This window comes from Terribacillus halophilus (assembly GCF_900162685.1).
In the GTDB taxonomy this organism is placed as follows: domain Bacteria; phylum Bacillota; class Bacilli; order Bacillales; family Amphibacillaceae; genus Terribacillus; species Terribacillus halophilus_A.
The window spans coordinates 1,455,445-1,512,731 of sequence record NZ_LT727828.1 but is presented as its reverse complement, the minus strand read 5'-3'; the positions used below and the strand labels follow the sequence as shown (position 1 = coordinate 1,512,731).

The window sequence follows — 57,287 nt, the reverse complement described above, 5'->3', positions numbered from 1 at the left end:
TTATTCTTTTTCCCGCGGTAATTTGCAATCACCTATCAGATTCTGTAAAATATATGTATCCAAGGCAATAAGAAAGCCCAGCCATATGCGGTTAAACGCATAACAGCTGAGCGCAGCCTTCTTATTCTAGGAAATCTTTCAACCGCTTGCTTCGGCTTGGATGACGAAGCTTACGAAGTGCTTTCGCTTCGATCTGACGAATACGCTCTCTGGTAACGCCGAACACTCGGCCAACTTCTTCCAGTGTTCTCGTTCTGCCATCGTCTAATCCGAAACGAAGACGAAGAACGTTCTCTTCCCGGTCCGTCAACGTATCCAGTACATCCTCCAGCTGTTCCTTCAGCAATTCGTATGCTGCATGATCAGAAGGAGAAGTTGCTTCTTGGTCTTCAATGAAATCACCAAGATGGGAATCGTCTTCTTCACCGATTGGCGTTTCGAGTGAAACTGGTTCTTGCGCAATTTTAAGGATTTCTCTTACTTTTTCCGGTGTGAGTTCCATTTCTTCACCGATTTCTTCTGGTGAAGGTTCACGCCCTAAATCTTGCAATAGCTGGCGCTGCACGCGGATTAGTTTGTTGATTGTCTCCACCATGTGTACAGGAATACGAATTGTACGAGCTTGGTCGGCAATCGCACGCGTAATAGCCTGACGAATCCACCATGTTGCATACGTACTGAATTTAAAACCTTTACGATAATCGAATTTTTCTACCGCTTTAATTAGCCCCATGTTACCTTCCTGGATTAAATCCAAGAATAGCATACCGCGACCAACATAACGTTTTGCAATACTGACGACTAGTCGCAAGTTTGCTTCCGCCAAACGGCGTTTCGCCATCTCATCTCCGGCTTCAATTCGTTCAGCAAGCGCAATCTCCTCTTTCGCTGACAAAAGATCCACTCGGCCGATCTCTTTCAAATACATACGAACAGGATCGTTGATCTTAATACCTAGCGGTACACTAAGATCGTTTAGATCAAATTCTTCTTCTTTTGCTATTTGCTTCATATTAGGGTCTTGGTCAGATTCTCCGATCACTTCTACACCTTGTTCGTTCAAGTGTTCGTAGATTTCATCCATCTGATCGGAATCCAATTCGAAGTTCGCCAAACGCTCACTTACCTCTTCATAAGCGAGAACTCCGCGCTTCTTACCCATTTCAACAAGGAGATCTCTTGCTTGCTCCAATGTCATTTCAGTCTCATTCACTTTAGAACCTGCTGGCTTATTCTCTGCCATTAGTCCTCCTCCTTCCAAAACATCAAAAGCTATCTATTATTACAGAGAACTTTTTAAAGTTCTACGTATTTCCATGATTTTCATGGCTATCTGTGCTGCTCGGATCGGATCATTCTCCTGTTCTGCCTGCCGCTGTTCGGCAAGCAATTGACCAATATCCGTTTTATTGACCTGTTCGCGCTTAATCGTACGAATATAATCACTAATTTCCTGGTCACTTACATCTTCTGTCACCGGCAGCATGGCTGTCTGAATGACCAGCTGCTGCAAGGCTGGATCTTCCAATGTTGAAACGAATTGACTGACATCCGCTTCATTGCCTTCTTCATAAAAAGCATACAGATGCGTGACAATCACTTGAAACTGATCGGTTATGAAAGAAGCACCAACTTCTTCTTGCACCTTATCTGCAATTGTCGCTGTTCTAAGCATATGCGCTAACAGCTGTTTTTCTGCAGCTTGAAATGCAGATGGTATTTTTTTTTCAAAATGGCGCGATTTCTGCTTCGCTGCCGGAGTCGTCTCCGGACTGCTCACTTGCTTTTTGGCAGCACGCTTTCGAAGCCTGGGCTCCAAATCAGAGGCAAGCGTCTCTAGGGATAGATCCATTGCATGAGAAAGCTCCCGTAAATAGTGTTCCCTTTCTACAGAGCTTTCAATCTGCGCAATCTCATCCAACACTTTTTCTACATACTGGAGACGATCTCCTTCTACCGATAAGTTGAAGTCCTGTTTCAAATATTGCATCATGAAAGAAGTTGCTGTCAGCCCGGCATCAATAATGGAGCGTTTAAATTTCTCTGCTCCATGCTCACGAATATAATCATCAGGGTCAAGCCCGTCTCGCAGCATAGCGACACGCACGTGATTGCCTGTCTTTTTCAGGATTTGCAGCGCTCGATAAGACGCTTCAAATCCTGCCTTATCACCGTCGTAGCAAATGACAACTTGCTCTGCGTATCGTTTCAAAAGCCGCGCCTGCGTTTCGGTCAAAGAAGTCCCGAGTGTTGCCACGCCATTCCGTACATCAGCCTGATAAGCTGCAATCACATCGTTATAGCCTTCAAATACAACAACCTGCCCAGTTTTACGAATTTCGCTCCTAGCCAAATCGAAATTGAACAGCATTCTTCCTTTTTGGAAAAGATCGCTCTCTGCACTATTCAGATACTTTGGTTCTTGTCCATCTCCCAAAGTACGTCCGCCGAATCCGACTGTTTTTCCAAGATGATTCCGAATCGGGAAAATAACTCTCCCCCGAAAGCGATCTTGAGGTTTCCCTTCTTTATCGGTCGAAAACAGACCAGTATGAAGCAAATCTTGCGGCTTGTACCCTTTTCCATCGAGAAATTTCACCGTGAAGTCCCTGCTGTTCGGAGCAAAGCCAAGCTTAAACGTATCAATTGTTTCCTCTGTTAGGCCTCGGCCGAGCAAGTATTCATAGCCAGACTTACCTTCTTTTGTATTGCGAAGCAAGTTATGATAAAGTTTTACAACCCATTCATTTGCCTCTAAGGCTGTCTGTTCTTCACGAGATGTCCCGCTATCCTGCTGTTGTGCTACATAGTCTGGAATTTCTGTACCGCTTCTTTGTGCAAGCTGCTGAACAGCTTGGGAGAAGGACAGACCTTGCAGTTCCATTAGAAAAGTGAACACATTCCCGCCTTTACCGCACCCAAAGCAATGGAAAATCTGCTTTTCTTGCGTAACGGAAAAAGATGGGGATTTCTCCCCGTGAAAAGGACACAAACCAAAGTAGTTACGGCCTTGTTTTTTCAATTGAACATGCTCGCCAACTATGTCGACAATATCATTCGATTTACGGACTGTTTCCACTAACTCCTCTGGTATCGTACCAGCCATCTCACATCACCAACTTATATAATTCAACAACGCCCGTCGAATTCCTGCATTTTTCGACAATATGACGAAAAAAAATCAAGAAATCTTTGTTTATCTGCTGCTGTAAGCTTGGAAGGTCCTTTTATCCGTTTGCCTTGCCGCTGGTTTTGGATTCGCATATGCTTTCGCAAAAGTATCTCGTCTGCATCTGCATCTGTAATCTGCTCTCCGCGTGGTGTAATAACTGTTACATCCTTAGCAGTAAGCAAGGTAGCTAAGGCAAGATCCTGTGTTACAACGCACGCACCAGGACGAACGCGGTTTAAAATATACCAATCCACTGCCTGGTCCATTGGATCGAGTACGATCCAATTGGCATCAGATTCACCGCTCAAATGATTGATTGTTGTTACAAAACGTACGGGCACGTGATAGGCTGCACATGTGGAGATAATCTCCTGCTTAACGGGACAGCTATCCGCATCCACATAAACAAAAGGCTTATGCAATTTCATGACTCACTAATTCTACAATAAATTGCGGAATCCTTCCTTTTTCGTAAAATTTTTATAAAGCTTTTTAACACAAGCGTTGCCATTTATACTCAAATCATACTAACAACATTTTTTCACAAAAATCAATTATAATACAAACTAATTTAAAATGCCATCATTTTAACTAATTATCAAGATGCTTTATCCCGCTTTATCTGCTGGCTCTGCCTCGGTAATTTTCCAAAAAACAATGCCGCAAACGGAACAAAACGATGAAAGAGGTAAATAACAAAGAAGCAAATTACCATCGTAAGTAAATACCGCAGCAAAATCTGAACGTGAAAGAGATAATTGCTGTACGCCGGTATACTTCTTGACACATAATCTAAAAGAAGCGGGTGTAATAAGTAAAACCCAAAGGAATAACTCGCAATTTGCTGTAATTTGGACATCGTCGAAACGGAAATCCTGTCGGAAAGCGTCTCCGCCAGCCTGAAGATTCCATAGCATCCCGCCGCCAAGAAGATATAGTTCACCGTTTCATAAGGAATATTGTTCCATTTAATTGTATTAAGTGTTCCGGCATTATAATAATAAATTGCGATAGCAGATCCTGCTAATAAGCTAACAGTTAACCAAACTGCTGTTGACCATCTGCCGCTTTTAGCTTTTTCCCTATCATAGTGGAGACCAATCCATCCGCCAAGAAGAAGCGTACCCATTAGCTGAAGAAACAGCGGAAATGGACTGACCGGCCAATATGTTGTAAGGGCAATATATCCAAGCTGCAAGAAGCCGCCAAAGGCAAACATGTATTTTCTGAAGAAGGCAACCTTGTGATCCAGCCAAATGAACAGCGGCAGCACAAGATAAATTTGTACGATTAGAAAGATAAAATGCAGCTGATAATAGCTTTCTCCAAAAAAAATTCGTTTGGCGACAGCTGCAGGATTTAAATCTCCGAAACCAAGCATCACTTTATGGAGCTCATAAATGAGTGCCCAAATAATGTAGGGTATCAGTATAAAACTGACACGTTTTTTATAGTAATCTTTCCATAATCTCTTTGTTAATGTCTTATGCTTGTATTGATAAAAGAAGACCAATCCAGTGATTGCGATAAATAAACCTGCTTCAATCCGGATGATCCGGTTAAGAAAGTGGTACTTTTCATATGCATCACTTGCGAACGGCAATACACTGGCATAGGCACCTGTAACGTGAACGAGCACGACAAGTGACATTGCTAACAACCGCATTATATAAATGGATTGAATTTGTTGTTTTTTCATATTAGGTTTCTCCTCACCAAGCATTTACGAAAAAGAAAAGGTAACAACAGCCTTTCTGTCGTTACCTCTTCTGTTGGTATCATAAAGTTCGGGTCAAGTACCGTCAATATGAATTACAAGATCTTAACAATAACTTTGGTGATTCTTAATCTGCAAACAGCTGGCTACGCACCGTTAAAATGCTATTCGCTGTTTCCTCAACTGCTTTATTGGATACATCTATTACGCGACATCCAATACGATTCACAATCTTATCAAAATGCTCCAATTCGTGATTGATGCGATCAATATTGGCATAACTCGCCTGATCACCTAGTCCAAGTGCCTTCAAGCGTTCTTTACGGATATTGTTCAACTTCTCCGGACTGATACGAAGACCGATACATTTGGCCGGGTCAACTTGGAACAATTCTCGCGGCGGTTCGACTTCCGGTACAATTGGTACATTGGCCACCTTCAATCGTTTATGTGCTAAATACTGAGAAAGCGGCGTCTTAGACGTGCGCGATACACCGATAAGCACAATGTCCGCACGAGAAATACCGCGAGGGTCGCGACCATCATCATAGCGAACGGCAAACTCAATTGCTTCAATTCTTCGGAAATAATCTTCATCAAGACGGTGAACAAGACCAGGTTGCAGCTTCGGTTCTTGATGGAACATATCCGCCATCGCATCCATGAGTGGTCCCATTAAATCAATACAAGCAATTCCCTGTGCTTTTGCTTCATTGGTAAGGAATGCACGAAAATCTGGGTTCACCATTGTATATGCAATGATGGATGGTCGTTCACTGGCTTGCCTTAACGTCTCTTCTAGTATCGTCGTATTCTCAACATAAGGAACACGCAGCAATTCAAAAGGCTCTTCCATATTAAATTGGCTAAGCGCAGCTTTAACAACTAACTCCGCCGTTTCGCCTACTGAGTCTGATACGACAAAGACAATTGGTTTCTCCATCGGTTTCCCTCCCGGATTCATTTACATAAGTTCATTTCTGGCAAGTTCAACGAATGCTTTCGTGATCGTTGTTTTTGTAATACGTCCAACTACCTTTGCACCTGCTTCACTCGATCTTTCAATAACAGGTAAACTATCGATTTGTTTTTCAATCAAACGATTGGCCGCTTCTACCAACAGCTCATCTGGATAGCATACTGCAACGTTTGGCATTCGCGTCATGATAATGTGAACTGGAATTTCCTGCAGTACTTGATTCCCGATACTTGCCCGCAGCAAATCTTTTCGAGAAACAACCCCAACAAGATTATTATCCTGGTCCACTGCAAACAGCGTACCTACGTCACTGAGGAACATGGCACTGATGGCATCATAAGCAGAATCGTCTTCCTTTACGACAATAGGCATCGATTGGAATGCATCCACCTTGTACTTCATCAGTTTTTCTGTAATGATCTCCGAGCCTGTCTTGCCTGTATAGAAGTAACCAACACGCGGTCTTGCATCAAGGAAACCGACCATTGTGAGAATCGCTAAATCTGGACGAAGTGTTGCTCGTGTCAGATTCAAACGCTCCGCGATCTGTTCACCCGTTATCGGACCTGCTTCTTTTACAATCGCAATTATTTGCTGTTGTCGTTTAGACAAATCCATGTTCATCACCTCTATCCAAGAACTGCCCTCATTGGACCTGCTTCCACTGTATTTTTGTCACATCTGCATAGCTTAAAATCAATGCAGCCAATTGATTTAACAGCGATAAGCGGTTTGTTTTTAGCTTTTCATCTTCCGCCATTACCATCGTATGGTCAAAGAATGCGTGGATGCTGTCAGTAAATGAAGCAAGTGTATCCAGTGCTTCTTTTGCCTGTCTTTTCGCAGCCGCATCCATGTATACACTACGCTTTTCTTGCAGCATACGGTATAGCTCTTTTTCGTATTCGTTTTCGAATAGAGCCTCATCTACGCCTTCATCTGTCCCTTTTTTCGCTAAGTTAATAACACGTCCAAGCGCTTCTTGGACAGGTTTAAAGGATTCATCTTGACGCAGCGGTTCAAGCGTTTTCGCTCTGGCAACAACATATGGATAGTTACCAATTTGAACAGCTAGTACTGCATCAATTACATCATAGGTTATATTTTCTTCTTTTAATAGCTGGTTCGCACGCTGATAAAAGAAGCTGCGAATATCCTCTGCGTATTTTTCTCTCTCGACAGTTGGCAACGATTGTTCCTCGAATAGTGCAATCGTGCGCTCCACAAGTTCTTCAACCGTAATCTGCCAATCCGTTTTCAACAGCATTTGGATAATACCAGCCGCTTGACGACGCAAGCCATACGGATCTTGGGAGCCTGTCGGTACGTTGCCGATAACCATACTTCCAATTATAGTATCCAATTTGTCTGCGATACTCACAATCGTACCTTCTGTTGATTCAGGGAGCGCGCCATGAGAAGAATTAGGCATATATTGTTCCCGAATTGCTTGTGCTACCTGCTCGTTTTCTCCGAAATGACGGGCATACTTTTCTCCCATAATCCCTTGAAGTTCAGTAAATTCGTTTACCATGTTTGTCACAAGATCAAACTTAGCAATACTTGCTGCGCGTTCAGCGCGAGCAGCAGTTTCTTTGTCTACACCTGCAGCGTCACTGATCATGCTTGCAATCTTCGTCACACGATTGACTTTATCCTGCAGTGTGCCAAGCTCTACTTGATAAATCATTTTAGAAAGCTTCTCAACGCTCTTCTCAATTGACTGTGCTTTATCTTCTGCATAGAAGAATTCGGCATCTTGAAGCCTTGCACGTAATACTTTTTCGTTACCGCGGGCTACGTTTTCCAAGTGATCACTATTTCCGTTACGCACTCCAATAAAATGCGGAAGCAGGTTGCCAGCTGTATCTCTGACTGGGAAATAACGCTGATGTTCCTTCATGCTCGTAATCAATACTTCTTGCGGTAATTCCAGGAATTCAGCAGCATAATCACCATGGAACACGGTTGGGTATTCTACCAGATACAATACTTCTTCCAACAAATCCTCATCAATTGGAATCTGCCAGCCATTCGCTGTTTCCAATTGTTGAATGCCATCTACAATCATCTCTTGGCGTTTCACTTGATCCACAATAACAAACTGATCTGCCAATACCTTCTCATAATTAGCCGGCTCATCAATTTCTGCTGTTTCACCAAGGAAACGGTGGCCATATGTCAGATTGGATGCTGTCGTTCCGGCAACCTCCATTGGAATGACTGCTTCCCCATAAAGTGCAACAATCCAGCGAATTGGACGTGCATAGCGCAAACTACCTGAGCCCCAGCGCATATTTTTCGGGAAGTGCAGGCTTAAAAGCACATCCTTGAAAGTTGGGAGCAGCTCTTCTGCATGCTGTCCTTTGACGAATTTCTTCACAAAAATATATTCTGTTCCATCAACGTCTTTTGTATAAACATCTTCGACCGTCGCTCCTTGGCCGCGTGTAAATCCTTGAGCTGCTTTCGACCATTCACCTGCTTCGTCTTTCGCAATACGAAGTGCAGGTCCTTTCACTTCTTCCTCAATATCCGGCTGCTTGTCAGATAGAGACAGAATAGATACTGCGATACGTCTCGGTGTTGCCTGTACCTTTACTTCATCAAAGGAAAGACCTAATTTTTGCAGCCATTCTGCTGTTTTTGTCTCTAGCTGGCTAATTGTTCCAGGTAAGAAACGTGCCGGCATTTCTTCTAAACCGATTTCGAATAATACATCCTTATTCTGCATGCTCATCCGCTCCTTCTTTCAGCATTGGGAAGCCCAATCGCTCCCGCTCTGCTACATAGCTCTTCGCGATGGACCTAGCTAGATTTCGCACCCTGCCGATATACCCGGTACGCTCTGTTACAGAGATAGCTCCCTTCGCATCAAGTAAGTTAAATGTGTGCGAACATTTGAGTACATAATCATAAGCGGGGAAAACGAGCCCTTGATCCATGATCCGCTTCGCTTCTTTTTCGTACATATCGAACAGCTGGAACAGCATATCCGTATCAGACTCCTTGAATGTATACGTGGAATGCTCGAATTCCGGCTGCTTGAAAATATCAGCAACCGTCACACCATCCGTCCATTCGAGTTCAAATACATTTTCTTTGTCTTGAATGTAGGAAGCAAGACGCTCCAAACCATATGTAATCTCAACTGAGACTGGTTTTGCTTCAAGTCCGCCAATTTGCTGGAAGTACGTGAACTGTGTAATTTCCATTCCATCCAGCCATACTTCCCAGCCAAGTCCAGCTGCACCAAGTGTCGGGTTTTCCCAGTTATCTTCTACAAATCGGATGTCGTGCTTTAATGGATCAATACCAAGTTTGCGAAGAGACTCTAAATAAAGTTCCTGAATATTATCAGGTGATGGTTTCATAATGACCTGGAATTGGTGATGCTGATAAAGACGGTTTGGATTTTCACCGTAGCGGCCATCTGCCGGGCGGCGTGAAGGCTCTACATAAGCCACATTCCATGGCTCAGGACCTAGGCTGCGCAGTAAAGTCATCGGACTCATCGTTCCGGCACCTTTTTCTACATCATATGCCTGCATTAAAAGACAGCCCTGGTCTGACCAATGCTTTTGTAATGTCAAAATCATATTTTGGATATTCATTGGATTCCCTCCATCTTGTTTTCATCAACGTCAGGATGGACGAAAAAATCCCGTCCTTATGCTGTTTGAACAGCATAGGGACGGGATTACCGCGGTTCCACCCTATTTGCCTCCAAATGGAAGCCACTTTTTTACTTTTGCTCAGAAGTGCCTTCTCCGTCTGCCTTTGATCTGGCTCGCACTATCCCAGATTCGCTAACCAAAGGGGGTAAGACGGATACTACTCTTCTTCAACGCAAGCCGTCGATTTTGTCTTAATGATACTAAAATGCCATACTACTTGTCAACAAAGCTTTATTGCAGTTTGTCTAATTGAGATAAAAACTTTTTGCTTTTCAAGAAGTAACCGCCATAACGTTCATAATAGGCATCCAGCAGCTCATTGAGCAGCCGTTTTGTTTCCGGCTTTACGGAAATATTACCGATCCTTGTAATATCAATACTGGTAAAAAGCTGCAAAAGCTTCGTCACCTTATCAGATAGTACGTAAGCATCCGGATCCAATTGCATACAACGACGGCAAAGCATCCCGCCTTCTGGTATAGAAAACTTGTAAGGCAATTCCGTGTTCCCACAATTTACACATTGATGCACTGCCGGTGCAAAACCGCCGCGACGAAACATCTTCAACTCATAAATAATACGTAAAACATCCGCATCTTTCCCGTCATTGATCCATTCGAGTACTTGAAGCAGCTGACGGAACAAATCTGGGTCAGGCTTATTGTTATCTGTCAGTTTATCTGTCATTTCTGCTATATAAGAAGCATAAGCTGTCTTTACGATATCTTCTCGAATGGCACGGAAACTTTGAAGCGGTTCGCCTTGCTGCATAGCTCCCATACCTGAGCCAATTTGTACAAGGAACGATCCGTAGATGAACGGCTGAGCGATAGCCGCCATCCGGCTCTTTGGTTTCTTCGCCCCTCGGGCCATTACAGCAATCTTGCCTCGATCTTCCGTAAAGATCGTAATAATCTTATGAGTTTCCCCGTAATCCTGCGTGCGCAGAATAATTCCTTCTATGTTTTGGAGCAACGCTCTCTCCCCACTCCTGTTGCTTACATTTTCGATTGAAGTCGATTATAGTTCGGAAGTTCTATGATGTTATCTTGTCTAGGAGGTATGAGTGAATTGTACATCGTTTCAATTTCTTTCATCAATAAGTAGGTTTCAATACTCCCGGTCTTGCTAAAGATTTGCCAATGGAAATCAATCACAGGAAGTCCACCTTTCTATGTGTTTTTTTAGAAATGAAATACAAAACTATCTCCTTCTTAGGATGACACCTTCTTCAGAATTCATGTGCTTCAAATATTACCATCGACTTAATATTCGTCGCGGCTAAATCCGTAATCATTAAGCTGCGCTTGCTTGTTCCGCCAGTCCGGCTGCACTTTCACCCAAAGCTCAAGAAACACCTTACTGCCTAGCAGCATTTCAATATCTCTGCGCGCAAGTTTACCAACTTGTTTGAGCATACTGCCTTGCTTCCCAATAATAATCCCTTTTTGGGATTTACGCTCCGTCACAATTGTCGCCTGAATGAAAACCTTCTCCGTGGTACTATGACGATTCTCAATTGCTTCAATAACGACAGCAATAGAATGCGGTATCTCTTCCCGTGTTAAATGCAGCACCTTTTCACGAATCAGTTCACTGACGATGAAACGTTCCGGATGATCCGTAACTTGATCTTCAGGGTAATACTGCGGTCCTTCTGGAAGATAGCCCTTCAATGTATCCAATAAATGAGCCGTGTTGTTTCCTTCCAGTGCACTAATAGGAACAATCTCTGCAAAATCCAACTTGTCCTTATACTGCTCGATAAGTTCAAACAGTTTATCTGGGTGAATCTTATCAATTTTATTCAGAACAAGGAAAACGGGATTGTTGACCTTCTGCAGCCGTTCAAGAATAAACTGATCTCCTCGGCCATAGCCTTCCTCAGCATTGACCATAAACATGACAGCGTCCACTTCATTCATTGTATTTTCTGCAGTCTTCACCATAAAATCACCGAGCTTATGCTTCGGTTTATGGATACCAGGCGTATCAATAAAGATGAACTGTGCGTCATCTTGTGTGAGCACCCCTTGTATCCGATTACGCGTCGTTTGCGGCTTATCACTCATAATAGCAATCTTCTGCCCCACGAAACGATTTAACAAAGTTGATTTTCCAACATTCGGTCTCCCGATGATGGAAATAAAACCAGAACGAAATTCTTCTACCATGCTGTTATATTCCTCCAAGTACTAGTACGACAATAACCTCAAGTACTATTAAAATGTTGTATCTCTATCTTACTACAAATCCCCCGCCACTTCACCCATTCGACAAAAGGTCTTATTAAAATCAAAAGCGGAAAAGGCCGGTTAGAAACGGAACGATAAGTGAGAAGGCCCGGAGTAAGGCGATTTTTCCTTACACAGGGACTTATCGCTTATGGTGTAGTTTCTGGCCTTTGGAGCTAGACGGCAATCAAAAGCGGAAAAGGCCGGTTAGAAACGGAACGATAAGTGAAAAGGCCTGGAGTAAGGCGATTTTTCCTTACGCAGGGACTTATCGCTTATGGTGTAGTTTCTGGCCTTTGAAGCTAGACGCAGAACAAAGTCCAAGAGCCCATGGTAAGCAAGAAAGCCCAGAGCGGAGCCCTCTCCCGCACTCCTTCCTCACAAGAAAAACCGTCCCTAAAGAACGGTTTTACAGTACAGTTAGCATTTTCGGTACGAAAACAATTAAGCCGACACAGATAGCAGTAATGGCTGCAACAAAGACAGCGCCCGCTGAGATATCCTTGATCAGGCCGACTGTTTTGCTTTGTTCTGGTGACAGGTGGTCCATCATGAGTTCAACGACTGTGTTAATCATCTCTGTCACGATGACAAAACCGATGCTTAAGAGCACAGCCGCCCACTCAGCTGCTTCAATACGAAACAGCACGCCCGCTAACAGCGCGATGAACGTCGCTATTGTGTGGATCCGAAAATTCCTCTCATGGACAAATGTCCACCGAATGCCGTTCCATGCATAGCGAAATCCAATGCCGGTCTTAGTTTTCTTCTCGTTTGAGTCCGAATCCATTCAAAATCTCCTCTTGTCTTCCGAACATCTTCTTTTCATCTGCTTCATTCATATGATCATAGCCAAGCAAATGGAGGAAACCATGTAAAGCAAGGAATCCAAGCTCCCGCTCTATACTATGTTCATATTCCTCTGCCTGCTCTTTCGCCATATCGACGGAAATAATAATATCGCCGTATACAACCGGCAGTTCTTCTCCGATGATCTGTGTCTCGCCTTCTCCTTCTTCTTGCATAGCAAAAGAGATAACATCAGTCGGCGTATCCTTTTGGCGATAATTTCGGTTAATCACCTGAATCTCATCATTATCAACAAAGGTGATAGAAATCTCCGCCTCTTTGGTAATGTCCTCTGCATCAGCAGCGTATTGAATCAATCTGTCGATCAGATCAATATAATCTTCTGTGACAGAATTTGTATTATCATGAAAATCAATATGCATTAGTTTGCCTCCTTCACTTTCTCTTCATCTGGGTATTCAATACGGGAATGGAAGATTCCCGTAAGCGCCTGGCAGATTGCTTCTTTGATTTCTTGCAAATCCTGCATTGTCAAAGGGGCGCAATCGAGCTGTCCATCCATTAGTTTATCTTTGATAATAGAGTCGACCAAGCTGCGAATCTTTTCCTGCGTCGGTTCTTTCATAGAACGGACAGCCGCTTCCACCGAGTCACAAATCGACAGGACCGCCGTTTCTTTCGTAGCTGGTCTTGGTCCAGGATAACGATACGTGTCTTCGGTTACATCTTTATTGTATTCCTTTTCTTTGTAATAAAAAAACTTCAATAACGAAGTACCATGATGCTGTTTTGCCATATCCACGATTTCTTTCGGAAAATGGTTATCTTGCAGCATCTTTGCCCCATCATAAGGGTGACGAATAATAATCTCTGCACTTTGACGCGGTGATAAATGATCGTGCGGGTTTTTTCGCCCCATTTGGTTCTCAATGAATAGCTGCGGCTGCCTCGTTTTGCCGAGGTCATGATAATAAGCACCTACTCTGGCGAGCAAACCATTGGCACCAATTGCTTCACATGCGGCTTCACTCAAATTAGCCACCATGATGCTGTGATGGTATGTTCCTGGTGCGTCGGTCAATATTTTTTTCAGCAGCGGATGATTTGGTTTAGAGAGCATCAGCAGTTTTGTCTCCGATAAAACCCCAAAACCCGTCTCAGCAAACGGCAGGATGCCCGCAACAAGAATGACAGTAAGCAAGGCTGACAAAGCTGCGAAACCACAATAAAGAATTATTACATCCCAAGTATATTTCTCGAAAGCAAAGAATACAAATAACAAAACACTAATAATTTGTACACTTGCCAAAAATAATAGCGCCTTTGCCATTGCCCCTTTATCTTTTACATTACGGATAGCATAAACTGCCGCTAGCTGCGCAAAGAGAAAGTAAAGAGCAGCCTCCATATTGAGAGAACCAGGTATCTCATCATTCAGAATAACCCCAGCCAGTACACTGTAGACAATAGCATAGCAGATGGCAAATCGCTGACTTAATAAATGGCGGAATAGTACAGCTGCAACTGCAGTTGGCAGCAGTAAGTAATAATGCGTTTCTGTAGATCCTATCACACTAATTAACTTAAGCAGGATGACAGATACGCAAATAAGCAAGAATACAAACAGCAGTACCGATTTATTCGCTCCAGCATTTTTTTTCGTCGTATGTATTGTTTCAAATGTCAATATGCCTGTCAGGAGTGCTATCAACAAGACAAGTCCAATCAGCGGCAGCACATTCCTCGTTGAATTCAACAAACCAACAAGCCTCAATTCCTCATATACATCATTTGTAATTGTCTGACCTTCTTGTACGATAATCTCACCTGCACGGATCATAACCGCTGCCACGTTCTGCTGAGCTTCTGCCTTTTGAGTGGCAGTCGCTTGCGCATCAAATGAAGCATTCTGCACAATTGCAAAGCTTGTCAAAGAACGCAGCGCTTCCTTCGTTTTGCTGGAAATATCCGCATATCCAATTCGCTCGCGCATTTCTTCCTGCGTCTGCTGCACCTCATCCCGTTTTACGCCATCCTCCAGAAAGTCTGTCATCGCATCTGAAAAGACCTTCTCACTGACCTGTCTTTCTTCCGCTGGAATTTGTACAAGTTGGGCGATTTGCCTATCAGTCAACTCTTCCTTGATTGATTCGGATAGCAGCTGCTTTATGTCCTCGACTCTTTTATCTGTCGACTCTTCACTATCATTCACTTGCCCAATTGCAGTAAAAATCTCATCTACAGCGTCAGTCTTAGCCTCAGTAATCTCTGCGGACACGGTATAGCGATCATCTATTTGCTGTCCCGCCTCCTGCCGCTGCCTTTCTGTCTCTGCTTCGTTCTCAATTGTAATAGGTGACCGGATTGTTTCACTCGCTGTATCATAAATCTGCACATCATAATTTCTCGTCGTTACGTTAGAAGCTGTCGCAATAAAGAAAAAGCACCCAAGCAGTAAGGTCCCGATTAATATTATCGTACGATTACCGGTTTTGGCTTTCCTTTTGAACAGATTTGTGAACTTTTTACCAGCCACTTTCTATCCTCCTGTCCGCTCGAACCGAAAAAGACCCGGTATCGGGCCTTTCGCATTTTTATTCTGATTCGTATGCATCAATGATACGTTGTACAAGCGGGTGACGTACAACGTCTGTCTGTTTCAAGTATGTGAAAAAGACACCTTTTACATTGCTAAGCCTCGTTTCTACAGAGCGTAAGCCAGAAGCTGCGCCTTTCGGCAAGTCAATCTGTGTAATGTCGCCTGTAATAACCATTTTAGAACCAAAACCAAGCCGTGTCAGAAACATCTTCATCTGTGCATTTGTCGTATTTTGTGCTTCATCCAGAATAACAAATGCGTCATCCAATGTACGTCCGCGCATGTAAGCAAGCGGAGCAATTTCAATTGTACCGCGCTCGATCAGCCGGGTTGTCTGCTCCAGTCCCATTACATCATGCAGTGCATCATATAAGGGCCGGAGATATGGATCTACCTTCTCTTTTAAATCCCCCGGAAGGAATCCAAGGCTTTCTCCAGCTTCCACAGCTGGCCGTGTCAGGATAATTCGTTTAACAATACCTTTTTTCAAAGCATTGACGGCCATGACGACTGCCAAGTAGGTTTTTCCCGTACCAGCAGGACCAATACCGAAAACCAGGTCATGCGATTTGATGCCATTCACATAACTGCGCTGACCTAACGTTTTGACTCGAATTGATTTTCCTTTTGCATTCTTTGTTATTTCATCATCAAATAACGTTTCAAATTGATCCAGGCTGTCCTTTTTGGCCAATTCAACTGCATATACGACATCACGTTCTCCAATTGGGATACCGCGTCTAATGACAGCTGACAAGGCTTGCAGCAGCTCTTCTGTTAATCGTACATCTTCTTCTCTTCCGGTTACCCGAACTTCATCACCGCGAGTTACGATGGATACTTGAAATTGTTCTTCAATTTGCTTAAGATGGCGATCTTCTGTACCGAATAAAGCTAATGTTTCGTTGGTATCTTTTAATTGTAAGTTCACACGTTTCACGTCTTCGGGCATAATCAATCTCCTTGAGATAAAGGTTGAGATGTTGCAATATCTTCATTTACTTGAAAGTATAAGATTAATTTAACTTTACCATTCTCGACAGTCTCATGTAAAATTTTTTGAGAAATAATGTCAGACTCTTTGCCGATTTGCAGCTGCAAATCTTGTTTAGCCAGCTTTACCGCCTGCGCCCTGGCTTCTTCTTTCGTCCGCTTCACCTGTTTGGAAACCCGCTCGTATTCGCTGGTTTTTGTAACTCCTAAAGGAAGCTTCCAGCGGAGAAAGCGCAAGTAACGAGTAGAAGTTTGCTCTTGTGCGTCTTTATAGCCGGAATCACCGAAACCCCAGAACGGCACTCGAAAGTTCTCTCCAAACTGTGCGGCATATTTTGTCTCCTGGTTGCCGCTCAGTACGGTATACGTTTCCTTAAGCGGAACTGATACAGATACATTATACCACGTACGAGCAATAACATTACCTGTTGCAGCAACCTGCTTCCGTGTATCCTCCGGTTTTTCCGCTTCCTCTTTTTCTGTTGCAACAGGAGGTTCCTTACCAATTAAACCAGAGACTAGAACGTCGCCAGGTTCCACATAATCGTGAATTCCTACTTGAGGAACCCCTTCCGAGACGAACATGTCCACAATGACACCCTTTTTCTTCGCAACAAGGTGACGCGGTCCGGGTTCTTCTTTTTCTTTCACAATCGTCTTCGGCACACCTTCTAATGCATAGGTTGTCCCTTTTTCTTGTACACCTATCCACAAAAGTTCAGGAATATCCTGTAATAACCGCTGCTGAATATCAACCGGTGCGCCTAAGGTCAATTTGAATGCTCCTAAGCGTACACCATATTCATCTAGCTGCGTCTCGATTTGGTGCTCTAATTCAGGGCTGACACCTTTAATGTCAATCTTCCAGACGGTATTGGAAAGGAGAAAGATACTCAATATACTTATAAAAATGCCTAAGAGCAAAGGTTTCTTATGCAATATAGATGTAAAGAGAAACGGAAACCCATGCTTCGCACGAAATTGAACTTTGTAGCCTGTCCCCCTTCGTTTCATGCGAAGCTTGCTGATATCTTGCTTTCTGATTTTCGCTTCGCATGTTTGATTGTCCTTCTTGACGATATCCCAGACCAGAACCTTCTCCTGAACAAGCTGATTAAAAAACAGCTCTGGTCTGTCACCTTTTATTAAGACTGTTACATATCCAGTAAAATAGATATCCTGTGTGTGTTTCTTCATACGTACCTCCCCGCTCCGCATGCTTATGATTCGATGAATTTAAATTCCTTCATTTTCCCCTCAAGCAGAATTTCCTCCGGCAGCATGACCTTCAATACGAAGGACTCTCCTGTAATGAGCAGAAAGCCCGTGTTAAGCCGCAGTCGGAGTTCATTATCGGAAAAGAGGATCAACCCTCTGTGATTCTCGATATAGGCGTGAAAGTGACCAATGGTCGTTATACGAGGGAGTTCCAACACCACATCAGCAGGCATATCTAGGTGCTCAGTGAACCAGTTTCCGATCCGCTGCTGCCATTTTTTCATTCTCATCAGCTCCCCTCAGCACATTCTATGTTGCAGAGAAGCAAGAAAGAACAATCGATAAGAAGCAGATTGGAAAGCAAAAAAGCGAGCCCTTAATGGACTCGCTTTCCGAATGCTCGATGCGGTTTTTTTGCACGTGGTTCTCCAAGTATTTCTGACCAAATCACCTGTTCTGCTAGCTGTCTGCTAGATAGACGCGTTATGTGAATTGGTTTGGTAACAGAATGATTCTTAGTCTGCTGGCGAGCAGGCGCGGCTTTCTGTACAGCCTTCACCCGCTCAATAGCATTATCAGCTCTGTTCCGAAGCTCATCGACCTGCTTCTCAGCTTGCACAAGTTCAGGTGCTTTTGTCTGTACAGGCTTCTCTGTGGGACGCTCCGCGCTTTGGCGCGGCTGTTTCTCCTGCCAGTTTTTAACCGGAGGCTGCGTCCGCCTTGGATCCTGCTTTTCTTGGTCACCTTTTTTGCCAGCTTGATTGAACAAAAATACAATCCCAGCAATTACGAGCGGAACGAGAAACTGCAGTATGTCGGACATGTTCCCGCCACCTTTCTAAAGCTTACAGCTCGTTGTCTTCTTTGTCACCTTGCGGCAAACCGCCGATGCTGTCTCGCATTGTCGTATCAGCATTAATATTTTGGTAGTTCATATAATCCATTACGCCCATGTTCCCGGAACGAAGCGCTTCAGCAAGGGCAAGCGGTACATCTGCCTCCGCTTCCACAACTTTTGCACGCATCTCTTGTACGCGTGCCAAGTTTTCTTGCTCTTGTGCAACCGCCATTGCCCGGCGTTCTTCCGCTTTTGCTTGTGCGATATTTTTATCCGCCTCAGCCTGATCCGTCTGCAGTATGGCACCGATGTTCTTGCCAATATCAATATCCGCAATATCGATAGACAGAATCTCAAATGCCGTTCCGGAATCCAAACCGCGGTTCAATACATTATGAGAAATTTTATCGGGATTTTCTAGGACATTGGAATGGTTCTCAGAGCTACCAATTGTACTAACAATCCCTTCACCAACACGTGCGATGATCGTATCTTCGCCGGCACCACCTACTAGACGGTCGATATTAGCACGTACAGTAATTCGGGCTTTCGCTTTTACTTCGATACCATCAATTGCAACACCAGAGATGAAAGGTGTTTCAATTACTTTTGGGTTAACACTCATTTGAACAGCTTCCAGCACATCACGGCCTGCCAAGTCAATCGCTGCCGAACGCTCAAATGGTAGTTCAATGTTCGCACGATGCGCTGCGATGAGCGCGTTTACGACGCGGTCTACGTTACCTCCAGCTAAGTAATGACTCTCCAGCTGGTTGGTATCGACCTTTAACCCTGCTTTATGGGCTTTAATAAGCGGGCTGATTACACGGGATGGAATAACACGTCTCAGTCGCATTCCGACAAGCGTAAAGATACTGATTTTAACACCCGCTGCTAGAGCACTGATCCATAATGCAACTGGTACGAATGTAAACAAGATGATCAATGCAATCAGAATGACCGCAGCGATAATAATTGGTACAAGAATCTCTTGGTTCATTTAATTTCCTCCTCATTCGTCAAAGAGCTGACGATGATTTTCGTTCCTTCTGTACGTATAACAACTATTTCTTCTCCACGGTTTATATACCTTCCGTCGGTAATGACGTCCATCTTCCTATCTTCAATCTCCGCCACGCCAGTTGGACGCAGCGGCGTAGTGGTTATGCCACTTTTACCAATAAGCGAAACCAAACTCGGGATGGCATCAGGTCTCAGCGTATCCTGAAGAATAAAGGGTTTGAACATACCTTTTTCAAAACCGACAATACGGATAACATAAACAACAGCAACAACGGTTACAATAAATGCAATACTTACACTTATCATCATATCCGTTTTGTCTGCCGCTATGCGAAATAAAACCCAAAGCAGCCCAACCATACCAAGTATGCCCATAATGCCGCCAGGTACGAATAATTCCAAGACAAGTAATATAATAGCTGCAGTCAAAAGAAGTATATCCGTACCGGACAGGAGCCCTCCTGCGATATGGCCATAAAGGAAAACACCGGCAGCGGCTACCCCTAATATGCCTCCTGCGCCAAAACCAGGAGTGAACAACTCGACCGCCAGCCCTGCAAATGCGATGGACAAAAGAATCGTCACAACAACTGGAGATGTAATCCACGAGGCAATTGTATCGCCAAAAGTGAATGTTGCTGTTTGGAGGCTAGTAACCTCGATATAGTGCAGCATGTGAATCCTCCTGAACGACTTGTTTGTTTCAGTTGTTATGTACAGTTTACCTTTACGTCTCAAATAAGAAAAGGTTTCATTTTTTGAAGCAGTATTTACAAAAAGAAAATCCCAGCCACCATAGTGACTGGGATTTTCTCAGATATTCATATAACTATCAGTTAAGACAAGTGCTTATTCACGATTTTATTAACTAAAGAACCATCAGTTTTACCTTTTACTTTCGGCATGACAGCGTTCATTACTGAACCCATGTCTTTCTTGGAAGTAGCTCCTACCTCCGCGATGGTTTGTTTAATAACGTCTTCAAGTTCTTCTTCCGAAAGCTGTTCCGGCATATAACCTTTTAAAACTTGAAGCTCAGCTTCTTGTTTTTGTACCAGGTCATCGCGTCCAGCTTCTTGGAATTCTTGGAGGGAATCTTTTCGTTGTTTTACCTCTCGAGATAAAACGGTAAGTTCTTCATCTTCTGACAGCGTGTCATTACCAGTACGAATTGCTTCGTTTTGCAGGCTGGCTTTCACCATACGGATAACGCTAAGCGTTTCCTTATCCCTTGCTTTCATCGCAGTCTTCATATCCTGGTTCAGACGTTCTGTTAATGACATATCTCTTTGCACCCTCTTTACTTACTTACGCTTTCTAGCCGCCTCAGATTTTTTCTTGCGACGAACACTAGGTTTTTCGTAGAATTCACGCTTACGGTATTCAGATAGAGTACCGCTTTTAGAAACTGTGCGCTTAAAGCGACGAAGAGCATCTTCAAGAGACTCGTTTTTGCGAACGCGAGTAGTGTTTGACATGCTAATTTCCCTCCCTCCGAAGCATACAACAATGTGCTATCTCATATGCACTGCTGCATATGTCTTTGCTCATTATAATATAATGCTAAATCCTGGTCAATAGAAAGGTGCATAATACTGCGTATTTCATAAAAATTACTATTAATAGTCGCTTGTACCTGCACCGCCTGCAATGATTTGCACGCCTGCACTAGCACCAATTCGTGTAGCACCTGCCTCAATCATCGCAAGTGTTGCTTCGCGGTCACGAACACCGCCGGAAGCTTTAACACCAATATCTGGCCCGACAGTATTACGCATCAAAGCGATATCTGCCACTGTTGCTCCGCCGCCGGAAAATCCTGTAGAAGTTTTAACAAAATCTGCTCCAGCTTTTACTGCAAGCTCACAAGCTGTCACTTTTTCTTCTTCTGTCAGCAATGCAGTTTCAATGATAACCTTTGTCAGCACACCGTCAGCTGCTTCTGTAACTGCACGGATATCTGATTCAACTGTCACCAAATCACCTGATTTTAACGCACCGATATTAATGACCATATCAATTTCTCCAGCGCCTTTTTCGATCGCATCCTTTGTTTCCAAAGCCTTCACTGCACTAGTGGACGCACCAAGCGGGAAGCCAATAACCGTACAAACTTTCACATCAGTGCCTTGCAGTTTATCTGCACAATAAGAAACCCAGTATGGATTTACACAAACAGAAGCAAACTTATGTGCTGCTGCTTCCTCGACAATGACATCAATCTGATCCTTTGTAGCATCCGGTTTTAAAAGTGTATGGTCAATATATGCTGCAATGTTTTCCAAGTGAAATAACCCCTTTTATAGTTAAGTTAGATAGTTACGCTTGTTTTTTCTTCTTCCATCACGCGGACGAATTGGCCTTCGTTATATGGATACCCGGCTTTTGTCAGTTTTACGCGGACAATTTTACCGATCATATCTGGTGTTGCCTCAAATTTCACTTTTAAATAGTTGTCTGTATAGCCAACATATAATGTATTTGATTCGTTTTCATCATAAAGCTCTTCTGGAATGACTTCTAACACTTCATTTTCAAACTGAGAAGCATATTCCTTCGCTTGCTGATCAGAAAGAGCAATTAGACGATGTACACGCTCATTCTTGGTTTCATCATCCACTTGATTAGTCATGCGCGCAGCCGGTGTTCCGGTCCGTTTGGAGTACGGAAATACATGCAGCTCACTATAACCAACTTCTTGGATGAAACGATATGTCTCCATGAATTCCTCTTCTGTCTCACCAGGAAAACCAACGATAACATCACTTGTAATCGCTAAATTAGGCAGTGCTTTTTTCACTTTTTCAATCTTGCTGCGGTAATAATCTGCTGAGTATTTACGACGCATACGTGTCAACACGGAATCAGACCCTGACTGCAGCGGGATATGCAAATGACGGACAATCTTTTCGGATTCATCCAGCACTTGAATGACTTCATCGGTAATTTGACTCGCTTCAATAGATGAGATACGAATACGTTTTAAACCGCGCACGTTCGCTTCTAATTCACGTAATAATTTAGCAAAATTGTAATCTTGCATATCTTCGCCGTAACCCGCTGTATGAATGCCTGTAAGAACGATTTCCTTATAACCAGCATCTACAAGCTGCTGTGCCTGTTTCATAACATCTTCGGGATTACGAGAGCGCAAAAGACCGCGAGACCATGGGATGATACAGAAGGTACAGAAGTTGTTACAGCCCTCCTGGATCTTCAGCGATGCACGTGTCCGATCTGTAAATGCCGGCACATCCATTTCCTCGAATACGCGGTTCTTCATAATGTTGGATACACCATTAATCGGTTCCTTTGTCTTCTTGAATTCTTCGATGTGCGCAATCATTTTATCGCGGCCCTGGGTACCGACTACGATATCAACCCCCGGAATCTCCATGATTTCACCAGGAGATGTTTGTGCATAACAGCCAGTTACACAAATAACACCCTCTGGGTTCTTACGTACAGCTCGGCGAATGATTTGACGACTTTTTTTATCACCAGTATTTGTAACTGTGCAAGTGTTGATCACATACACGTCAGATTGGTGGTCAAAATCGACTCTCTCATAACCTTCTGCCTTAAATTTCTGCCAGATTCCTTCTGTTTCGTAATGATTCACTTTGCAGCCTAATGTATGAAATGCCACTGTAGGCATAAAAAACACCTCATTCTTCAAAATGGTACGATAAACTAGCTAACATATACAATGGAGCAGTTTCTGTGCGTAAAATACGCGGTCCCAAACGGACAGGCAAGAAGCCTTCCTGCTTGAGCATATCTGCCTCTTTTTCACTGAATCCGCCTTCTGGTCCGACAACAACCAGTACGTTATCTGTAGAAGAAATCTGCTCAAAAACCGTACGCAGCGGATCTGCTTTCATCCCTTTAGCCGCTTCTTCATAAGCGAACAGTTTATGCTTATATGTATCGCTGCTCTGCAGCAGGGACTGAAAAGATAACACGTCGCCAATTAAAGGTATCGTTTGACGGCTGGACTGCTCTGCAGCTTCTTTGGCAATTTTCTCAAGCCTCTGGCGCTTCTTGTCCTTCTTTTTCTCATCCCATTTTACAACAGACCTGGCAGCCTGAAAAGGTACAAAACCAGCTGCGCCGAGTTCTGTACCTTTTTGCACAATCAACTCCAGCTTATCGCCTTTTGGCAAGCCTTGAGCAATCGTTACCGCAACCGGCATTTCGGTCTCCATGTCCAGCGGCTCTGTTACAGAAACCAAGACACAGTCGGCAGCAAAAGAATCAATCGTACACGTTGCCGCATGTCCGTCTGGATGGACGCAGATAATTTGATCTCCTTCATTCATACGCATAACACGAATAATGTGATGAGCATCTTGTCCTTCTAACGTAATTTTGTCGTCCTGCCAATTGGCAGCTTCTACGAAATAGCGCTGCATCCGCTCACCTCTGCCTTAATTCTTCCTTGCAATAATCGCAACCCAGTCTTCCATTTCATTTACTTCGACAATCTCGAAGCCGGCATCTAGTAACCCTTGTTTTACGTCGCCTTTCTTTTGGCTGATAATACCACTCGTAATGAACAAGCCGCCTGGTTTAATTCGTTTATATGCATCATCTGTGAACTTCAATATGATCTCAGCAAGGATGTTCGAAACAATGACATCTGCTTCAACAGCTACTCCTTCAAGCAAATTATTTGCCTTCGCAGTGATTTTGTCTGAAGTATGATTGAGTTCGGCATTAACCATTGTGCTCTTCACCGCAACATCATCCAAATCAAAAGCATGTACATGGGCGGCACCGAGTAATACGGCAGCAATACTCAAGACACCGGATCCAGAACCAACATCAATTACCGTATCTCCCTTTTGGATATAACGCTCGATGGCCTGAACACTCAATACGGTAGTCGGGTGGGTTCCTGTTCCAAATGCCATACCCGGATCAAGTTCCATGATCACTTCATCACTAGCCACAGGTGTATATTCTTCCCATGTAGGGATAATCGTAAATTTCTCAGATATTTTGACTGGTTTGTAATATTTCTTCCAAGCAGTTGACCAATCTTCCTCATCTACCTCACTTACCGTCACACGATTAGTTCCGATATCGATTTGATATTCTATCAAGTTGGTAATGGCTGCCTTGATCTCATTTACTGATTCACTTAGAAAACTATTTGTCGGCAAATATGCCTTGACGTAGATACCTTCTGTAGGATAATCAGCCGGATTTAACTCATAAATTTCTCCGAACGTTGTTTCGTAATCCTTTACCAAGTCTTCTGGATCTTGAATTACAACGCCGCTAGCACCTGCTTCATGCAAGATATTGGAGATTGGTTCAATTGCTTCGTTCGTCGTATGGATACACAGTTCCGCCCATTTCACGTACACGTCACTCCTTTTATTAAGACTCACCTTTGAATGCACGTCTCATACGTGTAAAGATGCTGTCATGCTGCTCACCAGCTGGATCATTGCCGCTAATATCATTTAGTTCACGCAGGAGTTCTTTTTGACGATCTGACAAATTGGTTGGTGTCACAACGCGGATTTTGACATGCTGATCTCCTTGACCGTATCCACGGACATTTGGCGAACCTTTGCCTTTCAAACGGAAAACACGTCCTGTTTGCGTCCCTGCAGGAACTTTCAGTTTGACTGCGCCATGGACTGTTGGCACTTCAATTTCATCACCTAGCGCAGCTTGCGCGAATGTTATCGGCATTTCACAGTAGATGTTGTCGCCTTCACGCTCATAGAATTCATGACTGCGAACTTGAATTACAACGTATAGGTCTCCTGGAGGTCCTCCGTTGACACCGGCTTCTCCTTTTCCGGATACACGAATTTGCTGGCCATCATCGATACCTGCTGGAATTTTAATGTGAATATTATTGCGCTTACGTACACGGCCAGATCCTCCGCACGTCTTACATTTATCCGGTATGATTCTACCCGTTCCGCTGCATGTATTACATACGCGTTTGTTCACGACACGGCCAAATGGCGTGTTTTGTTCCACATTAAGCTGGCCGCTTCCGTTACAGTGCGTACATGTTTTTGGCTGTGTTCCCGGTTTGGCTCCAGATCCCTCACATGTGTCACATTCTTCTTCTTTCGGAATCTCGATATCGGTTTCTTTTCCGAATATTGCTTCTTCAAATTTAAGGGTCATTGTATACTGTAAATCTGCGCCCTGACGCGGTGCATTAGGATCTTGACGACGGCCACCACCGCCGAAGAACATATCAAAGATGTCACCGAAACCGCCGAAGTCCTGTGCTCCTGCTCCGCCAAATCCTTGACTTTGCGGCCCAGCATGACCAAATTGATCGTATTGCGCCCGCTTCTGCTCATTCCCTAGTACTTCATACGCTTCTTTTGCCTCTTTGAACTTATCAGCAGCGTCATCTGCTTTGTTCACATCTGGGTGGTATTTGCGCGCAAGTTTACGATATGCTTTCTTAATTTCTTCCTTCGGTGCGTCCTTGCCGACGCCCAGCACATCGTAGTAGTCCCGCTTACTCACTGACAATCACTCTCCCGACTCTTCTTTTTGCATAAATTTTATCATACCATTAAGCATTACAGTCAGCAAACCCGCTGAACATGTAACAAGTCAAAGCCTGCTCACGAGCGGCTTTGACTTGTAGGGTGTTACATCATTTTGCTAGTAGCTTACTTCTTGTCGTCGTCTTTTACTTCTTCGAAATCAGCATCAACAACATCATCGCCTGCATTTTGACCATCTTGGTCTGCTTGCGCTTGCTGTGCTTGTGCAGCTTGCTCATACAGTTTCATGGAAAGTGCTTGTACTTGTTCAGATAGAGCATCTTTCTTCGCTGTAATCTCTTCAAGATCAGTACCTTCTAATGCTTTTTGAAGTTCTTCTTTTGCTGCTTCTGCTTTTTGTTTGTCTTCGTCAGAAACATTTTCAGCAAGATCTTTCAATGTTTTATCTGTCTGGAAGACAAGCTGATCTGCTTCGTTGCGAAGATCTACTTCTTCACGACGCTTTTTATCTTCTTCCGCGTTTTCTTCCGCTTCTCTTACCATTTTTTCTACTTCATCATCAGAAAGACCTGAAGAAGATTTAATCGTAATAGATTGTTCTTTATTTGTACCCATATCTTTCGCACGTACATTTACGATACCATTGGAATCGATATCGAAGGATACTTCGATTTGTGGTACACCGCGTGGTGCTGGCGGGATATCGGACAATTGGAAACGGCCAAGCGTTTTATTGTTTGCAGCCATCTCACGTTCACCTTGAAGTACGTGAATATCTACAGAAGGCTGATTGTCAGCTGCAGTAGAGAATGTTTGAGATGCGCTTGTTGGGATTGTTGTATTTCTTTCGATCAACTTCGTGAATACGCCGCCCATTGTTTCAATACCTAGAGAAAGTGGTGTAACGTCAAGAAGTACTACGTCTTTTACATCACCTTGCAAGACACCACCCTGGATTGCTGCACCAAGTGCAACAACTTCATCCGGGTTAACACCTTTAGAAGGCTCTTGACCAGTTTCTTTTTTGATTGCTTCTACAACTGCAGGAATACGAGTAGAACCACCAACAAGGATAACTTTATCAATTTCGCTTGCAGAAAGTTCTGCATCACGCAATGCTTGACGAGTAGGTCCCATAGTACGTTCTACTAAATCAGCAGAAAGCTCATCGAATTTCGCACGAGATAGAGAAAGTTCCAAGTGAAGCGGACCTTCTGCTCCTGCTGTGATGAACGGCAAGGAAACTTGTGTCTGTGTTACACCAGAAAGATCTTTCTTCGCTTTTTCAGCTGCATCTTTCAAGCGCTGCATTGCCATTTTATCTTTTGAAAGATCGATGCCATTTTCTTTTTTGAATTCCGCAACAAGATGATCAATAATCACTTGGTCGAAATCGTCACCGCCAAGACGGTTATCACCTGCAGTGGATACTACTTCAAACGTACCGTCACCGATGTCAAGGATGGATACGTCAAATGTACCGCCGCCAAGGTCATAAACAAGAATTGTTTGATCTTCTTCTGTGTTGATACCGTAAGCAAGTGCTGCTGCAGTAGGCTCATTAATAATACGCTCTACTTCAAGACCTGCAATTTTACCAGCATCTTTTGTAGCTTGACGCTCCGCATCGTTGAAGTATGCAGGAACTGTGACAACTGCTTTATCAACCGTATCTCCAAGATAGTCTTCTGCGAATGACTTGATATACTGCAGGATAATTGCAGAAATCTCTTGAGGTGTGTAAGATTTGCCCTCGATTTCTACTTTATAATCTGTACCCATATGACGTTTGATGGATTGGATTGTATTCGGGTTCGTAATAGCTTGTCGCTTCGCTACTTCACCGATTTGTCTTTCTCCGTTTTTAAAAGCAACAACGGATGGTGTCGTACGGTTTCCTTCCGGATTCGGAATGACGCGTGCTTCGCCACCTTCCATTACAGACACACAAGAGTTTGTTGTACCTAAGTCAATACCAATGATTTTACCCATTTTGTATTTTTCCTCCTTTTAAAGCATATGTAGTGCTTATGAATTCACTTGTACCATAGCCGGTCGAATGACGCGGTCTTTTAACTTATAGCCTTTTTGCAGTTCTTGTACAACTGTATTTGGCTCGTAATCTGCATTTTCCACCTGCATAACTGCTTGGTGCTCATGCGGATCGAAAGGCTGTCCAACTGTTTCAATAGCTTCGATTCCTTGCTTGTCGAAAGCCTCTAACAATTGACGATGTACCATGCGGATTCCATCAACAAACCCTTTGTTCGCTTCCTCATCCTGTACAGTTTGAAGAGCGCGGTCCAAGTTGTCGACAACTGGAAGCAAGGCTTCCGCTAAATCCTGTGATTTATATTTGCTGGCAGCTTCCTTTTCTTTCTGTGTACGTTTGCGGAAGTTATCATATTCCGCTTGTACGCGTAACAGACGCTTCTGGAGATCATTCCTCTCCTGTTCAATCTGTGTCAGGGCTTCGCTGCTTTCAGCGTTAGTTTCGGATTCTTCAGCTGAAGCTGCATCAATTACTTCTGCTTCTACAGCATCCTGTTCTTCGCTTTGGTTCAAATTCTCTTTTTCTTCATTTGCCATGATGGTCACCTCCTGAAACTGAAAAAGCATTGCTTATATGAAAGGCTTGCTAGTGTAGCAAGCCATATTCAACTTCATTTCTGCCAGTCTTGGTACGCACTGGCCAGTTTGTTCGATAAGACATGCATCAGCGACAGAACCCGGGAATATTCCATTCTCGTAGGCCCAAGCAGTGCAACTGTACCCATATGCACGCCGTCCGCTGAATAGCTGGCAGTCACAAAGCTGCAATCCTGCATGGCATCAAGTTTATTTTCTGTGCCGATTGCAACATGCAGACCATTTTGCTCGCCTCGAAGAAGATGGGCCAAACTCTCGCCTTCTTCCTCAATCATTGTATAAAGGGAGCGAATCTTATTTATATCTTGAAAATCAGGCTGCATCAAAATGTTTGCCTTACCTCCAAAATAAAGCTTTAGCGGCTGTTCAGAATCGATGAACGAACGCAGATATGCGAAAATCGTATCAAAGTTTTCCGTATGCTGCTTCAGCAGTTCCCGTACTTCCGTTCGCAATCTGCCAGGTACCATCATAAGCGGTACGCCAGCTAAACGGTCATTCAGGATGTTCACAACTCGTTCCATCTCGCTATGGTGCATTCCATTCGGTATACGAAAAGATTTATGCTCCACATGTCCTGTATCTGTTACTAGGAGTAAGACAGCAGTAAAATCAGATAGAGTCAGAATCTGTATGTGTTTCAGCTTCGTCTCCAGCATCTCTGGTCCCAATATGATACTTGTGTAATTGGTTAACTCAGATAAAAGCGCTGCTGATTGCTGCACAACTTCCTCCATCTCGCGCATATTAGCCGAGAATGTCTGTCTAATTGCTGACGTATCCTGCCGAGATAGATAAAACGGCGTTAGAAGATGATCCACGTAGAAACGATACCCTTTTTCGGAAGGAACCCTTCCAGAAGAGGTATGCGTCTTCTCGATCAAGCCGAGCTGTTCCAGTTCAGCCATATCATTGCGGATCGTCGCCGCACTGTAGGAAACTTCCTGCTTCGTTGAAATAGCGCGCGAACCAATTGGCTGCGCCGTTTCAATAAAGTCGTCGACAATCACTTGAAGGATACGCAGCTGTCGTTCTGTCAGCATGATCATCACCTCGATTAGCACTCTTATTTGGCGAGTGCTAAATATACATATAAGGTAACAAAGCCTAGTTAAATTGTCAATTCGAAACGCTTGCCGGTTCTTCCTCTAAAAGAAACTCTTGAAAGACGTCATTTCCGAACAAGAAACCGTCCTCCGTCATTGCAACATGCATATCATCTTCAATGAGCCAGCCCTTCGCAATAAGCCGATCCAACGCCTCGCGGTAGACATCTGTAAGTGCAATACCGTACTTATGAAGAAATGCTTCTTTACTAACTCCAGATTTTTTGCGCAGTCCGAGGAACAGTTCTTCTTCAATTCGTTCTTTCCGGCCAATAGGATCTTCATGGAGTACAGGTACACCGTTTTCGTTTGCTTGCTTTAAATAAGCAGGAAGCGGACGAATATTAATGATACGGCGTTCCGGCAAATAACCGTGCGCACCAGCGCCAAGACCATAATAAAAGTCATTGTTCCAGTAAGCAAGATTATGCTGGCTCTCTTTACCAGGAACTGCGAAGTTGCTTACTTCGTATTGCTGGCGGCCGTGCGCTTTCATTTCATCACGCAGCAGATTGTACATCTCTGCTTCTAATTCTTCTGGCGCTTTCTTCAACGTACCCTTTTTATAACGCTGATAAAAGACCGTCTTCGGCTCAATTTGCAGTGAATAAGAAGAATAATGCGGAAGATCAAACTGCAGCGCCTCTTCCACAGTATGCCCAAACTGCTCCAATGTCTGCCCCGGCAAGGCATAAATCAGATCAATACTAATATTGTCAAAACCAGCTTGCTTTAGCAAATCAAGACTCTCATAAACGTGTTTTACCCGGTGCAGCCTGCCGATTGCTTCCAAAAGTTTATCATCGAAAACCTGCACACCAAGAGAAATCCGGTCTACGCCGTAGGCTCTCAGCAGGTCGGCTTTTTCCTTTGTGAGATCACCAGGGTTGGCTTCAAACGTATATTCTTTCGCTGCATGTACATCAAATGCCTGATCGACACTCTTCAGCACATGTTCAAGCTGCCGCATATTTAAAGCCGTAGGCGTACCGCCGCCGACAAAAATAGTATTCATTTGCTTTCTATTTGGAACATAATGCTGGATTTCTTTCCGCAATGCTTCTACATAATCGTCTGCACTGTCTTCCCGGTAGAAAAACTTTGTAAAATCACAATAATGACAAAGCTGTTCACAAAACGGGATATGGATATAAGCGGATTTTACTTCGTCCATCATGATGCCTCCTTCCGCAATGACAAACCCTTGTCATGAAGGACAAGGGTTGTCTGTTTTCTATTATTCATCATCCATTTGAAGAATGGCCATAAATGCTTCCTGTGGAACTTCTACAGAACCAACCATCTTCATCCGCTTCTTACCTTCTTTTTGCTTCTCAAGCAATTTACGTTTACGTGAGATATCCCCGCCGTAACATTTGGAAAGAACGTTCTTACGTATTGCTTTAATATTTGATCGTGCCACAATCTTGTTCCCGATTGCCGCTTGCACCGGCACCTCAAACTGCTGACGAGGTATAAGCGCCTTTAGTTTCTCTACAATGGATTTACCGCGTTCAAAGGAAAAGTCTCTGTGCACGATAAAAGATAGTGCATCAATGGTATCACCATTAAGAAGAATATCCATTTTTTGGAGCTCTGATGCTTTGTAACCAATCAGTTCATAATCAAAGCTGGCATAGCCTTTTGTCTGGGACTTCAATTGATCAAAGAAGTCATAGACAATCTCTGAAAGCGGAATCTCATAGACAACGTTCACCCGAACATCATCCAAGTATTGCATGTCTTGGAAATCACCGCGTTTTTTCTGACATAGTTCCATCACAGTACCAACATAATCATTCGGCACCATAATTGTTGCTTTCACGTACGGTTCTTGTACTTCCGTACGAGATTGCGCATCCGGCATATCTGCTGGGTTGTCAACACGCAACTCACTGCCGTCAGTCATAACAACGTTATAAATAACACTTGGAGCTGTAGTAATCAGATCAATATTGAATTCACGTTCAATTCGTTCTTGAATGATTTCCATATGCAAAAGCCCAAGGAATCCGCAGCGGAAGCCAAAGCCAAGCGCTTGAGATGTTTCTGCCTCATATTGAAGCGAACTATCATTCAATTCCAATCGTTCAAGTGCTTCTCGCAAGTCATTGTAATTGCTCGCATCAACCGGGAACAATCCACAATACACCATTGGGTTCAATCTTCTATAGCCAGGCAACGCTTCGGTAGCTGGGTTATTAGCAAGCGTAATCGTATCACCCACGCGTGAGTCACCGACATTTTTGATGGAAGCCGTTAAGTAGCCAACATCACCAACTACGAGCTCGTCCTTCTTAATAGGTACTGGGTTGAAGACGCCGACTTCGTTGACTTCAAATTCCTTACCGGTCGCCATCATCTTAATTTTGTCTCCGACTTTTACAGAACCTTCTTTGATACACGTATACGCCACAACACCTCGGTAAGAGTCGTATAAAGAGTCAAAGATTAACGCCTTTAGCGGTTCTTCATCATTTCCTTGCGGCGGCGGAATTCGATCCACAATCGCCTCCAGAATCTCTTCAATTCCGATACCAGCTTTTGCTGATGCCAAAATGGCATCACTTGCATCAATACCGATAACATCTTCAATTTCCTGTTTCACACGATCTGGATCGGCACTCGGCAAATCAATCTTGTTAATAACCGGAATAATCTCTAAGTCATTGTCCATCGCCAAATAGACGTTGGCTAAGGTCTGGGCTTCAATACCTTGAGCCGCATCCACTACCAGAATGGCACCCTCACAGGCTGCCAAGCTCCGAGAAACCTCATATGTAAAATCGACATGTCCCGGTGTATCTATCAAGTGGAATATATAAGTTTCGCCGTTTTCACGTTCATACTCCAGCTGAACGGCATTCAATTTAATCGTAATGCCACGTTCTCTTTCCAAATCCATTCCATCCAAGTACTGTGCTTTCATTTCACGCGCAGTTAATGCTTTTGTTTTCTCCAGAATACGGTCAGCCAATGTAGACTTCCCGTGATCGATGTGGGCAATGATCGAGAAATTACGCACATGCTGCTGATTTCGTCTGTTCTTCTCTACCAATCAAAATCACTCCTAAATTGTCCGAAGCTGCCTGCTAAGAGGCAACCGTAACAATAACTAGCATTGATTATAGCAATTGCACCTTGTTTATTCAATGTTTTTACGCGCTTTTGCTTTAGCCAAACAAGGCGATAGAGAGCTGTTCAATCACTGTAATGATAACAGAACAGATACCAGTGAACACACTTCCAAGGCCGCTAGCCAGCTGCTGGATAATAGAACTATCTGTGTCTTCATCCGAAATAGGTGCTGTCTTTTCATTAATTTGCGCTTCATTTGATAGCTCACTCTCGGGAATGCCAATGGACGCAGAAGCGGTCAGCTGCTCGCTTTGCTGGCTGGCTGGCAGCTCAGCTTGCTGGACGTCCTCTTTTTCTATACCAATCAAAATACCGCCAAAAAACAGCGTCAGCATCGTAAGGATCGTTACAATATACTTCATTGCGCTTGCCCTCCTTGTACTTTTTCAGCATCCCAGTAATAATCTGCAAATATCTCCGCAAACAGCTCTGCCGTTCTAGTTGCTTCTTTTACAGTATTGCCAGCTCCTCCGATTTCCAAAAGTGCAGCTTTATCAGATACATCCTGGTTATACACTCCATCAACGCCCGCGCCCTGTTTTGTAATAACGCCGCGACTCAACCCGGGATATTCGGCTTCAATTTTTTCGTGCAGATCTGTCGCCAGTTTCAAGTTCTTTTCATAGTCTTTGTTTTCCGCACCAACTACAAATACTACTTTGGCATACATATCTCCGTTAATTTCCTTGGTCGTATCTTTCCGTTTCAAGCTATCCCGATGGATATCAAAAACAAAAGCAAGATCTTTATTCTCTGAAACAGCTGCTTCGACAACAGGACGCGACGCCTCGTATGATTGGTGATATGCCATACCTTTTTCATTGAGAATAGCGCCTATATCCGTCTGGTCGGCAACCGTACCAATACCGAGTTCTTCCAGCCGTTTCGCCATTGCTTCACCAGCGTCGGTTACATTAGCATTTTTGTTATAAGCTGTTTCTTGCTGCTTGGCGTCTAATGATGGCAGATAAGATTCATGATTGTGCGTATAGTAGATGAAAACGACATCTTTGTCACCTGTAGAAGGTGCCTTTTCTTCCGGTTTTGTCTCTTTCTCCTCTTCTGGTTCCTTTTCCTCCTTTGTATCGGTAGGAGGTTCTTCTTCTATAACATGATCCGGCTGGCCGGATTCTATCGGAAGGTTTGTATAGTTTGTTCCTTCACCTGCAATAACAATTTGGTTCTCATAGAGAGAGAAGCCTGGAATTTCAGACCCCAGCAGTGTTCGCGGATCATCTGGCTTTATCGTAGTCATCATCTGAAGCAAAAGATCTGCTAGTTGGATAGAAGGAGTTTCCTCTGTTTGCATACTTTGAAATACTTTATTTTCATTGCTGAGCAGATGCAGATAAATACTGCTGTCCATCTGTCTTGTCCATTCTGTGAGCGCCTGAGAGGACAGTCGATAAGCCGGACCGGCGGATGTCATTGCTGCTATCCCAGTCAGCAAAAACAAAACGGAACAAATAAGAATTAAGGTACGTTTATAAATGAACAGCACACCCGTACGTTTGCGCTGATAGCCGTTCTTCTTTTTTCCCACAAAAGAAGCTCCTCTCTTTTCGAATCTAGCTGAACTCTACTAGAATCTATGAGAGAGAAGCTGCAAGTAGAACCTCTGAAAGAAATCAGCGCGTATAATCAGAGGTATTGGTTGGATCAACCTTTTCATGCAAAGCACCGTTAATACCTGAAGCAATCACGTGTGCCATGTCAATAATAAAACCGTCTACTTCTTTCGGCGTCACCATAAGGTTATGCCCAAGCGGAGTCAATACTTCGTGAATCAGCTGCCGCTTCTCTGCTTCATTGAGACCGCCTACCATACCAAATATAGCTTGTTTTTGCTCATCACTAGGCATATCTTCTTCTGTTAGTTCCTTTTTGCCAAATCGCATCCCGGCTGGCACTAACGACTTGGATGGCTTATCTTTCTCATTCCACTCTCGCCCGAAGTGCTTAAATAAATAATCAATTGTATCGCTTGTAATTGTAACTGCATCAACTACGGTTGGGACTCCGATACTAAAAACCGGAATGCCGAGCGTTTCTTTACTCAGTTCTTTGCGTTTGTTTCCCACACCTGAACCTGGATGAATTCCCGTATCGGAAAGTTGGATTGTGCTGTTAACTCGTTCGACAGAGCGGGCCGCTAATGCATCGACTGCTATGACAAAATCAGGTTTCGTTTTTTCAATAATTCCGTGAATGAGCGTGCTTGTCTCAATGCCCGTCGTACCCATTACACCAGGCGACACAGCTGATACGGGCCTATATCCCTCAGCTACGGATTCCGGCTGCAGACGGAAAAGATGATTGGTTACCATAATTTTTTCCACAACATCCGGTCCAAGTGCATCAGGAGTCACATTGCCATTTCCTAATCCGACGATTAAACCAGTTGCGTCGGGAGCAATCTTGTTTTCTTTTAACATCTGTTCCAGTTCTTTCGCCAGCACGAGTGCAGTTTCCTGCTGCTGCTTCGTATCTTGGTTTTTTACTCCTTCGGTATAGATCGTAATATANTTCATTTACCTGCACATAATTTACGGTTATTTCATCTGTTTTTTTCTCTGTAACGGAGATACCTGCTGCCGTTCCTTGTTTCTGTTCACTGGACAAATAGAGATCCTTTGCCTCGATAGCTAAATCTGTACGTACTTGCAGCTGTTTGATCAATGTCATTCCTCCAATTTCTACAAATGTCAGCATTAGCATAAGCAGATTCGCTGCTATTCATACGAAAAGTGACATCAACAATGAAACAACTATTGAAAACATCGCCATGCTTTGGTACAATGGCTTTTGTTGTAAGATGAAATGTGCCGGAGGTGAAACAAACATGGCAAATATTAAATCAGCGGTTAAACGCATTCGTGTAAACAACGATAGCCGTCTAAGAAACCAAGCTTTGAAAAGTGACTTGCGTACTGCAGTGAAGCACGTGGAAACAGCTGTTTCCAACAACGATGCAGAAACTGCTAAAAAAGCACTTCTAACTGCTTCCAGCAAAATTGACAAAGCAGCTCAAGGTGGCGTAATCCACCGTAATAAAGCTAACCGTCAAAAGTCTAGCTTGACTAAAAGAGTCAACGCTATTGGTGCATAATAAGCTAAGAGAAACGATTCCTTCTTGGAATCGTTTTTTTAATAGGAAAAAGCCCGGATGCTTAAACCATCCGGGCTTTTTTCCGTATTGCTGCAATCTGCTGGAGCAGCAGTTCAAATGCTAAGTTCTTCTCCATGCGTCCTTGCTTTAATGCTGCATCCGTTTCAGCAGCACGTAACAAGATATGTTTTAGTTCATCTTCAGTAAAATGCGCTTCCCGCTTTAAAGCCAGTTTGATTACAAATGGATGACCTTTTATTACTTCGGCCATTTTTGCCTGATTGTATCCTTTTTGCTTGAGCAGCTTCACATGCAAGATTGTTCTGAATTGTGAAGCTAACAGCGCAATCAAAGCGATTGGCTCTTCTTTTAACTTGATTAAATCATGATAAATATAGATAGCTTTTGCTAAGTTGCCTGCCATTAAAGCATCCACTAGCTTTAAACCAGAGCTAGTTTGCTGATGGGATACGAGCGGCTCTGCCATTTCCAAAGTAACTTTCGCACCTTCGCCCGCATATAATGCAAGTTTTTCAATTTCACTTCGAAGCATAGATAGATCACTGCCTGATTCCTGTATGAGTAAATCGGTAACTGCATCCTCCAGTAAGATATTGTTATCCTTGCATAGCGTTACAATCCAATCTGATAGATCCCATTCTTTCACCGGCATACATGCGACAGCTTGTCCGTTTTTTTTAATTGTCTTGATAATTTTTTTCCGCTCATCCACTTTTTCATATGGTGCAAGCATTACAAGCGTTGTCCATTCAGCCGGCGTTTGGGCATACTGTTCCAGGCTTTCCAAACGATGATCAACAGCAGACTTGTCCGGTTTAGCTTTTAGAAAGAATGGATGATGAGCCACAATGAGTTTGTGATCACTGAAAAAGGGATATTCTTCCGCATCCGCAATTACTTCCTGGATTGGTGTTTCTTCTAAATCATACACAGATACATTCGTTCCGTCAGAAAGGGCGAATTGTTTCTCTATTTTTTCCTTTATATCCTGCATGAAATAAGATTCTGTGCCATATAGTAAGTATATAGGTGAAAAATCCTTTTTCTTGATTGCTTTTAAAGCGTCAGTATATGACATGCTCTCACTCCTACGTAAATCCTACCCTTTATCGTATCGGCAAATCGGGATTAACGCAAGATGGAACAGAGGAGAACAAAGTTTATTGCTCCCCTCCTATCTATATAAACGCTCTTGTTAACCAGCTCCGGAGGCTGTAACACGAAGCGGTATTTTTCTTACCTCTAGCTTCTCCCTATAAGGTTCACCTTATAGGTGACAACTCTTGTCAATGGAGGTAAGTACATGCCGTTACAACAATGGAGGAAGATTGTTTGCCTCGATGATATCTACCGTATCTTATGGAAGATACGGGCTAAATGTGCCTGTCTTACCTGAGAAGCTGTAGACGACTGCCCCATCCGTATCAGTACGCCAGATGCGGATGTTTTCATTTTTTAAAGCTTCCTCCACCTCTGGAGCAGGGTGACCGTACCTGTTCTTGCGACCTGCAGAAATAAGGGCTTCTTCTGGCTCCAGCTGATGCAAAAATGCCGGATCAGTTGATGTATTGCTGCCGTGGTGGCCGACTTTTACAATATCTGCACGCAAAGAGGGATAGCGCTCCATTATCTCCGCCTCTTCCTCCTTTCCTGCATCTCCCATAAACAGCCAGCTTTTTCCTCCAAGCATTGTGTACATGACAAGTGAATTTTTGTTTGGTTCTGACTTATCTGTTACAGGACCCAATAACTGGACTTCCCAGCCAGGGAGCTGCAAGAGCTCCCCAGCTTTCCAGGGGACTAGTTTTGTATCCGGATTCCATTGCTGCACGCGCCGCTTATCAAAATAGGGAGAAGTTCGCACCCAATCGACATGGAATTCCTCTGTCAGCTTTCCGATACTGCCGGTATGGTCATGATCTGCATGAGTGGCAAAAATACCATCCACTTTGGCAATCCCTCTTTGATACAAATATGGCTTTATTACTTGTTCAAAGATTTTGTCAGTCGGTTGAAAATCCATCCCTACACTGCCAGCAGCATCAATAAAGTAAACACCTCTTCGGTACGGCAATTCCACTACAAATGCATCACCTTGGCCAATATCAAGCATTGTCACATGTCCTGTATTATCTGCATAAGGCCACAGCACAGCTGCAAGCGGAATAGCCGTAAGAACAGCGCCATAGTGTACTGCCCTTTTCCGTCTACCTGCTTCCCATGCAGAACAAAATAGCACCAGAGCTGCAAAATAAAGTAAAGAAATGCCAATAGGGAGTTTTCCTGTGACCCATGGAAAGAAAGCAATTTTATCCACCAGCTGGAACAATTGAATGACTGACTCATTGAGTAATGTAAATACATAGCCAAGTTTATTTGCCGCAACTGGAAATAAAAAAAGTAAGACACTGATAAGTAAGAGAAGCGGAATCCCGAGGAAAGTGTAAAAAGGAATAGCAAACAAGTTTAGCAAACCAGACAGTGGATTTAAAAAGAAGAATTGGGAAACTTGGAGTGGAAGAATAACGAGCTGACTTAACAAGCTTGTTTCCAGCAACGCACTGACAAAGGATCCAGTGTAAATTCTTGCTGATAAAATCAATGCCAAGCTGACGAGAAAACTGAATTGAAAGCCTACATGAAAGAGGTAATTCGGATCGAAGACGAGCAGAAGCAAAAACACAATACTAATGCTATCTATAATCGGAAGTTTAATTCCTAATACTTTGAACAGCATAATCAGCATGACCATTAGCGCTGATCGCCAAACAGAAGGTTCCCCGCCAGCAAATATAGGATAGATGGCCAGAAAGCCGAAAAGGAACCAGTACGTTTTTTCCCGGGTTAGTAATTGAAGCTTTGTCAGAAGAAAGTAAAGAATTGCAGAAAATAACGCAATATGCATGCCGCTAATCGCTAAAATATGAGATAAGCTCCAGCGATTAAACAATTGAACCGTCTGCTCATCCAAGTTGCTATCTTCTCCTGCAATCATTGCTTGCACCCAAGCAGCAGTATGACTGTCCAGTATCTTATCTGCCTTTTCCAGGAATGCACTGCGAATTTTTAACGGGAACGCAACTAAAGTTGTGCCCTTACAAGAAATATCTTGCACTTCTTTTAATTCGAGTTCATAAAAAATCTGCTTTTGCTGCAAGTAGTGTTTATAATCGAATTCACCTGGATTAGTGGCAGGTTCAGGCTCGCTTAGCGTTCCCTGCAGCACACATGTTGCACCAGGTGCTAAACCAGGTAAATGATCGAGCGCGTCTTGCTTGAAATACGTTACTTGAATAAAAGATGATTGTGTTGGTGTTTTCACACGAAATGAAATATGTTTATCTGTTTCGGAAAGATGGGAGATCGTTGAAGTGAGCTGCAGTGGCTCATCAAGAGGAAAAACAGGGGGAGAATTTTGATTGAGGGTACTAATGAAGAAAAAAAGCAGACAAACTGTTGTTGAGAATAGGAATAAAATGATTGGGATTCGTTTGGTAAGTAACAACAGAGCCAGCCAACTGAATAAGCCTAACAACACTCCTGCATGCAATGTATGCGCCAGCAGCCCACCGAGGGCCGCTAACGCAACAATATGCCATTTTCCGGTCATATGTGCTCTTTATCAGGCAGCTGGTAATGATTTTGTGTTTGAACTGCAAGATCTTGGCTTTCCGGATCACCAGATTGTTTTAGCTTGTCCACAACCTTCTCCATTAAATGACGAGTTTCCTGATGGTGCGTATCTACTACCACCTCTTCTAATGCTACTTGCTGCGTATCAACTCCCGCTTCTGCAAACAACGCAATCGCATAAGGATGGTTTTTATAATCACTTGCATAATACACCGTTTTAATACCAGCTTGGATTAGTGCTTTACAGCATTGGAGGCAAGGAAAGTGTGTTACATATATTTCTGCCCCTTCCGTCGGCACTCCGAATTTAGCACATTGCAAAAGCGCGTTCATTTCCGCGTGTACAGTACGTACACAGTGTCCGTCAATTACGTAACAACCTTCATCTATGCAATGTTTACTGCCAGATACGCTGCCATTGTAGCCGCCGGCAATCATTCGTTTATCGCGGACGATGGTCGCTCCGACCATCAGCCGCTGGCAGGTGCTGCGTAAAGCGAGCAAATGACTTTGCGCCATAAAGTATTGATTCCATGCTATTCGTTCCATGGTGCTAGCCACCTTTCTATTCTAGAATAAGTGTACAATCCCCTCTCACTATCCGTCAACTAACCGTTACAGGCTTACTTGTTCTTTCATTTTCTCTAGCGATTTTTCCCCAATCCCTGATACTTCCGTCAATTGGTCGATAGAAGTAAATGGTCCATTTTCCTCGCGATAAGAAATAATCGCTTGTGCTCTTGCTTCTCCTACACCATTTATCTCCGTCAACTGCTTCGCATCTGCCTGATTGATATTGATTTTTTCGCTTGCATCAGTTGTGCCGGCAGTCTGAATTGAAGCAGCTGAAGAAGCTTCGCCAATAGCTGTCACATAAATCATTTGCTCGTCTTTTACCTTTTGTGCCAGATTAATGCTGCGCGGTTCCGCCTTTTCGGTCAGTCCTCCTGCCGCTTTAATGGCTTTTTCTACTCTGCTGCCTGGGGCCAGTTCATAAACACCCGGATTTTTCACTTCCCCTTTAATATCTACCATCACTGCCGCTTCTTCCGCTTCTGCTGGAGGAGGCTCCGCCTCCTGTGCAGCAGCAGTTGCTTGCTCCGCATCCGCTTGTGCAACTGGCTGCATCACTGTCTCTGTCTCCTGCTTTGGAATTCGACTGAATAAAAACACAGCTGCTACGGCCACCAACAAAATGAGCCAGCTATATTGTTTCAAGATTTGCATTTCCTATCTCCTCTCATATTACTTTACTAGCGAGCATAAACTGGGTAACAGCGTAATTGGGCGCAGACAGCAAAACTGCAGAGGAGGAGTTACATTGACAAAATGGGGAATAATTGGAACCGGAAATATGGGCGGTATGTTACTTGAAAGCTGGGTAACTGCAAGTGCTATTCGGGAAGAGGATATTATGGTGCTGAATCAATCAACAGAGAAAGCGGTGGCGTTAAAAAGATCCTATCCCGGTATACAAGTAGCCGATACACTCAGCACAATAGCCGATTATGCTGATTTTCTATTTGTTTGCGTAAGACCGCCGCATTTGCCGGGTGTATGTTCCGAGCTTTACTCCCTTGTACGCTCGGATCAAGTCATCGTCTCTATTACCAGCCCTTTTTCCGTAGAAGAATTAGAAGCACGCCTGCCCTCCCAAGTAGCTCGAGCAATTCCAAGCATTACAAACCGCGCCGCAGCTGGTACAACACTCTTGACTTTTGGGTCAACACTGACAAATAAGAATAAAGCTGCTCTTATTGATTTGTTCAGCAGTTATTCTGATCCTGTTTATATCCCAGAAGACATAACACGTGTTGCTTCCGATATTGTTTCATGCGGGCCAGCGTTCTTCAGCTATCTAGCACAGCGCTTTATTGAAGGGGCAGCAGAAGAAACGGAAATCTCTCGCGAACAAGCAACACAGCTCACTTCTGAAATGCTGATTGGTCTCGGCACTTTACTAGGGAAGGGGCACTATACATTGGATGAACTCATCAAGAAGGTTTGCGTGAAAGGCGGTATTACCGGAGAAGGTATCGCAGTATTAGAGAAGGAAACAGGTGATATGTTCTCTCATCTCTTCCAAGCGACGCACCGGAAATACTACGAAGAGAAAGCTGCGATTAAAAAAGGGGCGTACAAATAAATCTTTCGACAAATCCCCCTTTATTCCTGCACAAAAAAACCAGGTTGCAGCATTATGCCTCCTGGTTTTTCAAACAAGCGAAAAAGAGTCGATCCGCCTGCTCCAATTGCTCTGTTTTTTCTATATCAAAGTCACCAAATAGTCCGCAAACCTGGAATCCTGCTGATTCAAGCCACTTTTTATACGTATCTGGCAGATATGTACGCTGGTGGTGGTATTCGTCAAATCGGTCATACTTTTCTGACTCGAGTTCTTTCGTAAAGAAAGTGAGGTCATGAAATACTTCACCTTGTTCTTGTCCTGCTTCACAGAACCATGTATAGGCAAGATCCTCATGTACCTCTGCGAACAACTCCCCAGCCAAATCTTCTTCGATATGTCTTATTGTGTGTACATCAAATAGAAAGACTCCGCCTGGAGCAAGCATATCCCAAATCCGTCCGAAAGCTGCTTGTACATCTTCTGGTGACGTAATATAGTTGACCACATCAAACATACTGATAGCCGCATCTGCCTGAATGTTTTCCAACGAACGCAAATCCTGCTGCACCCAACGGACAGCTTGTTTGTCGTCCATGCTAGCAGCATAAGCAAGCATATTTTCAGATTGGTCAATTCCTGTCATCTGATAACCTGATTCTGCAAGCTGCCTGGTCACATATCCCGTACCACAGCCCAAATCTGCTACCGTTTTAATGGAAATCTTTGCGTATCGTTGAAATATTTTCTGCATAAACTGCTGCCATTCTTCATACGGTGCATCTTGCATAAGCCGCTCATAGACGGCAGCAAGCCGTTCATAAGCTGCCATTAGCTTTCCTGAGAAAATACTGGCTCCACTTGCGGTGCATCTCCCCACAGGCGTTCCAGATTATAATATCTTCTTTCATCAACGTGGAATACGTGACAAACCACGTCGCCAAGGTCAACAAGCACCCATCGAGACTGCTCCAACCCTTCCAGCCGTTTTACTTCGACGCCAGCTTCCTCGGCTTTCTCTTTAATACGTCTTGCAATCGCTTGAACTTGTCTTTCGCTCGTACCATGACAAATCATGAAATAATCAGCAATGAGGGAGACTTCTGTCATCTCCATTAGTACTACATCTTCCCCTCTTACTGCGTCTGCGGCATTTGCCGCTATTTGTGCTAAATCAATACTTTCCATTAAGCGTTACCTCCATTAGGATTTAATAAATCATTATAAGCGTGGAACGTATCCGGGTACACTTTCCGATGCAACGAGACGAGCATGTTGATCGTGTTGCGTGATGCCATCCAGCACGCTTTGTCTAAATCATCTTCACTAACCTTTCGCACTTCATCTACGCCAGGAAATGCGCGGCCAGGTTCGATGTAGTCGGCCAAAAATACAACTTTATCTAATACAGACATCCCTGCACAGCCAGTTGTGTGCACGGTTATCGCATGCAGTACATCTGGATCACTGATGCCAACTTCCCGTTCTACCATTAATGCGCCTACCGGTCCATGCCACAATTCGTGGTGGTAATCTAATAAGTCTTTCGGAAGCCGCTCTATTTCAATCCAACGCTGCATCTCTTGAAGCGGACGATATTTCGCATAGTCATGAAAAATGGCCGCTATTTCTGCTTTCTTCACATCTGCACCATACTTTTCCGCGAGCTTTATACTCGTCTCCATTACGCGAATGGTATGCTCATATCGGGGTTTTTTTAATTGCTTTTCAACGATTGCCAATGCTTTATCTCTCTGCATACAGCTCTTGCTCCTTTATCATATCAAACACTGCATTTGGGACCAGATAGCGCACAGAGGCGCCTTGTTCGATGCGAGACCGAATCATACTTGAAGAAATCTCAAGTTGGGGTATCTCGATATAGGTAACCGGGTAGACAGTCTCCAACTTATAGCCAGGTCTGCCAACACCTGCGAAGGTCACCATGTTGACTAATTCATCAATATGATGCCATGTGTGCAGGCTTTCAACCAAATCGGCACCAATGATAAAGTGAAATGCAGTATTTGGATGCTTCTCCTGTAATAGCTTTATTGTATCAAACGTATACGATTTACCTAAACGTTCTACCTCGATCGCATTCATGCGAAACCGGTGATTATCATTAATTGCAGCTTGAACCATCTGCAAACGCAGATCTGCATCGGTATTGGACTTTGCCTTATGAGGCGCTTCATAAGCTGGGATGAACCAAACTTCATCTAGTCCTAGCCGGCGCTGGACTTCTTGTGCAATAAATAGATGTCCTATATGCGGCGGATCAAATGTGCCGCCCAATAACCCGACTTTTCTCATAAGGTACTCCTTTATGGCAGCTTGATTTGCTTATTCTCCCGAGATGCTTTATATAGGACGATTGTGCTGCCGATAATTTGAACAACGTGCGCGTCTGTTCCCGCTGCAATTGCCTCCGCTACCTCGTCTTTATCTTCTATACAATTTTGCAGCAGGCTCACTTTAATTAGTTCCCGCTTTTCCAATGCTTCACTGATTTGAACAATCATATTATCGTTCACGCCGATTTTTCCTACTTGGAAGATCGGTTTTAAATGATGTGCCTCTGCACGTAGAAATCTCTTTTGCTTACCTGTTAACATATTATGCCTCCGTTACTTTTTGTTCCAGCCGATCAAGCAAGTCTCCAATGATTAGTTGCTTGCCAGACCATATCTCAAACGCGTATTGCGCTTGATACAGCAGCATGCTGTGACCATGATGGATTACTGCTCCTTGCTCCTTCGCTGATTGAAGAAGTTTCGTCTCAATCGGCTTATATACGATATCACTTACAACGGTATTAGGTTTTAATCCAGATAAAGAAACAATCTGTTCCTTATCTCCTGGACTCATACCTACACTTGTTGTCTGAATGATGATGTCATAATCCTTTATTTGTTTTTCAGCTTCCGCGAATGTAAGAATTCCTGTGACTGTTTCAGGCTCTTGTAATTGCAGCAGCTGTTCAGCCTTCTCGCGCGTACGATTGGAGATATCCACATATGGAAAGCCTTCCGTCACTAATGCCCGATAAATCCCTCTGGCAGCTCCACCTGCTCCGAGCACAAGCACGCGAGACATACTGTTGTCAGCAGGTAACACCTGTTTTAAAGCACGGACATATCCTGCTCCATCGGTATTATACCCAATCCATTTACCATTCTTGTATACAGCCGTGTTGACCGCACCAATTTTTTCAGCATCTGGATCAAGTTCATCCAAAAACGGAATGATACGCTGTTTATATGGAACCGTTATATTGAAGCCGTTGATGCCGCTCTCCAGTAATTTGCTAATCTTTTCTTCAAATACTTCCGGTTCAATTGAATAGAGATGATATTCTCCTTCTATACCAGCTTGCTTCATAAACTGGTGATGAATCCATGGTGATAAAGAATGTTTTACAGGATGGCCAATTAAGCCTAGCTTCAACGTCTTCATAAACAATTCCCCCCTTAGATTAACGACCGGCGTACAGTGGCTGGCACGCCTTTCGGTGTATGCACGGTTATGGATGCAGGCTCCCCTGTCAGTGTAATCCATCCGAGTCCAGGTATGACGATATCTGTTTTCTGTTCTTTTATGCGGAATGAAGCTTTCTGGAACGCCGGGAAGTTCTCGAGCTGATCTTTATGAGGCGGCGCGAGCAATTCCCCTTTCTGCCGTTCGTACAAGTCATTCGCATTCTCCAGTTTCGTTCGATGAATATCAAGCGCATTGGAGAAATAGCAAACAAATGGCTGTCTTTCACCAGATTCAAAATCAATGCGCGCTAGTCCGCCGATGAAAAGTGTTTGCTTTTCATTTAATTGGAAGATACGCGATTTAATCTCTTTATTCGGTGTAACTGTTTTCAATTCCTTGTCTGTCACATAATGTGCAATCTGCTGTCTGTTGACAATTCCAGGTGTATCATAAAGGGAACTGGAATCATCCAACGGGATGTCAATAAACCCGAGCGTTGTGCCAGGGAAATACGATGTTGTGATTGCATCATTAATGCCAGTGGAATGTTTGATCAAAGCATTTATAAATGTCGATTTACCCACATTTGTGCTTCCAACTACAAATACATCCTCACCTTTGCGCAATTCTTGAATGCTATCCTCAAGTTCGCCCATTCCAATTCCGCGCTTCGCCGAGATCAAATGCACATCCGCTACTTGAATACCATATTCCTTAGCAGCACCGCGAAGCCATTGCTTGACACGCTCATGATTTGTTGATTTTGGCAGCAAGTCAACTTTGTTTCCAACAAGGATGATTGGCTTGTCTCCGACTAGACGTTTGATACTGCCGATGAAGCTTCCGTTAAAATCAAAAATATCGACGAGCTTCACCACGAGACCGTCTTTGTTACTAATTTCACTAATCAAAGTAAAGAAGTCATCGTCGGTCACTGCGACATCCTGGACTTCATTGTAATGCTTTAGCCGGAAGCAGCGCTTACAGATGACTTCATCATTCTTCCCTAATGCTGATGCGGGGATATACCCAGGCAGCGATGCATTCTCTGTCTGAATTGGGGCGCCGCAGCCTTGGCAAATCAATTCTTCCACATTTATTCCTCCCACGTTATCTTTCCTTTTCTTCTAAAGTAATTTAGTATCCGTCTTTCAATCATCCGGTTGATTTTTGTAATCTTACCGTCCGTTTTGACGATCGGTACGACAACTATCGTATAGAAACCAGCTAAATTCCCGCCTAACACATCTGTTAGGAGCTGATCACCGATCATAACTATTTCATTCTTCTCCAGCTTCATTTGTTTTACTGCCTGCTTGAAAGCTCGTCCAAGCGGTTTTCTGGCACTGTAAACAAATGGGATATCAAGCGGTTCAGAAAAGAGTTTGACCCGTTGTTCATTATTATTAGATATAATCGTAATTTTAATATCATGCGCGCGCATTTCCCGGAACCATTCTGTTACTTCTGGTGTAGCATCCGCTACGTCCCAAGCGACCAGTGTGTTGTCCAGGTCCGTAATGATTCCTTTAATTCCCTGCGCTTTCAATTTCTCCGGTTTTATGTCAAATATGCTCTTCACATGCTCGTTCGGCAAGAACTTCTTTAGCATTTGTGGAATTCCTCCGTTCTCGTACACTTCAACAGTTACTTACCCATCATAAGGCATTTTTACGACGGTTTCAAAAAAATCTTTCATCAAATCGCTTAATTTCGACTTTTGTATAGTCTTCGGACCTCATTTTAGAAGTAAAATCTTTCGACAAATCTCTACATACTTCGCTTTGTGGATAACTATGTCCACATTATCCACTGCAAGAAACAGTCATTATTAACAGTTATGAACAATTTATCTACAGGTTATGAACAGTTTAATGTAGATAACTATCGCCTTGTCCGCCTTTTTTTTTCGTGATACATTATTAATAACTTATCAACTCCCCAACCCACGCATAGAAAGATCTGCAAGGTATTAAGATCTCCCATCAGGAGGAATGCAAGATGGAACATATGTCTGACGAATTGCTGATCGAATCTTACCACAAGGCCAACGAACTCCACTTGAGCCAAGAGTTTATTCACTTAATAGAAAAAGAAATTCAATCACGGGGCTTATCACATAAGATCCGTTACACTAGTTAAACATGATCTCCTGCAAGCCCTGCCAGCATGGCAGGGCTTTTTTCATAAAGTAGACACATCTTGGTTGCAGTGTTGGCTTGAACTCCTTTACAATTGGGTATAGTATGCTTTGAAATAGTGTTTAATTTGTTGAGGAACTTCTTTCAAAATTTATTAGCTGCTATCAATCACTTGAGGAGGATTGCCAATACATGATTTTTGCCATCCTGATGCCATTCATAATTGCTATGTGCATCCCATTCATCGCAAGATTTAAAACCAAGATACATACTGGATATGCAGTATTCGCAACTGCTTTATCTATTTTTATTTATTTCCTCACACTCCTTGTCAGCGGAGATACGGACATATTCTACCGTTACAGCTGGATTCCATCCCTTGGACTGGATTTAACATTTTATACAGATGGACTTGCTCTGTTCTTCGCTTTACTGATTAGCGGAATAGGAGCCCTAGTAGCATTTTACTCCGTTCATTATCTATCGAAGAAGGAGCGGCTCGGACATTTTTATGTCTATCTGCTTCTATTTATGGGGGCAATGCTTGGTATTGTCACTTCAGATAATATTTATGCTCTATATACTTTCTGGGAGCTGACTTCCGTTTCTTCCTTCTTATTAATCAGTTTTTGGTTTACTAGAAAAGCTTCTACCGATGGTGCAATGAAATCTTTGCTAATTACTGTTCTGGGCGGTTTTTCTTTGCTTGGAGGCTTGGTTCTGCTGCAAATCGTAACAGGCAGTACAAGCATACGTACCATTCTCACGGAAGGAAGCTTAATTCTAAGCAGTGATTGGTTCCCGCTTATTATTGTTCTCCTGCTTCTGGCAGCTTGTACAAAGTCAGCCCAGTTCCCTTTCCATATCTGGCTGCCTGATGCAATGGAAGCACCGACACCGGTCAGCGCATACTTGCATTCTGCCACGATGGTAAAAGCTGGTTTATTCCTGCTTCTTCGCTTTACTCCTGTATTCAGAGAAAGTGAATCATTCTTCATTGCCGTCTCGATAATCGGTCTTCTGACTTTATTCTGGGGATCTTATATGGCGGTCAGACAAACAGATTTAAAGGGCATACTGGCTTACTCTACCATTAGCCAGCTTGGGATGATCATGTCTATGATCGGGTACGGAACAGAAGCTGCTCTATTTGCTGCCATGTTCCATATTTTAAACCACGCTACATTTAAGGGAAGCTTGTTCATGGCAGTTGGAATCATCGACCATGAAACTGGCACACGTAATATAAACAAGCTTGGCGGCTTGTGGAAGCTCATGCCGGTCACAGGAATTATTAGCGTACTCGCTTCCTTCTCAATGGCTGGTGTACCGCTGCCGATATTAAATGGTTTCTTAAGTAAAGAAGAGTTCTTCACGAGTTCTTGGGAGCTTGCGCAAACGCGTACATTCAGCACTGGATTCGCTGATGTATTAATGCATGTCGTGCCGTACGCAGCTGTAGCAGGAAGTATATTCACATTCGTTTACAGTATGTACTTCTTCTTCGGTACGTTTACTGGAAAACGGGACAAGGACACAGCTGAAAAAGCGCATGATCCAAATTTCGGCATGCTCATTTCACCTATTTTGCTTGTCTGCGGCGTTGTGATTATAAGTATCTTCCCGAATTGGTTTAGTCACCATTTGCTTCACCCGGCTGCGAACGCAGTTTACGGGGAAGCAATGAAAGAACATCACATTAAATTCTGGCATGGCTTAGAACCTGCATTGGTCATGTCATTAGTTGTCGTCATACTTGGTATCGCATTCTACCTGACAAGAAAATACTGGGCAGGTCTGTATCAGATCCTTCCTGGAAAGCTGTCTGGTAATGCTATTTACAGAGGCTTGTTAACGCTAAGTGAAAAACAAACTAAAACAGTTAATGACCGCCTAGTGAACGGTTCACTCCGCCAATACAATATGGTCATTATCAGTGTCATTTCTGTTGTGACATTAGCTATTTTATTCGGGACGAATGCATTCGATCTTACGAATATCGATGTTTCTCCTGTGTCCTTGCCAGGAAGTCTGCCTGAATTGGCGGTAGCTCTGATTATGGTCACAGCAGCATTTGGTACGACAGTGTCTGAGAAGAAACTGACAGCTATCATTATCCTTGGTGTTGTCGGCTATGGCTTATCGATTTTATTCGTTCTCTTCCGGGCACCAGATCTTGCTTTAACGCAATTAAGTATTGAAACAATCACAGTAGTTCTCTTCTTGCTATGCTTCCGTCACCTTCCGGAAATGGAGCGGGACAGAAAAGAAAAAGTATCGAAGAAAGTTACGAATATCATCATTGCTGCTGCCTGCGGACTCATGATGACGCTTGTGGGACTGGCAGCTTACAGTCAGCGTCTGTTCCCTTCCATCTCCGACTACTTTGTTAAGTATTCGTACAAACTGGGCGGCGGGGATAATATCGTTAACGTCATCCTGGTCGACTTCCGCGGATTGGATACGCTATTCGAAATTACAGTACTAGCCATTGCAGCTTTAGGTATTTATTCGCTTATCAAGCTACGTCATAAAGGAGGGGATCGCTAATGGAAATCATTATGATTGTACTCGCAGGCATCCTCTTCGGATTTGCTGTTTATAACATTTTACAAAAACGGCTGCTTCGTATCATTATCGGAACGGCCTTACTATCTCATGCTGCCCACCTTTTCATCCTGACAATGGGGAAATTGAAGCGTGGCGCTGCACCCGTTCTTCGAGAAGGTACAGAGAATTATACCGATCCGCTGCCGCAAGCGCTGATCCTGACGTCTATTGTTATCAGTTTCGGTGTTACTAGCTTGCTTCTCGTATTAGCGTACCGAGCAGTCAAAACGAACGGGACAGATAATATGGAAGAATTAAGAGGTAATAATCATGACTAATCTTGCTATCTTACCGATTCTAATCCCTTTACTTTCTGGTGTACTATTGGCATTCACCCACAATCGGCTGAGGGTGACGCGAACATTGGCCATGCTGCTAGCTCTCGCTCACCTCATCACGATGGGCTTCCTTACATTCCATGTGCTTACAGAAGGAAGCATTGTACTTGAAGCAGGGAATTGGATTGCCCCATACGGAATTGTACTTGTATTGGATCCTTTAAGCGCTCTGCTTGCTCTGACAACGAGTATCATCTTAGTTGCTGTTGTCTGGTACGCACCATCCAGTGTGTCAGAGGAACAGGAAAGCTTCTATTTCTACACGTTTGTGTTTTTATTAATAACAGGCGTATCTGGAGCATTCATAACAGGCGATTTATTTAACCTGTTTGTATTCTTCGAGGTTTTATTGATGGCCTCCTATGCGCTCATTACACATGGCGGAAAAAAAGTACAGCTGCGTGAGTCCATCAAGTATGTACTCATTAATCTCTTTTCGTCTATGCTTTTTGTTACTACCATTTCTTATGTATATGCAGTACTAGGCACAGTTAATATGGCACAACTGGCAGAGCGTGCCGCGGCATCTGATTCGCCAGGCATTATTACGACTGTCGCCATACTGTTATTCTTTGTATTTGCAACGAAGGGCGCAGCATTTCCGCTTTATTATTGGCTGCCGCGTTCTTATATTGTTCCAAATCCGGTTATCTCAGCTTTATTTGGTGCATTATTGACGAAAGTCGGCGTTTACTCGTTAATTCGGACTTTCACGCTGATATTTCATCAGCAGCCGGACATCATTGATAATCTTTTCATCTGGGTCGGCAACCTGACCATGCTCTTCGGTGTCATCGGTGCGTTGGCTTCTCGGAATATTAAATTGATTGTTGCTTATAACATTATTCCGGCAATCGGGTTCATGCTAGTCGGTATTGGCATGTTCAATAGCGACGGTTTGAGCGGAAGCATTTATTATCTGCTGCAGGACATGATCATAAAAGCTGCACTGTTCTTGCTTGCTGGTACGATTGCAAGCCTTGCGGGTACAGCAGATATAAATAAAATGGGCGGTATGATTCGTTCTCATCCCGTGCTTGGATGGATGTTCTTTATCGGAGGACTTGTATTAGCAGGCGTTCCCCCGTTCAGTGGTTTTATTGGCAAGTTATTGCTTGTGCGCGGCGCTTTCGAAAAGGGCGAAACAGTTACAGTAATTATCATGCTAATCACTAGCTTGCTCATTTTGCTCTCCATCGTCAGAGCTTTTATCCGCGTATTCTGGGGAGAAGGCAATACAGGAGCAGAACCTTCAGGCAAATATGGATCACAAATCTTTTCAGCCGGTTTCCTCATGCTCTTTACCGTCTTTCTTGGTATCGGTGCAGAAGCTATCCTGCCCGCCGTTCAGCAGATTGCAGATTACCTGCTTGAACCGCAAACGTACATTGAACTCGTTTTGAAGGGGGATCACTAAATGGCTTTTCAAATATGCATAAACTTACTGATTGCCGTAATGTGGACTTTTCTTGGCGAGTCCTATAACTTCTCTGGTTTTGTGATTGGTTATCTTGTCGGTATTGTTTTATTGTTCTTCTTACGACGTTTCTTAAAAGGACCGTTCTATCTGAAGCGCCTGTATAAAATGGTTGTCTTGGTGCTCATTTTTATAAAAGAGCTGCTGCTCTCTAACCTGGACATTACGAAGCTTGTATACGCAAGACGTTTAGATATCAATCCTGGCATATTCACCTTGGAAACAGAATTGGAAACCGATTGGGAGATCACGCTTCTAGCTATTTTAATTACGCTAACGCCAGGAACGGTGACAGTTGCTGTTTCTCCTGATAAAAAGAAACTCTATATCCATGCTATGGACATTGTGGATATGCAAGATGCCGTTCATTCCATCAAGAACAGCTTTGAGAAACATATCATGGAGGTGACACGATGAGTGCTTTGCAAGATGATTTCGCTTCAATTGTCCAAATGATATCAATCATTTGTCTGATTGTGCTAAGTGTTTCTATCCTCTTGTTAATTATCCGTGTGCTGAAGGGACCGACGAATGCTGATCGAGCAGTTGCCTTGGATGCAATTGGGGTAAATATTATGGCTTTTGCAGCCTTATTAGCCATCATTCTCGTAACACCAAACTTTAATGATATCGTGCTGCTAATCGGTATTCTTCTGTTTATCGGTACAGTAGCTATTGCAATATATTTAGAAAAGGGTGATTTAATTGATACAGACGATAATTGAAATCATCCTGGATATCCTTGTCATTGTCTTCATACTTGGCGGTGCGTTTATCGTGTTTACCGCTTCTGTAGGTGTCCTGCGTTTCCCTGATATCTATACGAGACTTCACGCTGCGAGTAAGGGCTCGACACTTGGAGTAGCAGGTATCCTTATTGGCGCTTTCATTTTTCACTATATGGAGTATGGAATCGTCAGCGGCAGACTTATCCTTGGTGTTCTGTTTATCATGCTGACCGCACCTGTAGCCAGCCACTTAATTTCAAGGGCAGCTCACCTCCGCGGAGCCAAACCATATGGTACATTAAAGGATCAATACCAAGAAGCAATTGATGCAGAGAAACGAAAACAAGATAAAAATGCAAAGTGAATGCCTGCGGGCATTCACTTTTTCTTTTTCTAATGGACAGACACTTTCAGAGACTCCTTTACATAAAGTGTCTGTATAGGCTTTTGCCTGAAGCGCATTAGGAGGTGTAAGAAATTGAGTATCATTGGTGCAATTGGACTCCTCTTAAAAGAAGCTATGTTCTTCGTTTCCTATGTGAAGAACCATGCATTTCCGCAGCCTCTCCCCCCTGAGGAAGAAGCAGTCCATATTGAACGTATGAAGCAAGGGGATGAAGTGAGCCGCAATAAATTAATTGAACACAATTTGCGTCTTGTCGCTCATATTGTGAAGAAATTTGAGAACACAGGAGAAGATGCAGAAGATCTCATCTCGATTGGTACGATTGGATTAATTAAAGGCATCGAAAGTTACTCCAGTGACAAAGGAACCAAACTTGCTACATACGCGGCAAGATGTATTGAGAATGAAATACTCATGCATCTGCGTGCTTTAAAGAAGACGAAGAAAGATATTTCCCTGCATGATCCAATCGGTCAAGATAAAGAAGGCAATGAAATCAGCCTGATTGATATTCTTCAAGCTGAGAATGACGACATTATTGAATATATCCAGCTTAATATGGAAGTAGAAAAGATAAAAGAATACATTGATATTCTTGATGGACGGGAAAAAGAAGTGATCGTCAGCCGGTATGGACTAAATAATGAGGAAGATATGACACAACGGGAAATTGCAAAAAAATTAAATATCTCCCGTAGTTACGTTTCTCGTATAGAGAAACGAGCGTTAATGAAGATTTTCCATGAATATTACCGTCAGCATCGTACGTGAGTGGCCTGTGACTCGCTTTCTGCATACGCTAAGGCAAAAAGGAGGAAAAGCAGTTATGTATCCTTATCCCCTTCCTTCCAGCTCCTACAAGCAACGTGTCAGTACAGGTGCACTGATTGCAGCATTTCTTGTCTTACTCTTCATCGGCGGCACATACGCGTGGGAAAATATATGGGATTAAACAAAAAAACTCCGATTTTATAATCGGAGTTTTAGCTTTCTAGTTTTTTCTGCCAGCGCTCTATTGCAAACCAGATGAGTATCGCAGCAACGACACATCCACCGGTAAGTGCGAAAAGTATATTTGCTTTATCTGATGGTGCCAAATAGACATTAATAATTGATCCAAGATATAAATAACTTCCAAGAATCAGAAGCGCCAATGCAAAACGGCGATAATCTGCAATCTTGTCGAGCAGCTGCTGTTGTCTTTTCTCCATTTTGTCGCCCCCTCTTCTAATCTAGCAACATTGTAACACAAAAAAAGACAGCAATTACCTGGTAATTGCTGTCACTCTTATTAATAGCGTTCTACCATCTTCATAATCAGATTAGCCGCATTACGTGCCGCTTGGTCCAAAAATGCATCAAAGGATACAGATGATTCCTTACCCGCTATGTCGGACAGTGCTCGCACGATGACGAAAGGTGTACCGTAATGATAAGCAACTTGTGCTACAGCAGCAGCTTCCATCTCCGCTGCCAGCATCGCCGGGAACTTATCTCTGACAAATGCAACACGTTCCGGATCTGACATAAAGCTGTCACCTGTAGCAATTAGGCCGATTTCTGCATTTGTATCAGGGAATTGGTCAATCACACTTTTAGCCAGCTTTACAAGCTCCTGATCCGCTTGAAATGCTGGAGGCATTTGCGGTACTTGTCCATAAGCATAGTCGAACGCTGTCACATCCACATCATGATGAACGACCGCATCAGAAATAACAATATCGCCTACTTCAAGATTTTCAGCAAATCCGCCCGCTGAACCTGTATTAATGATTGCTGCTGGCGCGTAACGCTCAATTAGCATAGCTGCAGCAAGTGCGGCATTTACTTTTCCGATACCAGATTTAAGAAGTACGACAGATTTCTCCGATAAAGTGCCCTCGGTAATTTCATAACCTGCTACAACTACTTCCTTCTTATTTGTCATTGTTTCTTTTAATAATGCTACTTCTTCATCCATTGCTCCGATTATGCCGATTGTCATACTGTTTGCTCCTTTAATTCTTATCGTTTTCTTTCAGTACTTCTACTTTGGTAGCCTGCCAGCCTTCTCCATCTGCCCAGCTTGCATAGACACGGAATGTTTCAGCTGAGTTAGAACCAGAAATTGTTGCGACAATATCATTGCCACCATTACCGTTATTTCCTATATACCACGTTGTCATGGAGCTCGGATCTAATCCAACTGCCTCTGCAGCTGCTCGCTCAATCTCACGCCAATCCGTCGTATCCTCCTGGAAAGTCGTCGTATGGGCACCAGACTGTTCTGTACCTATCGGCTCCCAATCTTTCTTGTACGCTTCCTTCACGTTACCATCAGTTGGCTCGACTTCTTCTTTTTTGCTATCTTTTTCCTCTTTATCCTGTTCTTCTTCATCTTTCTTTTCTTCATCGCCTTGCTCTTTATTTTCTTCATCAGAAGCTTTTTTTCCTGACACTTGATCTGCGATGGTCTGCTTATTTTGGCCGTCATCTGTTGTCTCATTTGAGGCAGTTGGTTTATCATTCAGAACTGCGATAAGCAACACAACGACTACTGCTGCTCCAGCTAAAGCCAAGACAAGGCTAAGCCACTTTTTTGGTTTTCTTCGCTGGTTCCGATTATTTAATCTGGAATAATCCTGATTTTCATCAGCCATGTTCATCCCTCCTCATTGTTTTCTATTATACTATGAACAGCATCATAGCCAAAGTCATAATATAGGTAGAATTTTTATTAGGTATATTTGTTGAAGTCTCGCTAATTTTGGCATACAGGAAGGAATACGTGCATAAGTATCTAACTATATAAACAAGAAAAGCAGGTGGAACTTCTTTCGTCAGTCTTCAAGCTTCCTGTGGAAAGAGAGGAAGATAACCATGATGAATGTGACAAGAATGGATACGAACCTTTGGGGCCACGAATCGTTCGAGTATGTCGGCTATGATAAGGAAGCCGAGACTTTCTCTATCTTCTTATTAGAAGGATGCTGTTTATCCTTTACTAGTGTGAAAGAACATGTCGTCTTCTCTTTTCTGCTCGCACTTGATAAAGAGCGTTTTATCCTGCAGAAACTTATACCCTTTTTCCCGTTTGAGAGATCTTCCGGGCAACTCGTCAATCAGGCACAATAAAACAAGCTGCTTCCATATAATTCGGAAGCAGCTTTTGTTTTATGTCTAGCTTATTCAACTTTTATGATTTTAACTTGGATATCGCCGCCTGGGGTTGCGACAGAAAGTTCTTCGCCAACCTCATGGCCAATCAGACTTTTGGCAATTGGAGAGTCATTTGAGATCTTGCCTTCAAATGGATCTGCTTCTGCACTGCCGACGATTGTGTAGCTTTCTTCGTCGCCATCCGGGAGTTCAATAAAGGTAACTGTCTTACCCATACCAACCATATCAGGGTTATCTGTATCACTTTCAATAATGACCGCATTACGGATCATATTTTCTGTTGTAGCGATTTTAGATTCGACGAATGCTTGTTCATCTTTCGCTGCATCGTACTCAGAGTTCTCGGACAAGTCACCGAATCCGCGAGCAATCTTGATACGCTCTACAACTTCCTGACGACGCGTAGTCTTCAGAAACTCTAATTCCTCTTCTAATTTCGCCAAACCTTCTTTAGTCATGTAATATTGTTTTTCTGTAGCCAATTCAAACACTCCTTGAGCTCTAAAAGATTGCTTTCCCTTTGCCTAATCACTATAGCGTTTTCATACATATTCCATACTATGGCAGATTAACGTTAAAAATTCAATACTTATCTGTACAAGTTCAGTTTGTCCGGCCAGATAGAATTGTTTCAATCTTGGCAGACATCAAATCGATGGCAACGTGGTTTTCGCCGCCTTCAGGTATGATAATATCTGCATAACGTTTTGTCGGTTCAATAAATTGCAGATGCATCGGGCGGACAACATTGACATATTGTTCAATAACCGAATCAATCGTCCGTCCCCGTTCCTTGATATCACGCAGCAAACGACGGATGATACGAAGATCTGCATCCGTATCTACGAACACTTTAATATCCATCATATCACGCAAACGCTCATCTTCCAGAATTAGAATACCTTCCAAGATGATAACATCCTTCGGTTCTACAGGTATTGTCTCCTCCGAACGGGTATGAATCTTATAATCATAAATTGGCTTTTCAATCGGCTTCTGGCTGCCAAGATCACGCAGGTGCTGCATAAGCAGCTCATTATCAAAAGCAAACGGATGGTCGTAATTGGTATTGAGACGCTGCTCAAAAGGAAGGTGAGATTGATCCTTGTAATACGAATCTTGCTCTATCACGAGAATTGTCTTATCCGTAAAACGTTTGTAAATGGATCTGGTAACAGACGTTTTACCTGATCCTGAACCCCCTGCAACACCGATAATGATAGGTTTTTTTGCCATTGTTTCTACTCCTCTTCCTGCTGCTCATTCATTTCTTTTTCACACTGACAGCTACTCCATCGCCTACTGGCAGGATTGTCGTGTGGTATGCTTCATGCTCGAATAGCCAGTCATTGTACTTGCGGATTTTTTTAGCAATATTCGCTTTACGAGGTGTCGCTTCTTTATCAT

Annotated in this window: 64 protein-coding genes and 1 pseudogene (1 of these 65 running past the window's edge); 12 read left to right on the top strand and 53 right to left on the bottom strand. The window is 43.3% G+C overall.

All coding sequences use genetic code 11. The features are described 5' to 3' along the window. Positions 1-121 precede the first annotated feature (121 nt). From rpoD to gpr, 35 genes and pseudogenes are all read right to left on the bottom strand, one after another. Positions 122-1,243, bottom strand: a complete 1,122-nt coding sequence (gene rpoD / locus B1K52_RS12185) for an RNA polymerase sigma factor RpoD (RefSeq protein WP_077308616.1) — start codon at positions 1,241-1,243, stop codon at positions 122-124. Between the two features lie 39 nt (positions 1,244-1,282). After that, positions 1,283-3,106: a DNA primase gene (gene dnaG / locus B1K52_RS12180; protein ID WP_077308614.1), complete on the bottom strand. Its 1,824-nt coding sequence runs from the start codon at positions 3,104-3,106 to the stop codon at positions 1,283-1,285. A gap of 23 nt (positions 3,107-3,129) precedes the next feature. After that, the gene (locus B1K52_RS12175; protein ID WP_077308612.1) at positions 3,130-3,600 is read right to left on the bottom strand and encodes a YaiI/YqxD family protein; all 471 of its coding nucleotides are present in this window, start codon (positions 3,598-3,600) and stop codon (positions 3,130-3,132) included. Between the two features lie 170 nt (positions 3,601-3,770). After that, entirely contained in the window at positions 3,771-4,871 is a 1,101-nt protein-coding gene (locus B1K52_RS12170; protein WP_077308610.1) for an acyltransferase, read from the bottom strand. A 145-nt stretch (positions 4,872-5,016) separates the two neighbouring features. Then, the gene (locus B1K52_RS12165) at positions 5,017-5,832 is read right to left on the bottom strand and encodes a pyruvate, water dikinase regulatory protein (protein WP_077308608.1); all 816 of its coding nucleotides are present in this window, start codon (positions 5,830-5,832) and stop codon (positions 5,017-5,019) included. Positions 5,833-5,853: 21 nt separating this feature from the next. Further along, entirely contained in the window at positions 5,854-6,486 is a 633-nt protein-coding gene (locus tag B1K52_RS12160; RefSeq protein ID WP_077308606.1) for a transcriptional regulator CcpN, read from the bottom strand. Between the two features lie 28 nt (positions 6,487-6,514). Further along, entirely contained in the window at positions 6,515-8,602 is a 2,088-nt protein-coding gene (gene glyS / locus B1K52_RS12155) for a glycine--tRNA ligase subunit beta (RefSeq protein ID WP_077308604.1), read from the bottom strand. Beyond that, complete coding sequence (gene glyQ, locus B1K52_RS12150; RefSeq protein ID WP_038561406.1) at positions 8,592-9,482, bottom strand: glycine--tRNA ligase subunit alpha; 891 nt, start codon at positions 9,480-9,482, stop codon at positions 8,592-8,594. Before glyQ ends, glyS begins: the two co-directional genes overlap by 11 nt. Before the next feature lie 294 nt (positions 9,483-9,776). Next, positions 9,777-10,520, bottom strand: coding sequence for a DNA repair protein RecO (gene recO / locus B1K52_RS12145; RefSeq protein WP_077308602.1), 744 nt, complete (start codon positions 10,518-10,520; stop codon positions 9,777-9,779). A gap of 23 nt (positions 10,521-10,543) precedes the next feature. After that, positions 10,544-10,702, bottom strand: a complete 159-nt coding sequence (locus tag B1K52_RS18425) for a YqzL family protein (RefSeq protein WP_077308600.1) — start codon at positions 10,700-10,702, stop codon at positions 10,544-10,546. 108 nt (positions 10,703-10,810) lie between these two features. Then, a complete protein-coding gene (gene era, locus B1K52_RS12135; protein ID WP_077308598.1) occupies positions 10,811-11,719 on the bottom strand; it encodes a GTPase Era in 909 nt (302 codons plus the stop codon). 469 nt (positions 11,720-12,188) lie between these two features. Beyond that, positions 12,189-12,569, bottom strand: a complete 381-nt coding sequence (locus B1K52_RS12130) for a diacylglycerol kinase family protein (RefSeq protein ID WP_077308596.1) — start codon at positions 12,567-12,569, stop codon at positions 12,189-12,191. Continuing rightward, positions 12,538-13,011, bottom strand: coding sequence for an rRNA maturation RNase YbeY (ybeY, locus tag B1K52_RS12125; protein ID WP_077308594.1), 474 nt, complete (start codon positions 13,009-13,011; stop codon positions 12,538-12,540). Before ybeY ends, B1K52_RS12130 begins: the two co-directional genes overlap by 32 nt. Further along, positions 13,011-15,125, bottom strand: a complete 2,115-nt coding sequence (locus tag B1K52_RS12120; RefSeq protein ID WP_256855903.1) for an HD family phosphohydrolase — start codon at positions 15,123-15,125, stop codon at positions 13,011-13,013. The genes ybeY and B1K52_RS12120 overlap by 1 nt, the downstream gene beginning before the upstream one ends. Before the next feature lie 58 nt (positions 15,126-15,183). Beyond that, a complete protein-coding gene (locus B1K52_RS12115) occupies positions 15,184-16,140 on the bottom strand; it encodes a PhoH family protein (RefSeq protein ID WP_077308592.1) in 957 nt (318 codons plus the stop codon). A gap of 2 nt (positions 16,141-16,142) precedes the next feature. After that, complete coding sequence (gene yqfD / locus B1K52_RS12110; RefSeq protein ID WP_179106541.1) at positions 16,143-17,378, bottom strand: sporulation protein YqfD; 1,236 nt, start codon at positions 17,376-17,378, stop codon at positions 16,143-16,145. A gap of 23 nt (positions 17,379-17,401) precedes the next feature. Beyond that, positions 17,402-17,683 (bottom strand): sporulation protein YqfC, encoded by a 282-nt coding sequence (gene yqfC, locus B1K52_RS12105; RefSeq protein WP_179106540.1) that lies wholly within the window; start codon positions 17,681-17,683, stop codon positions 17,402-17,404. 92 nt (positions 17,684-17,775) lie between these two features. Continuing rightward, positions 17,776-18,222 (bottom strand): hypothetical protein, encoded by a 447-nt coding sequence (locus B1K52_RS12100; RefSeq protein WP_077308586.1) that lies wholly within the window; start codon positions 18,220-18,222, stop codon positions 17,776-17,778. A gap of 22 nt (positions 18,223-18,244) precedes the next feature. Further along, positions 18,245-19,237 (bottom strand): flotillin-like protein FloA, encoded by a 993-nt coding sequence (gene floA, locus B1K52_RS12095; protein WP_077308584.1) that lies wholly within the window; start codon positions 19,235-19,237, stop codon positions 18,245-18,247. Then, positions 19,234-19,935, bottom strand: coding sequence for an NfeD family protein (locus B1K52_RS12090; RefSeq protein ID WP_077308582.1), 702 nt, complete (start codon positions 19,933-19,935; stop codon positions 19,234-19,236). Before B1K52_RS12090 ends, floA begins: the two co-directional genes overlap by 4 nt. 161 nt (positions 19,936-20,096) lie before the next feature. After that, the gene (locus tag B1K52_RS12085; protein ID WP_077308580.1) at positions 20,097-20,543 is read right to left on the bottom strand and encodes a GatB/YqeY domain-containing protein; all 447 of its coding nucleotides are present in this window, start codon (positions 20,541-20,543) and stop codon (positions 20,097-20,099) included. 21 nt (positions 20,544-20,564) lie between these two features. Continuing rightward, positions 20,565-20,738 carry a 30S ribosomal protein S21 gene (gene rpsU / locus B1K52_RS12080; RefSeq protein WP_077308578.1) on the bottom strand — a complete coding sequence of 58 codons (174 nt, stop codon included), beginning with the start codon at positions 20,736-20,738 and terminating at the stop codon, positions 20,565-20,567. Positions 20,739-20,879: 141 nt separating this feature from the next. Continuing rightward, positions 20,880-21,545 (bottom strand): deoxyribose-phosphate aldolase, encoded by a 666-nt coding sequence (gene deoC, locus B1K52_RS12075; protein WP_077308575.1) that lies wholly within the window; start codon positions 21,543-21,545, stop codon positions 20,880-20,882. A 26-nt stretch (positions 21,546-21,571) separates the two neighbouring features. Further along, complete coding sequence (gene mtaB / locus B1K52_RS12070) at positions 21,572-22,918, bottom strand: tRNA (N(6)-L-threonylcarbamoyladenosine(37)-C(2))-methylthiotransferase MtaB (RefSeq protein WP_077308573.1); 1,347 nt, start codon at positions 22,916-22,918, stop codon at positions 21,572-21,574. Between the two features lie 10 nt (positions 22,919-22,928). Then, the gene (locus B1K52_RS12065; protein WP_077308571.1) at positions 22,929-23,675 is read right to left on the bottom strand and encodes a 16S rRNA (uracil(1498)-N(3))-methyltransferase; all 747 of its coding nucleotides are present in this window, start codon (positions 23,673-23,675) and stop codon (positions 22,929-22,931) included. Between the two features lie 15 nt (positions 23,676-23,690). Continuing rightward, complete coding sequence (gene prmA, locus B1K52_RS12060; RefSeq protein WP_077308569.1) at positions 23,691-24,629, bottom strand: 50S ribosomal protein L11 methyltransferase; 939 nt, start codon at positions 24,627-24,629, stop codon at positions 23,691-23,693. A 19-nt stretch (positions 24,630-24,648) separates the two neighbouring features. Continuing rightward, positions 24,649-25,773, bottom strand: a complete 1,125-nt coding sequence (gene dnaJ, locus B1K52_RS12055; RefSeq protein WP_077308567.1) for a molecular chaperone DnaJ — start codon at positions 25,771-25,773, stop codon at positions 24,649-24,651. Positions 25,774-25,922: 149 nt separating this feature from the next. Continuing rightward, positions 25,923-27,749 (bottom strand): molecular chaperone DnaK, encoded by a 1,827-nt coding sequence (dnaK, locus tag B1K52_RS12050; protein ID WP_077308565.1) that lies wholly within the window; start codon positions 27,747-27,749, stop codon positions 25,923-25,925. Positions 27,750-27,785: 36 nt separating this feature from the next. After that, entirely contained in the window at positions 27,786-28,346 is a 561-nt protein-coding gene (gene grpE, locus B1K52_RS12045) for a nucleotide exchange factor GrpE (RefSeq protein WP_143588880.1), read from the bottom strand. 74 nt (positions 28,347-28,420) lie between these two features. Continuing rightward, positions 28,421-29,449, bottom strand: a complete 1,029-nt coding sequence (gene hrcA, locus B1K52_RS12040) for a heat-inducible transcriptional repressor HrcA (RefSeq protein ID WP_077308561.1) — start codon at positions 29,447-29,449, stop codon at positions 28,421-28,423. A 76-nt stretch (positions 29,450-29,525) separates the two neighbouring features. Next, entirely contained in the window at positions 29,526-30,686 is a 1,161-nt protein-coding gene (hemW, locus tag B1K52_RS12035; RefSeq protein WP_077308559.1) for a radical SAM family heme chaperone HemW, read from the bottom strand. Between the two features lie 63 nt (positions 30,687-30,749). Continuing rightward, positions 30,750-32,570: a translation elongation factor 4 gene (gene lepA, locus B1K52_RS12030; RefSeq protein WP_077308557.1), complete on the bottom strand. Its 1,821-nt coding sequence runs from the start codon at positions 32,568-32,570 to the stop codon at positions 30,750-30,752. 115 nt (positions 32,571-32,685) lie between these two features. Then, complete coding sequence (locus B1K52_RS12025) at positions 32,686-33,012, bottom strand: hypothetical protein (RefSeq protein WP_077308555.1); 327 nt, start codon at positions 33,010-33,012, stop codon at positions 32,686-32,688. Continuing rightward, a complete protein-coding gene (spoIIP, locus tag B1K52_RS12020; protein WP_256855902.1) occupies positions 33,009-34,193 on the bottom strand; it encodes a stage II sporulation protein P in 1,185 nt (394 codons plus the stop codon). Before spoIIP ends, B1K52_RS12025 begins: the two co-directional genes overlap by 4 nt. Before the next feature lie 85 nt (positions 34,194-34,278). Further along, a pseudogene (gene gpr, locus B1K52_RS12015) lies at positions 34,279-35,335 on the bottom strand (GPR endopeptidase). Between the two features lie 157 nt (positions 35,336-35,492). Between gpr and rpsT the strand changes: the two are divergent. Further along, positions 35,493-35,759, top strand: coding sequence for a 30S ribosomal protein S20 (rpsT, locus tag B1K52_RS12010; RefSeq protein ID WP_077308553.1), 267 nt, complete (start codon positions 35,493-35,495; stop codon positions 35,757-35,759). A 61-nt stretch (positions 35,760-35,820) separates the two neighbouring features. Here the strand turns inward: rpsT and holA are convergent, their stop codons facing one another. The 4 genes from holA to B1K52_RS11990 form a co-directional block, all read right to left on the bottom strand. Then, complete coding sequence (gene holA / locus B1K52_RS12005; protein ID WP_077308551.1) at positions 35,821-36,858, bottom strand: DNA polymerase III subunit delta; 1,038 nt, start codon at positions 36,856-36,858, stop codon at positions 35,821-35,823. A 279-nt stretch (positions 36,859-37,137) separates the two neighbouring features. Continuing rightward, on the bottom strand, positions 37,138-39,390 hold the full coding sequence (locus B1K52_RS12000) for a DNA internalization-related competence protein ComEC/Rec2 (RefSeq protein WP_077308549.1): 2,253 nt from the start codon (positions 39,388-39,390) through the stop codon (positions 37,138-37,140). After that, positions 39,387-39,962, bottom strand: a complete 576-nt coding sequence (locus B1K52_RS11995) for a ComE operon protein 2 (RefSeq protein ID WP_077308547.1) — start codon at positions 39,960-39,962, stop codon at positions 39,387-39,389. Before B1K52_RS11995 ends, B1K52_RS12000 begins: the two co-directional genes overlap by 4 nt. 66 nt (positions 39,963-40,028) lie before the next feature. Continuing rightward, positions 40,029-40,640 (bottom strand): ComEA family DNA-binding protein, encoded by a 612-nt coding sequence (locus B1K52_RS11990; protein WP_077308545.1) that lies wholly within the window; start codon positions 40,638-40,640, stop codon positions 40,029-40,031. A 94-nt stretch (positions 40,641-40,734) separates the two neighbouring features. Between B1K52_RS11990 and comER the strand changes: the two genes are divergently transcribed. Next, positions 40,735-41,559 carry a late competence protein ComER gene (gene comER, locus B1K52_RS11985; RefSeq protein WP_256855901.1) on the top strand — a complete coding sequence of 275 codons (825 nt, stop codon included), beginning with the start codon at positions 40,735-40,737 and terminating at the stop codon, positions 41,557-41,559. A 52-nt stretch (positions 41,560-41,611) separates the two neighbouring features. On the opposite strand, the gene B1K52_RS11980 is transcribed toward comER, so the two are convergent. The 8 genes from B1K52_RS11980 to B1K52_RS11945 are packed head-to-tail and all read right to left on the bottom strand — an operon-like array spanning position 41,612 to position 46,633. Continuing rightward, positions 41,612-42,370, bottom strand: coding sequence for a class I SAM-dependent DNA methyltransferase (locus tag B1K52_RS11980; RefSeq protein ID WP_077308541.1), 759 nt, complete (start codon positions 42,368-42,370; stop codon positions 41,612-41,614). Further along, positions 42,370-42,726: a ribosome silencing factor gene (rsfS, locus tag B1K52_RS11975; protein ID WP_077308539.1), complete on the bottom strand. Its 357-nt coding sequence runs from the start codon at positions 42,724-42,726 to the stop codon at positions 42,370-42,372. Before rsfS ends, B1K52_RS11980 begins: the two co-directional genes overlap by 1 nt. Continuing rightward, positions 42,726-43,298, bottom strand: coding sequence for a bis(5'-nucleosyl)-tetraphosphatase (symmetrical) YqeK (yqeK, locus tag B1K52_RS11970; protein ID WP_077308537.1), 573 nt, complete (start codon positions 43,296-43,298; stop codon positions 42,726-42,728). The genes rsfS and yqeK overlap by 1 nt, the downstream gene beginning before the upstream one ends. Further along, positions 43,285-43,854: a nicotinate-nucleotide adenylyltransferase gene (locus B1K52_RS11965; RefSeq protein ID WP_077308535.1), complete on the bottom strand. Its 570-nt coding sequence runs from the start codon at positions 43,852-43,854 to the stop codon at positions 43,285-43,287. The genes yqeK and B1K52_RS11965 overlap by 14 nt, the downstream gene beginning before the upstream one ends. An 11-nt stretch (positions 43,855-43,865) precedes the next feature. Then, the gene (yhbY, locus tag B1K52_RS11960) at positions 43,866-44,156 is read right to left on the bottom strand and encodes a ribosome assembly RNA-binding protein YhbY (RefSeq protein WP_077308533.1); all 291 of its coding nucleotides are present in this window, start codon (positions 44,154-44,156) and stop codon (positions 43,866-43,868) included. Position 44,157: 1 nt separating this feature from the next. Beyond that, the gene (aroE, locus tag B1K52_RS11955) at positions 44,158-44,997 is read right to left on the bottom strand and encodes a shikimate dehydrogenase (protein ID WP_077308531.1); all 840 of its coding nucleotides are present in this window, start codon (positions 44,995-44,997) and stop codon (positions 44,158-44,160) included. A gap of 14 nt (positions 44,998-45,011) precedes the next feature. Beyond that, a complete protein-coding gene (gene yqeH / locus B1K52_RS11950) occupies positions 45,012-46,115 on the bottom strand; it encodes a ribosome biogenesis GTPase YqeH (protein WP_077308529.1) in 1,104 nt (367 codons plus the stop codon). Positions 46,116-46,117: 2 nt separating this feature from the next. Then, positions 46,118-46,633: a YqeG family HAD IIIA-type phosphatase gene (locus tag B1K52_RS11945; RefSeq protein ID WP_077308527.1), complete on the bottom strand. Its 516-nt coding sequence runs from the start codon at positions 46,631-46,633 to the stop codon at positions 46,118-46,120. Positions 46,634-47,022: 389 nt separating this feature from the next. On the opposite strand from B1K52_RS11945, the gene B1K52_RS11940 reads away from it, so the two are divergent. The 9 genes from B1K52_RS11940 (at position 47,023) to B1K52_RS18290 (ending at position 53,673) form a co-directional block, all read left to right on the top strand. Continuing rightward, positions 47,023-47,163, top strand: a complete 141-nt coding sequence (locus B1K52_RS11940; RefSeq protein ID WP_077308525.1) for a sporulation histidine kinase inhibitor Sda — start codon at positions 47,023-47,025, stop codon at positions 47,161-47,163. A gap of 191 nt (positions 47,164-47,354) precedes the next feature. Then, positions 47,355-49,712 (top strand): hydrogen gas-evolving membrane-bound hydrogenase subunit E, encoded by a 2,358-nt coding sequence (gene mbhE / locus B1K52_RS11935; protein WP_077308523.1) that lies wholly within the window; start codon positions 47,355-47,357, stop codon positions 49,710-49,712. Then, entirely contained in the window at positions 49,712-50,050 is a 339-nt protein-coding gene (locus tag B1K52_RS11930; RefSeq protein ID WP_077308521.1) for a Na(+)/H(+) antiporter subunit C, read from the top strand. The genes mbhE and B1K52_RS11930 overlap by 1 nt, the downstream gene beginning before the upstream one ends. Continuing rightward, complete coding sequence (locus tag B1K52_RS11925; RefSeq protein ID WP_077308518.1) at positions 50,043-51,527, top strand: Na+/H+ antiporter subunit D; 1,485 nt, start codon at positions 50,043-50,045, stop codon at positions 51,525-51,527. The genes B1K52_RS11930 and B1K52_RS11925 overlap by 8 nt, the downstream gene beginning before the upstream one ends. Beyond that, entirely contained in the window at positions 51,528-52,004 is a 477-nt protein-coding gene (locus B1K52_RS11920; RefSeq protein ID WP_077308516.1) for a Na+/H+ antiporter subunit E, read from the top strand. It begins immediately after the preceding gene. Continuing rightward, the gene (locus tag B1K52_RS11915; protein ID WP_077308514.1) at positions 52,001-52,312 is read left to right on the top strand and encodes a Na(+)/H(+) antiporter subunit F1; all 312 of its coding nucleotides are present in this window, start codon (positions 52,001-52,003) and stop codon (positions 52,310-52,312) included. The genes B1K52_RS11920 and B1K52_RS11915 overlap by 4 nt, the downstream gene beginning before the upstream one ends. Beyond that, positions 52,293-52,679 carry a monovalent cation/H(+) antiporter subunit G gene (gene mnhG, locus B1K52_RS11910; protein ID WP_077308512.1) on the top strand — a complete coding sequence of 129 codons (387 nt, stop codon included), beginning with the start codon at positions 52,293-52,295 and terminating at the stop codon, positions 52,677-52,679. Before B1K52_RS11915 ends, mnhG begins: the two co-directional genes overlap by 20 nt. A 114-nt stretch (positions 52,680-52,793) precedes the next feature. Beyond that, entirely contained in the window at positions 52,794-53,492 is a 699-nt protein-coding gene (gene sigK / locus B1K52_RS11905; protein WP_077308510.1) for an RNA polymerase sporulation sigma factor SigK, read from the top strand. A 55-nt stretch (positions 53,493-53,547) separates the two neighbouring features. After that, complete coding sequence (locus tag B1K52_RS18290; protein ID WP_256855900.1) at positions 53,548-53,673, top strand: hypothetical protein; 126 nt, start codon at positions 53,548-53,550, stop codon at positions 53,671-53,673. Between the two features lie 31 nt (positions 53,674-53,704). Here B1K52_RS18290 and B1K52_RS11900 read toward each other — a convergent pair whose 3' ends face one another. The 3 genes from B1K52_RS11900 to B1K52_RS11890 all read right to left on the bottom strand — a co-directional run bounded on the left by B1K52_RS11900 (position 53,705) and on the right by B1K52_RS11890 (position 55,360). Beyond that, the gene (locus B1K52_RS11900; protein WP_077308508.1) at positions 53,705-53,932 is read right to left on the bottom strand and encodes a YrhC family protein; all 228 of its coding nucleotides are present in this window, start codon (positions 53,930-53,932) and stop codon (positions 53,705-53,707) included. A gap of 80 nt (positions 53,933-54,012) precedes the next feature. Beyond that, complete coding sequence (gene mtnN, locus B1K52_RS11895) at positions 54,013-54,705, bottom strand: 5'-methylthioadenosine/S-adenosylhomocysteine nucleosidase (RefSeq protein ID WP_077308506.1); 693 nt, start codon at positions 54,703-54,705, stop codon at positions 54,013-54,015. A 13-nt stretch (positions 54,706-54,718) separates the two neighbouring features. After that, positions 54,719-55,360 carry a YrrS family protein gene (locus B1K52_RS11890; RefSeq protein WP_179106539.1) on the bottom strand — a complete coding sequence of 214 codons (642 nt, stop codon included), beginning with the start codon at positions 55,358-55,360 and terminating at the stop codon, positions 54,719-54,721. A gap of 220 nt (positions 55,361-55,580) precedes the next feature. On the opposite strand from B1K52_RS11890, the gene B1K52_RS11885 reads away from it, so the two are divergent. Then, complete coding sequence (locus tag B1K52_RS11885) at positions 55,581-55,835, top strand: hypothetical protein (RefSeq protein ID WP_077308502.1); 255 nt, start codon at positions 55,581-55,583, stop codon at positions 55,833-55,835. Between the two features lie 50 nt (positions 55,836-55,885). On the opposite strand, the gene greA is transcribed toward B1K52_RS11885, so the two are convergent. The 3 genes from greA to B1K52_RS11870 all read right to left on the bottom strand — a co-directional run. Next, positions 55,886-56,362: a transcription elongation factor GreA gene (gene greA, locus B1K52_RS11880; protein WP_077308500.1), complete on the bottom strand. Its 477-nt coding sequence runs from the start codon at positions 56,360-56,362 to the stop codon at positions 55,886-55,888. 121 nt (positions 56,363-56,483) lie between these two features. Continuing rightward, on the bottom strand, positions 56,484-57,116 hold the full coding sequence (udk, locus tag B1K52_RS11875; protein ID WP_077308498.1) for a uridine kinase: 633 nt from the start codon (positions 57,114-57,116) through the stop codon (positions 56,484-56,486). Positions 57,117-57,144: 28 nt separating this feature from the next. Further along, positions 57,145-57,287, bottom strand: the 3' portion of a protein-coding gene (locus B1K52_RS11870; RefSeq protein WP_077308496.1) for an O-methyltransferase. The gene runs 496 nt beyond the window's last position; only the last 143 of its 639 coding nucleotides appear in the window; the start codon falls outside the window, past its right edge — the gene reads right to left on this strand; it ends in the stop codon at positions 57,145-57,147.

What these genes read in the sequence shown, in the direction of transcription:
- rpoD (WP_077308616.1), bottom strand. Translation starts at nt 1,243, where the DNA reads ATGGCAGAGAATAAGCCAGCAGGTTCTAAAGTGAATGAGACTGAAATG.
- dnaG (WP_077308614.1), bottom strand. Translation starts at nt 3,106, where the DNA reads ATGGCTGGTACGATACCAGAGGAGTTAGTGGAAACAGTCCGTAAATCG.
- B1K52_RS12175 (WP_077308612.1), bottom strand. Translation starts at nt 3,600, where the DNA reads ATGAAATTGCATAAGCCTTTTGTTTATGTGGATGCGGATAGCTGTCCC.
- B1K52_RS12170 (WP_077308610.1), bottom strand. Translation starts at nt 4,871, where the DNA reads ATGAAAAAACAACAAATTCAATCCATTTATATAATGCGGTTGTTAGCA.
- B1K52_RS12165 (WP_077308608.1), bottom strand. Translation starts at nt 5,832, where the DNA reads ATGGAGAAACCAATTGTCTTTGTCGTATCAGACTCAGTAGGCGAAACG.
- B1K52_RS12160 (WP_077308606.1), bottom strand. Translation starts at nt 6,486, where the DNA reads ATGGATTTGTCTAAACGACAACAGCAAATAATTGCGATTGTAAAAGAA.
- glyS (WP_077308604.1), bottom strand. Translation starts at nt 8,602, where the DNA reads ATGCAGAATAAGGATGTATTATTCGAAATCGGTTTAGAAGAAATGCCG.
- glyQ (WP_038561406.1), bottom strand. Translation starts at nt 9,482, where the DNA reads ATGAATATCCAAAATATGATTTTGACATTACAAAAGCATTGGTCAGAC.
- era (WP_077308598.1), bottom strand. Translation starts at nt 11,719, where the DNA reads ATGGTAGAAGAATTTCGTTCTGGTTTTATTTCCATCATCGGGAGACCG.
- B1K52_RS12130 (WP_077308596.1), bottom strand. Translation starts at nt 12,569, where the DNA reads ATGGATTCGGACTCAAACGAGAAGAAAACTAAGACCGGCATTGGATTT.
- ybeY (WP_077308594.1), bottom strand. Translation starts at nt 13,011, where the DNA reads ATGCATATTGATTTTCATGATAATACAAATTCTGTCACAGAAGATTAT.
- B1K52_RS12115 (WP_077308592.1), bottom strand. Translation starts at nt 16,140, where the DNA reads ATGCCCGAAGACGTGAAACGTGTGAACTTACAATTAAAAGATACCAAC.
- yqfD (WP_179106541.1), bottom strand. Translation starts at nt 17,378, where the DNA reads ATGAAGAAACACACACAGGATATCTATTTTACTGGATATGTAACAGTC.
- yqfC (WP_179106540.1), bottom strand. Translation starts at nt 17,683, where the DNA reads ATGAAAAAATGGCAGCAGCGGATCGGAAACTGGTTCACTGAGCACCTA.
- B1K52_RS12100 (WP_077308586.1), bottom strand. Translation starts at nt 18,222, where the DNA reads ATGTCCGACATACTGCAGTTTCTCGTTCCGCTCGTAATTGCTGGGATT.
- floA (WP_077308584.1), bottom strand. Translation starts at nt 19,237, where the DNA reads ATGAACCAAGAGATTCTTGTACCAATTATTATCGCTGCGGTCATTCTG.
- B1K52_RS12090 (WP_077308582.1), bottom strand. Translation starts at nt 19,935, where the DNA reads ATGCTGCACTATATCGAGGTTACTAGCCTCCAAACAGCAACATTCACT.
- B1K52_RS12085 (WP_077308580.1), bottom strand. Translation starts at nt 20,543, where the DNA reads ATGTCATTAACAGAACGTCTGAACCAGGATATGAAGACTGCGATGAAA.
- rpsU (WP_077308578.1), bottom strand. Translation starts at nt 20,738, where the DNA reads ATGTCAAACACTACTCGCGTTCGCAAAAACGAGTCTCTTGAAGATGCT.
- mtaB (WP_077308573.1), bottom strand. Translation starts at nt 22,918, where the DNA reads ATGCCTACAGTGGCATTTCATACATTAGGCTGCAAAGTGAATCATTAC.
- B1K52_RS12065 (WP_077308571.1), bottom strand. Translation starts at nt 23,675, where the DNA reads ATGCAGCGCTATTTCGTAGAAGCTGCCAATTGGCAGGACGACAAAATT.
- dnaK (WP_077308565.1), bottom strand. Translation starts at nt 27,749, where the DNA reads ATGGGTAAAATCATTGGTATTGACTTAGGTACAACAAACTCTTGTGTG.
- grpE (WP_143588880.1), bottom strand. Translation starts at nt 28,346, where the DNA reads ATGGCAAATGAAGAAAAAGAGAATTTGAACCAAAGCGAAGAACAGGAT.
- hrcA (WP_077308561.1), bottom strand. Translation starts at nt 29,449, where the DNA reads ATGCTGACAGAACGACAGCTGCGTATCCTTCAAGTGATTGTCGACGAC.
- hemW (WP_077308559.1), bottom strand. Translation starts at nt 30,686, where the DNA reads ATGGACGAAGTAAAATCCGCTTATATCCATATCCCGTTTTGTGAACAG.
- B1K52_RS12025 (WP_077308555.1), bottom strand. Translation starts at nt 33,012, where the DNA reads ATGAAGTATATTGTAACGATCCTTACGATGCTGACGCTGTTTTTTGGC.
- rpsT (WP_077308553.1), top strand. Translation starts at nt 35,493, where the DNA reads ATGGCAAATATTAAATCAGCGGTTAAACGCATTCGTGTAAACAACGAT.
- holA (WP_077308551.1), bottom strand. Translation starts at nt 36,858, where the DNA reads ATGTCATATACTGACGCTTTAAAAGCAATCAAGAAAAAGGATTTTTCA.
- B1K52_RS12000 (WP_077308549.1), bottom strand. Translation starts at nt 39,390, where the DNA reads ATGACCGGAAAATGGCATATTGTTGCGTTAGCGGCCCTCGGTGGGCTG.
- B1K52_RS11995 (WP_077308547.1), bottom strand. Translation starts at nt 39,962, where the DNA reads ATGGAACGAATAGCATGGAATCAATACTTTATGGCGCAAAGTCATTTG.
- B1K52_RS11990 (WP_077308545.1), bottom strand. Translation starts at nt 40,640, where the DNA reads ATGCAAATCTTGAAACAATATAGCTGGCTCATTTTGTTGGTGGCCGTA.
- B1K52_RS11980 (WP_077308541.1), bottom strand. Translation starts at nt 42,370, where the DNA reads ATGGCAGCTTATGAACGGCTTGCTGCCGTCTATGAGCGGCTTATGCAA.
- rsfS (WP_077308539.1), bottom strand. Translation starts at nt 42,726, where the DNA reads ATGGAAAGTATTGATTTAGCACAAATAGCGGCAAATGCCGCAGACGCA.
- yqeK (WP_077308537.1), bottom strand. Translation starts at nt 43,298, where the DNA reads ATGCAGAGAGATAAAGCATTGGCAATCGTTGAAAAGCAATTAAAAAAA.
- B1K52_RS11965 (WP_077308535.1), bottom strand. Translation starts at nt 43,854, where the DNA reads ATGAGAAAAGTCGGGTTATTGGGCGGCACATTTGATCCGCCGCATATA.
- yhbY (WP_077308533.1), bottom strand. Translation starts at nt 44,156, where the DNA reads ATGTTAACAGGTAAGCAAAAGAGATTTCTACGTGCAGAGGCACATCAT.
- aroE (WP_077308531.1), bottom strand. Translation starts at nt 44,997, where the DNA reads ATGAAGACGTTGAAGCTAGGCTTAATTGGCCATCCTGTAAAACATTCT.
- B1K52_RS11945 (WP_077308527.1), bottom strand. Translation starts at nt 46,633, where the DNA reads ATGCTAAAGAAGTTCTTGCCGAACGAGCATGTGAAGAGCATATTTGAC.
- B1K52_RS11940 (WP_077308525.1), top strand. Translation starts at nt 47,023, where the DNA reads ATGGAACATATGTCTGACGAATTGCTGATCGAATCTTACCACAAGGCC.
- mbhE (WP_077308523.1), top strand. Translation starts at nt 47,355, where the DNA reads ATGATTTTTGCCATCCTGATGCCATTCATAATTGCTATGTGCATCCCA.
- B1K52_RS11930 (WP_077308521.1), top strand. Translation starts at nt 49,712, where the DNA reads ATGGAAATCATTATGATTGTACTCGCAGGCATCCTCTTCGGATTTGCT.
- B1K52_RS11925 (WP_077308518.1), top strand. Translation starts at nt 50,043, where the DNA reads ATGACTAATCTTGCTATCTTACCGATTCTAATCCCTTTACTTTCTGGT.
- B1K52_RS11920 (WP_077308516.1), top strand. Translation starts at nt 51,528, where the DNA reads ATGGCTTTTCAAATATGCATAAACTTACTGATTGCCGTAATGTGGACT.
- B1K52_RS11915 (WP_077308514.1), top strand. Translation starts at nt 52,001, where the DNA reads ATGAGTGCTTTGCAAGATGATTTCGCTTCAATTGTCCAAATGATATCA.
- B1K52_RS18290 (WP_256855900.1), top strand. Translation starts at nt 53,548, where the DNA reads ATGTATCCTTATCCCCTTCCTTCCAGCTCCTACAAGCAACGTGTCAGT.
- B1K52_RS11900 (WP_077308508.1), bottom strand. Translation starts at nt 53,932, where the DNA reads ATGGAGAAAAGACAACAGCAGCTGCTCGACAAGATTGCAGATTATCGC.
- mtnN (WP_077308506.1), bottom strand. Translation starts at nt 54,705, where the DNA reads ATGACAATCGGCATAATCGGAGCAATGGATGAAGAAGTAGCATTATTA.
- B1K52_RS11890 (WP_179106539.1), bottom strand. Translation starts at nt 55,360, where the DNA reads ATGGCTGATGAAAATCAGGATTATTCCAGATTAAATAATCGGAACCAG.
- B1K52_RS11885 (WP_077308502.1), top strand. Translation starts at nt 55,581, where the DNA reads ATGATGAATGTGACAAGAATGGATACGAACCTTTGGGGCCACGAATCG.
- udk (WP_077308498.1), bottom strand. Translation starts at nt 57,116, where the DNA reads ATGGCAAAAAAACCTATCATTATCGGTGTTGCAGGGGGTTCAGGATCA.